This is a genomic window from Xanthomonas pisi DSM 18956, assembly GCF_001010415.1.
Taxonomy (GTDB): domain Bacteria; phylum Pseudomonadota; class Gammaproteobacteria; order Xanthomonadales; family Xanthomonadaceae; genus Xanthomonas; species Xanthomonas pisi.
Genome location: NZ_JPLE01000075.1, coordinates 1 through 56822 on the forward strand (window position 1 = coordinate 1; position 56822 = coordinate 56822).

The 56822-nt window shown below is 66.5% G+C and carries 55 protein-coding genes, 1 tRNA gene and 1 pseudogene; 24 read left to right on the forward strand and 33 right to left on the reverse strand.

The genetic code is table 11. The features are described 5' to 3' along the window. Nucleotides 1-250 precede the first annotated feature (250 nt). Nucleotides 251-1090 carry a histidine biosynthesis protein HisIE gene (locus Y887_RS15560; protein WP_046965213.1) on the reverse strand — a complete coding sequence of 280 codons (840 nt, stop codon included), beginning with the start codon at nt 1088-1090 and terminating at the stop codon, nt 251-253. A gap of 242 nt (nt 1091-1332) precedes the next feature. Here Y887_RS15560 and Y887_RS15570 point away from each other — a divergent pair, with 242 nt between their 5' ends. The 8 genes from Y887_RS15570 (at nt 1333) to Y887_RS20405 (ending at nt 8018) form a co-directional block, all read left to right on the forward strand. Then, nucleotides 1333-2769, forward strand: coding sequence for a Do family serine endopeptidase (locus Y887_RS15570; protein ID WP_046965215.1), 1437 nt, complete (start codon nt 1333-1335; stop codon nt 2767-2769). 116 nt (nt 2770-2885) lie between these two features. Beyond that, nucleotides 2886-3248, forward strand: a complete 363-nt coding sequence (locus Y887_RS15575; protein WP_046965216.1) for a hypothetical protein — start codon at nt 2886-2888, stop codon at nt 3246-3248. A 3-nt stretch (nt 3249-3251) separates the two neighbouring features. Further along, nucleotides 3252-3737, forward strand: a complete 486-nt coding sequence (locus Y887_RS15580; RefSeq protein ID WP_046965217.1) for a hypothetical protein — start codon at nt 3252-3254, stop codon at nt 3735-3737. Further along, a complete protein-coding gene (locus Y887_RS15585) occupies nt 3734-4117 on the forward strand; it encodes a hypothetical protein (protein ID WP_046965218.1) in 384 nt (127 codons plus the stop codon). The genes Y887_RS15580 and Y887_RS15585 overlap by 4 nt, the downstream gene beginning before the upstream one ends. A 169-nt stretch (nt 4118-4286) precedes the next feature. Further along, nucleotides 4287-5393, forward strand: coding sequence for an AI-2E family transporter (locus tag Y887_RS15590; RefSeq protein WP_046965219.1), 1107 nt, complete (start codon nt 4287-4289; stop codon nt 5391-5393). A gap of 100 nt (nt 5394-5493) precedes the next feature. Continuing rightward, nucleotides 5494-6231 (forward strand): HAD family hydrolase, encoded by a 738-nt coding sequence (locus tag Y887_RS15595; RefSeq protein ID WP_046965220.1) that lies wholly within the window; start codon nt 5494-5496, stop codon nt 6229-6231. 39 nt (nt 6232-6270) lie between these two features. After that, a complete protein-coding gene (locus Y887_RS15600) occupies nt 6271-7641 on the forward strand; it encodes a leucyl aminopeptidase family protein (RefSeq protein ID WP_046965266.1) in 1371 nt (456 codons plus the stop codon). A 17-nt stretch (nt 7642-7658) separates the two neighbouring features. After that, entirely contained in the window at nt 7659-8018 is a 360-nt protein-coding gene (locus Y887_RS20405; protein ID WP_157004335.1) for a hypothetical protein, read from the forward strand. A gap of 55 nt (nt 8019-8073) precedes the next feature. On the opposite strand, the pseudogene Y887_RS21020 reads toward Y887_RS20405, so the two are convergent. After that, nucleotides 8074-8205 (reverse strand): annotated as a pseudogene (locus Y887_RS21020) (RNA polymerase sigma factor); the annotation flags it as partial. 163 nt (nt 8206-8368) lie between these two features. On the opposite strand from Y887_RS21020, the gene Y887_RS15610 reads away from it, so the two are divergent. Next, complete coding sequence (locus tag Y887_RS15610; protein WP_046965222.1) at nt 8369-9460, forward strand: catalase family peroxidase; 1092 nt, start codon at nt 8369-8371, stop codon at nt 9458-9460. Then, nucleotides 9457-9999, forward strand: a complete 543-nt coding sequence (locus Y887_RS15615; protein WP_046965223.1) for a cytochrome b — start codon at nt 9457-9459, stop codon at nt 9997-9999. Before Y887_RS15610 ends, Y887_RS15615 begins: the two co-directional genes overlap by 4 nt. Nucleotides 10000-10350: 351 nt before the next feature. Here Y887_RS15615 and Y887_RS15620 read toward each other — a convergent pair whose 3' ends face one another. The 3 genes from Y887_RS15620 to Y887_RS15630 all read right to left on the reverse strand — a co-directional run bounded on the left by Y887_RS15620 (nt 10351) and on the right by Y887_RS15630 (nt 13366). After that, complete coding sequence (locus Y887_RS15620) at nt 10351-11139, reverse strand: ThuA domain-containing protein (protein WP_046965224.1); 789 nt, start codon at nt 11137-11139, stop codon at nt 10351-10353. A 349-nt stretch (nt 11140-11488) separates the two neighbouring features. Next, nucleotides 11489-12091, reverse strand: a complete 603-nt coding sequence (locus Y887_RS15625) for a response regulator transcription factor (protein WP_046965225.1) — start codon at nt 12089-12091, stop codon at nt 11489-11491. A gap of 87 nt (nt 12092-12178) precedes the next feature. Then, a complete protein-coding gene (locus Y887_RS15630; RefSeq protein ID WP_046965226.1) occupies nt 12179-13366 on the reverse strand; it encodes a sensor histidine kinase in 1188 nt (395 codons plus the stop codon). Between the two features lie 433 nt (nt 13367-13799). On the opposite strand from Y887_RS15630, the gene Y887_RS15635 reads away from it, so the two are divergent. Further along, a complete protein-coding gene (locus Y887_RS15635; protein WP_046965227.1) occupies nt 13800-15044 on the forward strand; it encodes an efflux RND transporter periplasmic adaptor subunit in 1245 nt (414 codons plus the stop codon). A gap of 33 nt (nt 15045-15077) precedes the next feature. On the opposite strand, the gene Y887_RS15640 is transcribed toward Y887_RS15635, so the two are convergent. Continuing rightward, the gene (locus tag Y887_RS15640) at nt 15078-15359 is read right to left on the reverse strand and encodes a hypothetical protein (RefSeq protein WP_146093449.1); all 282 of its coding nucleotides are present in this window, start codon (nt 15357-15359) and stop codon (nt 15078-15080) included. 59 nt (nt 15360-15418) lie between these two features. On the opposite strand from Y887_RS15640, the gene Y887_RS15645 reads away from it, so the two are divergent. From Y887_RS15645 to Y887_RS15660, 4 genes are all read left to right on the forward strand, one after another. Next, nucleotides 15419-16108, forward strand: a complete 690-nt coding sequence (locus tag Y887_RS15645; RefSeq protein WP_046965229.1) for an ABC transporter ATP-binding protein — start codon at nt 15419-15421, stop codon at nt 16106-16108. 12 nt (nt 16109-16120) lie between these two features. Continuing rightward, the gene (locus Y887_RS15650) at nt 16121-17281 is read left to right on the forward strand and encodes an ABC transporter permease (protein ID WP_046965230.1); all 1161 of its coding nucleotides are present in this window, start codon (nt 16121-16123) and stop codon (nt 17279-17281) included. A 7-nt stretch (nt 17282-17288) separates the two neighbouring features. Continuing rightward, nucleotides 17289-18614, forward strand: a complete 1326-nt coding sequence (locus Y887_RS15655; protein ID WP_084726066.1) for an ABC transporter permease — start codon at nt 17289-17291, stop codon at nt 18612-18614. A 183-nt stretch (nt 18615-18797) separates the two neighbouring features. After that, the gene (locus Y887_RS15660; RefSeq protein ID WP_046965232.1) at nt 18798-19913 is read left to right on the forward strand and encodes an alpha/beta hydrolase family protein; all 1116 of its coding nucleotides are present in this window, start codon (nt 18798-18800) and stop codon (nt 19911-19913) included. A gap of 49 nt (nt 19914-19962) precedes the next feature. On the opposite strand, the gene rarD is transcribed toward Y887_RS15660, so the two are convergent. Then, the gene (gene rarD / locus Y887_RS15665; protein WP_046965233.1) at nt 19963-20880 is read right to left on the reverse strand and encodes an EamA family transporter RarD; all 918 of its coding nucleotides are present in this window, start codon (nt 20878-20880) and stop codon (nt 19963-19965) included. Next, complete coding sequence (gene yedA, locus Y887_RS15670; protein WP_046965234.1) at nt 20877-21773, reverse strand: drug/metabolite exporter YedA; 897 nt, start codon at nt 21771-21773, stop codon at nt 20877-20879. Before yedA ends, rarD begins: the two co-directional genes overlap by 4 nt. A gap of 323 nt (nt 21774-22096) precedes the next feature. Between yedA and Y887_RS15675 the strand changes: the two genes are divergently transcribed. Continuing rightward, on the forward strand, nt 22097-22525 hold the full coding sequence (locus Y887_RS15675) for a Rap1a/Tai family immunity protein (protein ID WP_046965235.1): 429 nt from the start codon (nt 22097-22099) through the stop codon (nt 22523-22525). A gap of 111 nt (nt 22526-22636) precedes the next feature. Here the strand turns inward: Y887_RS15675 and Y887_RS15680 are convergent, their stop codons facing one another. The 7 genes from Y887_RS15680 to rocF all read right to left on the reverse strand — a co-directional run bounded on the left by Y887_RS15680 (nt 22637) and on the right by rocF (nt 29128). Beyond that, the gene (locus Y887_RS15680; RefSeq protein WP_046965267.1) at nt 22637-24289 is read right to left on the reverse strand and encodes a M28 family metallopeptidase; all 1653 of its coding nucleotides are present in this window, start codon (nt 24287-24289) and stop codon (nt 22637-22639) included. Between the two features lie 385 nt (nt 24290-24674). Further along, nucleotides 24675-25613 carry an MBL fold metallo-hydrolase gene (locus Y887_RS15685; RefSeq protein WP_046965236.1) on the reverse strand — a complete coding sequence of 313 codons (939 nt, stop codon included), beginning with the start codon at nt 25611-25613 and terminating at the stop codon, nt 24675-24677. Nucleotides 25614-25807: 194 nt separating this feature from the next. Then, nucleotides 25808-27097, reverse strand: a complete 1290-nt coding sequence (locus Y887_RS15690) for a tryptophan--tRNA ligase (RefSeq protein ID WP_046965237.1) — start codon at nt 27095-27097, stop codon at nt 25808-25810. Between the two features lie 173 nt (nt 27098-27270). Further along, entirely contained in the window at nt 27271-27480 is a 210-nt protein-coding gene (locus Y887_RS15695) for a CsbD family protein (protein WP_016904514.1), read from the reverse strand. Between the two features lie 248 nt (nt 27481-27728). Beyond that, a complete protein-coding gene (locus tag Y887_RS15700; protein WP_005989324.1) occupies nt 27729-27863 on the reverse strand; it encodes an entericidin A/B family lipoprotein in 135 nt (44 codons plus the stop codon). Between the two features lie 78 nt (nt 27864-27941). Continuing rightward, entirely contained in the window at nt 27942-28094 is a 153-nt protein-coding gene (locus Y887_RS15705; RefSeq protein WP_011348912.1) for an entericidin A/B family lipoprotein, read from the reverse strand. 110 nt (nt 28095-28204) lie between these two features. After that, complete coding sequence (rocF, locus tag Y887_RS15710; RefSeq protein ID WP_046965268.1) at nt 28205-29128, reverse strand: arginase; 924 nt, start codon at nt 29126-29128, stop codon at nt 28205-28207. Between the two features lie 319 nt (nt 29129-29447). Here rocF and Y887_RS15715 point away from each other — a divergent pair, with 319 nt between their 5' ends. The 5 genes from Y887_RS15715 (at nt 29448) to tmk (ending at nt 33029) form a co-directional block, all read left to right on the forward strand. Beyond that, nucleotides 29448-29900: a roadblock/LC7 domain-containing protein gene (locus Y887_RS15715; protein ID WP_046965238.1), complete on the forward strand. Its 453-nt coding sequence runs from the start codon at nt 29448-29450 to the stop codon at nt 29898-29900. A gap of 70 nt (nt 29901-29970) precedes the next feature. Continuing rightward, on the forward strand, nt 29971-30330 hold the full coding sequence (locus Y887_RS15720; protein WP_046965239.1) for a roadblock/LC7 domain-containing protein: 360 nt from the start codon (nt 29971-29973) through the stop codon (nt 30328-30330). Nucleotides 30331-30424: 94 nt separating this feature from the next. After that, on the forward strand, nt 30425-31342 hold the full coding sequence (locus Y887_RS15725) for a hypothetical protein (protein WP_046965240.1): 918 nt from the start codon (nt 30425-30427) through the stop codon (nt 31340-31342). Continuing rightward, complete coding sequence (locus tag Y887_RS15730) at nt 31339-31878, forward strand: GTP-binding protein (RefSeq protein WP_046965241.1); 540 nt, start codon at nt 31339-31341, stop codon at nt 31876-31878. Before Y887_RS15725 ends, Y887_RS15730 begins: the two co-directional genes overlap by 4 nt. Nucleotides 31879-32348: 470 nt before the next feature. Next, a complete protein-coding gene (tmk, locus tag Y887_RS15735; protein ID WP_046965242.1) occupies nt 32349-33029 on the forward strand; it encodes a dTMP kinase in 681 nt (226 codons plus the stop codon). A gap of 579 nt (nt 33030-33608) precedes the next feature. Here the strand turns inward: tmk and Y887_RS15740 are convergent. From Y887_RS15740 to birA, 4 genes are all read right to left on the reverse strand, one after another. Further along, nucleotides 33609-33684 (reverse strand) — tRNA-Thr (locus tag Y887_RS15740). Between the two features lie 32 nt (nt 33685-33716). Then, the gene (locus Y887_RS15745) at nt 33717-34568 is read right to left on the reverse strand and encodes an SPOR domain-containing protein (protein ID WP_046965243.1); all 852 of its coding nucleotides are present in this window, start codon (nt 34566-34568) and stop codon (nt 33717-33719) included. Between the two features lie 238 nt (nt 34569-34806). Then, nucleotides 34807-35535, reverse strand: coding sequence for a type III pantothenate kinase (locus Y887_RS15750; protein ID WP_046965244.1), 729 nt, complete (start codon nt 35533-35535; stop codon nt 34807-34809). Continuing rightward, a complete protein-coding gene (birA, locus tag Y887_RS15755) occupies nt 35532-36497 on the reverse strand; it encodes a bifunctional biotin--[acetyl-CoA-carboxylase] ligase/biotin operon repressor BirA (protein WP_046965245.1) in 966 nt (321 codons plus the stop codon). Before birA ends, Y887_RS15750 begins: the two co-directional genes overlap by 4 nt. A gap of 90 nt (nt 36498-36587) precedes the next feature. Here birA and Y887_RS15760 point away from each other — a divergent pair, with 90 nt between their 5' ends. Next, nucleotides 36588-36902, forward strand: a complete 315-nt coding sequence (locus tag Y887_RS15760; protein ID WP_046965246.1) for a hypothetical protein — start codon at nt 36588-36590, stop codon at nt 36900-36902. Nucleotides 36903-36910: 8 nt separating this feature from the next. After that, nucleotides 36911-37672, forward strand: a complete 762-nt coding sequence (locus tag Y887_RS15765; RefSeq protein WP_046965247.1) for a M90 family metallopeptidase — start codon at nt 36911-36913, stop codon at nt 37670-37672. A 263-nt stretch (nt 37673-37935) separates the two neighbouring features. Here the strand turns inward: Y887_RS15765 and Y887_RS15770 are convergent, their stop codons facing one another. The 13 genes from Y887_RS15770 to aroE all read right to left on the reverse strand — a co-directional run bounded on the left by Y887_RS15770 (nt 37936) and on the right by aroE (nt 52961). After that, nucleotides 37936-39123, reverse strand: a complete 1188-nt coding sequence (locus Y887_RS15770) for a DUF1501 domain-containing protein (protein WP_046965248.1) — start codon at nt 39121-39123, stop codon at nt 37936-37938. A 67-nt stretch (nt 39124-39190) separates the two neighbouring features. Then, complete coding sequence (locus tag Y887_RS15775) at nt 39191-40699, reverse strand: DUF1800 domain-containing protein (RefSeq protein WP_104612418.1); 1509 nt, start codon at nt 40697-40699, stop codon at nt 39191-39193. A gap of 204 nt (nt 40700-40903) precedes the next feature. Further along, complete coding sequence (locus tag Y887_RS15780; RefSeq protein ID WP_181113371.1) at nt 40904-42274, reverse strand: ATP-binding protein; 1371 nt, start codon at nt 42272-42274, stop codon at nt 40904-40906. Nucleotides 42275-42349: 75 nt separating this feature from the next. After that, the gene (locus tag Y887_RS15785; protein ID WP_002808458.1) at nt 42350-43033 is read right to left on the reverse strand and encodes a response regulator transcription factor; all 684 of its coding nucleotides are present in this window, start codon (nt 43031-43033) and stop codon (nt 42350-42352) included. Between the two features lie 71 nt (nt 43034-43104). Beyond that, entirely contained in the window at nt 43105-43371 is a 267-nt protein-coding gene (locus Y887_RS15790) for a hypothetical protein (protein ID WP_245879502.1), read from the reverse strand. 371 nt (nt 43372-43742) lie between these two features. Continuing rightward, nucleotides 43743-44747, reverse strand: a complete 1005-nt coding sequence (gene dusA, locus Y887_RS15795; RefSeq protein ID WP_046965269.1) for a tRNA dihydrouridine(20/20a) synthase DusA — start codon at nt 44745-44747, stop codon at nt 43743-43745. Nucleotides 44748-45198: 451 nt separating this feature from the next. After that, nucleotides 45199-45423: a hypothetical protein gene (locus Y887_RS15800; RefSeq protein ID WP_046965252.1), complete on the reverse strand. Its 225-nt coding sequence runs from the start codon at nt 45421-45423 to the stop codon at nt 45199-45201. Nucleotides 45424-46440: 1017 nt separating this feature from the next. Continuing rightward, nucleotides 46441-47016, reverse strand: coding sequence for an ankyrin repeat domain-containing protein (locus tag Y887_RS15805; RefSeq protein WP_046965253.1), 576 nt, complete (start codon nt 47014-47016; stop codon nt 46441-46443). Nucleotides 47017-47073: 57 nt separating this feature from the next. Continuing rightward, entirely contained in the window at nt 47074-48579 is a 1506-nt protein-coding gene (katB, locus tag Y887_RS15810) for a catalase KatB (RefSeq protein WP_181113365.1), read from the reverse strand. A gap of 531 nt (nt 48580-49110) precedes the next feature. Beyond that, complete coding sequence (dinG, locus tag Y887_RS15815; protein ID WP_046965255.1) at nt 49111-51246, reverse strand: ATP-dependent DNA helicase DinG; 2136 nt, start codon at nt 51244-51246, stop codon at nt 49111-49113. 275 nt (nt 51247-51521) lie between these two features. After that, nucleotides 51522-51749 (reverse strand): hypothetical protein, encoded by a 228-nt coding sequence (locus Y887_RS15820; protein WP_046965256.1) that lies wholly within the window; start codon nt 51747-51749, stop codon nt 51522-51524. Then, nucleotides 51746-52099, reverse strand: a complete 354-nt coding sequence (locus Y887_RS15825; protein ID WP_046965257.1) for a hypothetical protein — start codon at nt 52097-52099, stop codon at nt 51746-51748. The genes Y887_RS15820 and Y887_RS15825 overlap by 4 nt, the downstream gene beginning before the upstream one ends. Nucleotides 52100-52109: 10 nt before the next feature. Next, nucleotides 52110-52961 (reverse strand): shikimate dehydrogenase, encoded by an 852-nt coding sequence (aroE, locus tag Y887_RS15830; protein WP_046965258.1) that lies wholly within the window; start codon nt 52959-52961, stop codon nt 52110-52112. Between the two features lie 52 nt (nt 52962-53013). On the opposite strand from aroE, the gene Y887_RS15835 reads away from it, so the two are divergent. After that, nucleotides 53014-53895 carry a TolB family protein gene (locus Y887_RS15835; RefSeq protein ID WP_046965270.1) on the forward strand — a complete coding sequence of 294 codons (882 nt, stop codon included), beginning with the start codon at nt 53014-53016 and terminating at the stop codon, nt 53893-53895. 144 nt (nt 53896-54039) lie between these two features. On the opposite strand, the gene Y887_RS15840 is transcribed toward Y887_RS15835, so the two are convergent. Further along, nucleotides 54040-56574, reverse strand: a complete 2535-nt coding sequence (locus tag Y887_RS15840; protein ID WP_046965259.1) for a PepSY domain-containing protein — start codon at nt 56572-56574, stop codon at nt 54040-54042. Between the last annotated feature and the right edge of the window lie 248 nt (nt 56575-56822).

Genomic DNA, 56822 nt, shown 5'->3' on the forward strand with positions numbered 1-56822 from the left:
CCCGCAGGAGAGGGGCTTGAGCTCAGCGCTGGCTTACCCAGCGCCGCGAACGCGGCTGCTACGCGCATGAAAAAGGCCGGCGCCCTACGACAGCGCCGGCCTCTCTCGAGATGCATCACCCTTTACGTAAATCTCATCTTGCACGTACATCTGATCTTGCACGTACACCTGATCTTGCACGTCCGTCCGAGTTGCCGCACGCATCTGCGCTGACAGTACGAGCGAGGCGACGCAATGCCGCCCTCAACCCTCAGCGCGCGACGCGCTTGACGGCCTTTTTGCCCACGGCCTTGCGCGCCGCAGTCGTCTTGGCCACGGCGCGCGTTGCCGGCGTCTTGGTGACCTTGGCTGCCTTCTTCAACGCGGTCTTGGTCACGGCCTTCTTCAGCGGGGCCTTCTTCACTGCCGCCTGCTTGGTCGCTGTCTGCTTGGCGACTGGCGCCTTCTTGGCGATGTCTTTGGCGACCGACTTCTTGAGCGACGCCGATTTGGCTGCGGCCTTCTTCGCGGCCGTGCGCGCGCTCACCGTTGCCACGGCGGTCTTGCGTGCCGCGCTCTTGGCGGCGGTCTTGGCGCTCAGCGCAGCGGCTTCGGCCTTGGCGTTGGCCTTGGCGGTCTCCAGCTTCTGCCTGGTGTTGGCCTTGGTATCGGAGATCTTCTTCTTGGCCGCCGCGCTGGTGCTGCTCAACTTCTGCTTGGCGGCATCCTTGGTCGAGGTCAGCTTGTGCTTGGCCGCATCCTTGGTGGAGAGCAACTTCTGCTTGGCCGCATCCTTGGTGGCCGTCAGCTTGTCCTTGGCAGCGTCCTTGGTCGCGGTCAATGAGCGCTTGGTCTTGGCCACGCTACGCTTGACCGCGGTCGCGGCCTCGCCGGCCTTTGCAACCACGTTCTTCTCCGCCTTGGCCACCGCCTTGCGGGCCTTGGCAACACGCGTCTTGACCTCTGCCACAGCCACGCCTGCGGCTTCCTGCACGTTGGTCACCGCCTCGCTGGTGGTGCTGGCGATGGTGTCGGTCAGCTCGGTTGCAGTGCTCTTTACGCTATCGACGGCGTCGGACAGGGTTGCCGTCACACCATTGCCGTTGCTCATAGACCCTCCTTAGGGGCGTCAGTGCGGGAAACGCGGGCGATGCGCGACGGCATGCATATGCTGAACAGGCATCGGATCAAGCGGACGCTACGCCCGGCTCGGCGGGCTGTCAACGCAATGGCGGCAAGGCATGCGCGGCTCTTTCACCGGCAGTTAAATTGCTGGCTGGCACTCTCGTTCAGCTTGATTTACGCAGCCAGACCCCCTATTCCTCTTCCACCGCGTAACCCGGAATCCGTTCCATGCGACCGCTTCCCACCTTGCTGACGCTTTCCCTGGCCGCCGCCTTCGGCGGTTTTGCCGCCACCGGCATCAACGCGTGGCTGGACAACCGCGCCGACGCCACGCCCACCGGCACCACCAACTTCACCTTGCCGGCAGCTGCCGCGTTACCGGCCGCGGTTGCCGGGCAACCGGTGCCCTCGCTGGCGCCGATGCTGCAGCAGGCGATGCCGGCGGTGGTGAGCGTCAACACCAAGCAGGTGGTGCGCGTGCGCAACCCCTTCTTCAACGACCCCATCCTGCGTCGGCTGTTTCCGGAGATTCCGCAGGACCGCATCAACGAATCGCTGGGCTCGGGCGTGATCATCGATGCGCAAAAAGGCTACGTGCTGACCAACCACCACGTTATCGACAATGCCGACGACGTGCAGGTGACGCTCGGCGACGGACGCACGGTCAAGGCCGACTTCATCGGCTCCGATGCCGACACCGACATCGCACTGATCCGCATCAAGGCCGACAACCTCACCGACATCAAGCTGGCCGACAGCAACGCCTTGCGCGTAGGCGACTTTGTGGTGGCGATCGGCAACCCGTTCGGCTTCACCCAGACCGTGACTTCCGGCATCGTGTCGGCGGTGGGACGCAGCGGTATCCGCGGGCTGGGCTACCAGAACTTCATCCAGACCGATGCCTCGATCAACCCCGGCAATTCCGGCGGTGCGCTGGTCAACCTGCAGGGTCAGCTGGTCGGCATCAACACCGCCAGCTTCAATCCGCAGGGCAGCATGGCCGGCAATATCGGCCTGGGCTTGGCCATTCCCTCCAACCTTGCGCGCAACGTGGTCGAGCAACTGGTGACCAAGGGCGTGGTGGTGCGCGGCACGCTCGGCCTGGAAACCCAGAACCTCACCCAGCAGATGCTGCAGGGCCTGGGGGTGGATTCGCTGCGCGGCGCGCTGGTGACGCGCGTGTTGCCAGGCTCGGCGGCGGCGGTGGCCGGCGTGCAGCCCGGCGACGTCGTGGTGGCCGCCAACGATCAACGCGTGGACAGCGCAGAAGCGCTGCACAACTACGAAGGCCTGCAAGCGGTTGGCAGTGCGGTGACACTGGACATCCGTCGCGACGGCAAGCCGCTCAAGCTCAAGGCCACGTTGAAGGAACAGGACCGCGCAGTCACCGGCGACATGCTCGACCCGCGGCTGGGCGGGGCCACGTTCGTGGACCTGCCAGAGTCGCTGCGTCAGTCCGGCATCACCGGCGTCATGGTCAGCGAGGTCAAACGCGGCGGACGCGCAGCGGCCAACGGCCTGGTGTCCGGCGATGTGATCGTGGCCAGCAGCGTGGGCGAGTTCGCGGACCTGGCCAGCTGGCGCGCCAATTTCCAGCGCAAACCGCAGCAGCTGGTGGTGCGTATCCTGCGTGGCAACGCGCAATACGACGCGCTGATGCGTTGAGGCGCCGTGACCGCACGCCGTTTCCACTAACGCCTCCTACACCCCCCCCGATGCTATTGCTACTGCACGACCGCACGTAAGTGGCGGCTGCCATCAATGACCGAAGGAGATATCGCATGAGCCCCACCAATACCGATCAGCTGAAGGAAAACCTGAGCGAAGCCGGCACCCACCTGAAGTCGGCCGCCAGCGCCGCCGGTGAAGCCGTCAAGGGCGCCACCAGCGCTGCGGGCGACGAGCTCAAACTCGGCCGTGCCAACGTCAAGGCCGAACTGTCCGACACCGCATTGGCTGGCATGGCCGCGGCCGAGTTCGGCGGCGCCGCAGCCAAGGAGCAGATGGACGTGCTGGTCGCCAAGGGCAACGACTTGCTCGACAGCGCCACCGACCTGATCCGCGAGCGTCCGCTGGCCGCATTCGGCGTTGCGTTTGCCGCTGGCTGGGTCATCGCCAAGCTGGCACGTAGCAACGATAACTAAGTCGTGAGCGATCAGGCTTCTACAGCTGCCGGTTCCGGCGCGCCAGAGGCGCGTCCGGAAACGCCGGGCCTGGACGAAAGCGTACGTGCGGTCGGCGCTGCGGGCCGCGCAACGCTGGGCTCGGCCAAGGACACCGGTCGCGCACTGCGCCGTCTGGTGTCGGCCGACTTGCGGCTGGCACGCAGTGCATTCGGGCGTGGCCTGGCATGGGCGTGCGTGGCAGTGGTGTTCGGCGCGTCGTCGTGGCTGTTGCTGGCAGGCGCCATCATCGCCTTGCTGCAACGCGCCGGGTTGTCGTGGTTTCAGGCGATGTTTTTCACCGCATTGGCCAGTCTGCTGGTCACCGGCATCGCCGCATGGCGGGTGTTCTTCTATTTCGATCACACCGGCATGAATGCAACGCGGCGTCAGTTGATCAAGTTGGGCATCTTCGACGATTCCAGCGAGGACGACACCGCCGCCGCACCTGCCAGTGGAGGACATCCATGAAGTTCGGCACCTTGCGTCAACAGGTAGAACGCGCTGAAGTGTTGGTGGAAGGGCGCGCGCAGGAAACGCGTACGCACTGGGGCCAGCTGCGCCAGACCTGGCGTGCAGGCTGGTCGCCGGCACGCATCATGCTGGTCGGCTTCGGGCTGGGCTTTGTCACCGGTCGCAACGAACCGCAGGCCGCGCTGGGCAGTATCGCCAGCAAGCTGGGCGGCATTCCCAAGATTCTGCAGATGATCAGCACGATCTCTGCGTTGTTTACCGCGCACCGTGCGCAGGAAGCCTCCGAGCAGGCCGAGCGTGCAGCCGATAATGCCGAAGAGGTGGCGGCCGAACCGACGGTTACGGTAGTCCAGGTGCCCACCGAGCGCGCCGCCTGAGCGTCGCAGCAGGATGCGGCGCTCTTGCGCCGCTTCCTGGCATGGTCGAGGCCGCCAGCTTTCCATCCTCGCACTGACACCGCACGCACAGGCCCTGTGCGCGCCGTTGACGCATTGTGCCGATAATGGCCCACCGCTGGCAGCACGCCAGTCTGCTGCCAGGGCGCGCATGTCTCTCCCCGTTGACTCTTCGGATACTGCCATTGCCGCAGATTCGCTTCCGCCGCCTCCGGCGCCGCGCCCACGGGCACCTGCTTCGCTGGTGGTGCTGGCAACGCTCGCGGTGGGTTACACACTATGGGCAGCGCAGACGATCATCCTGCCGATCATGCTGGCGGCGTTCTTCGCACTGATCGGCAATCCCATCCTGCGCGGACTGCGCAAGCTCTATATCCCGCGCTTTCTCGGCGCCCTGCTGGTGCTGTGCCTGGGCCTGGCCGGCACGGTGACGTTGGCCGCGCAATTGGCAGGCCCTGCCGCCGAATGGGTGCAACAGGCACCAAGACAGATGCGCCAGATCGCACGCGATGTGCGCGATTTCACCAAGCCGGTGATGCAGGCCAATCAGGCGGCGGAAAACTTTGCACGCGCAGCCGGTGGCGAAGGCCAGCGCGGTGTGCAGATCGTGCGCACGCAAATGGACGACCCGTACAAGGCGCTGGTGCGTACACCAAAGCTGGCCGCCTCGGTGCTTGCCGTGGTGCTGCTGACGTTCTTCTTCATGGTCTATGGCGAAAGCCTGCAACGGCATGCGATTGCGTTGTTGCCCAACCGCCAGCAGCAACGCTTCACCACCGAGATCATGCTCGACATCGAGCGCGAGGTCTCGCGGTATGTGCTCACCATCAGCGTGATCAATACGCTGGTCGGGCTGATCTTTGCCGGCATTTTGTACGTCTTGCAGATTCCGCTGCCCGAAGCCCTGCTTTGGGGCACGGTGGTGGCGCTGCTGAATTTCGCGCCTTATGTCGGTCCGCTGATCGGCGTGATGCTGATGCTGCTGATGGGCTTTGTGGAATTTCGCACCCCGCTGTCGGCGATGCTGCCGGCGATCCTGTATCTGGCGCTGCACACCATCGAGGGCCAGGTGGTCACCCCGATCGTACTGGGCCGGCGCATGGCGATTTCGCCATTGATGCTGATCCTGGCGCTGATGCTGTTCGGCTGGCTGTGGGGCATGGTGGGCCTGCTGCTCGCGGTGCCGCTGCTGGTCTGCATCAAGATGGTGCTGAGCCGGGTGGAAGGCATGCAGCGTTGGGCGCGGTTGTTGGAGTAGCCGGGAATCGGGAGTTGGGAATCGGGAATCGCAAGAGCAGTGGCTGCGCTCTAGCCATTCTCGATTCCCGACTCCCCATTCCCGGCATTACAATCTCGCGATGAGCTTCCACATCAGCGCCATCACCCTCGACCTCGACGATACGTTGTGGCCCTTCGCACCGATCGGTGCGCGTATCGATCAGGTGCTGTACGACTGGATGCGCGAGCACAGCCCGGTCACTGCCGAACGGTTCCCGGTGGAGGCGATGCGCGAGTTGCGCGAGCGCAGTTTTGCCGACAACCCGCAGCTGCATCACGACCTCAGCGCGTTGCGCCGGTTGACGCTGGAAACGGCCCTGCGCGACAGCGGCGGCGATCTGGCACTGCTGGAGCCGGCCTACGAGGTGTTCTATGCCGCGCGCAACCAGGTGGAGTGCTATCCGGATGCGCTCGACGCACTGGCACGCATCGCCGCACATGTGCCGGTGGCCGCGCTCAGCAACGGTAATGCCGATCTGCAGCGCATCGGGCTGATGCACCACTTCGCGTTTCAGCTGGGCTCGCGCGAACACGGCAGCGCCAAGCCGGATGCGAGCATCTTTCTGGCGGCGTGTGCGCGGCTGGAGGTGCCGCCCGCGCAGGTGCTGCATGTGGGCGACCACATCCGCATGGATGTGCTGGGCGCGCTGGATGCCGGCTTGCGTGCCTGCTGGATCAATCGCGACGGCGCGGTGTGGTCGCATCCGACCCAGCAGCCGGACCTGGAGTTCGACAGCATGACCGGGCTGGCCGACTGGCTGGACGCGCAGCAACCGCACCCGGGTGCCGCGCGCGACGGCATCTGCATTCCCGCCTGAGTTCAACCCGACGGCGCCCACCGCCATTGAAGGATGTCCATGTCGCATCTCACCGGTTTCATCGATCCCGCCGCCGCCGCACTGCCGCTGTATGTGCTCGACCGCGAGGGCTTTGCGCGCTGGTGCGCCGAGCAGCCCACCCGGGTGCTGTCGTGGGCGCAGGCGCAGCGGTTCGATGCCGCACCCGGTAGTGTGCTGTTGCTGCCCGGCGACCAGGGCTTGGCCGGCGCGATCGTCGGTGTCGGCGACCGCGCCGATGCATATGCCTATGCGCACGCGCCGATGGCGCTGCCGCCGGCCAGCCGCTGGGCGCTGGCCAACAGCCTGAGCGATGCCGAACTGGCGTTGCTGCATCTGGGGTGGGGGCTGGGCGCCTATCGCTTCGCGCGGTACCGCAAGGTGCCGCGTGCACCGGCCGAATTGGCGGCCACGCCCTCGGCTGCCACGCGCACACTGATCACGGCGTGCCTGCAGGTGCGCGACTGGGTCAATACGCCGACCGAAGACATGGGCCCGCAGCACCTGGAAGACGCCACCCGCGCCGTGGCGCAGGCGCACGGCGCGCAGGTCGAGGCGATCGTGGGGGATGCGTTGCTGGCGCAAAACTTCCCCACCATCCATGCGGTCGGGCGCGCCTCGCACCGGGCGCCGCGGCTGATCCAGCTGCAATGGGGCGATGCGGCGCATCCGCATCTGGTACTGGTCGGCAAGGGTGTGTGCTTCGACACCGGCGGGCTGGACCTCAAGCCGGCCGATGGCATGCGCAACATGAAGAAGGATATGGGCGGCGCGGCGCACGCACTGGCGCTGGCCGGCCTGGTGATGGCACAGCAGTTGCCGGTGCGGCTGACCCTGTTGATTGCCGCGGTGGAAAACGCCGTCGGCCCGGATGCGTTCCGCCCGGGCGAAGTCATCACCACCCGCGCCGGCGTCACGGTGGAAGTGGACAACACCGATGCCGAAGGCCGCCTGGTGCTGTGCGATGCGCTGAGCTACGCCACCGAACAGCACCCGGACCTGATCCTGGATTTCGCCACGCTCACCGGTGCCGCACGCATCGCGCTGGGCCCGGATCTGCCGGCCCTGTTCGCCAACGACGATGCGCTGGCGCAGGCCTGGATCAGCGCCGGCGAACAGACCCGCGACCCGGTCTGGCGCATGCCCCTATGGCGCCCGTACCTGCGCTATCTCAACAGCCACGTGGCCGACATGGCCAACGCCGGCTCGCGCATGGCCGGTGCGGTCACCGCTGCGCTGTATCTGGAGCGCTTTGTGGCCCCGGGCCAGCCCTGGGCGCATCTGGACGTCTACGCCTGGAACGACAGCGACCGCCCCGGCCGCCCGGCCGGCGGCGAGGCGCTGGCGCTGCGCTCGGCCTTTGCGATGCTGCAGCAGCGCTATGGCGGCTGAGCGCCATAGGCCTAGCAATGAAACGTGCCTTTTTCGCACTGCTAATGGCGGCGTCTTCATTTGGCCTGCATGCCGATACGGCTCGTTCAGAGCAGTGGCAAAGAAACCTGCTCCTGCTGGGTGAAAATGGTGGAAGTCGGTCGCGTTTGGTTGAGCTGCTGGGCATTCCTGCTGTCAAGCAACACATCGTTGTCAACGATCCGACTGCTTATCTTAGAGGCGGCCCAGCGCATTGCTTTGCCCTCTCCAAAGGGCAGGAACTTCAAGCTTGGTATTACCCAAGTGACGAAGCAGGCTATTGGGTGATTCTGAAAAACGGCACGATTCAATGCATTGCATTCGAGCCGGCACACACTGCTTTATTGGTGCTTCCTTGATCCAGAGGTCTAGCGGCAAGCCCTGCCTCGGCTGCGATTGAATAAGCGATGTTCGCTGCCGCAGCGCGCGCCTTGGTGTGACTCGCACCAGGTCATCTGCGCTGGCGGATTCGCCGCTCAGCGAGCGTACGAAGCGGCGCAGCGCCAGCAGCACGGCGTGCAGTAGGTCATCGTCCAGAGCATCCATTGGCAGGCTTGGTGGTGGCATCACACAGTAAACGCACTGGAGCGTGGACTATTCCCACGACGCGTGCGCGTGCCACAACGTTCTTGGCGATCGAGGGAATAGCTCGGCGCGCTCTTCGTCTCACTGTATTGACCACTCACAGCATCGACCACCGGAGCCAGCCATGACGTTGCCACCTCCCCCGCCCAAGCGCGCGCGTAGCCCTGTGCTGCCGTTGCTGGGCATCGCCGCGATTGCCGGTGGCATCGCCATCGCGTTTGCCTGGACTGCCGGCTGGATTGGCGGCGACCGGCTCACCGCCGCGCGCATGACCGATACCATCGAATCCAGCGGGCCGCCGCATCCAGGTTTTCGGCGTGCGCATACCAAGGGCGTGTGCGTGAGCGGGCAATTCCAGTCCAGCGGCAAGGCGACCTGGGTGTCGTCGGCGCGCATCTTCAGCCAGGCCAGCACGCCGGTCGTGGGGCGCATGTCGATCGGCGGCGGCGACCCGCATGGCGCCGATGGCGCGGCGCGCGTGCGCAGCATGGCGCTGCTGTTGCGCAGCGACGATGGGCAGGAATGGCGTACGGCAATGAACAGTTTTCCGTTCTTCGTGGTCGCCACGCCAGCCGGCTTCCAGGCCCTGAACGTGGCTTCCAAGCCGGACCCGGCCACGGGTAAACCGGACCCGGAAAAACTGGCCGCCTTCGGCAAGCAGTATCCGGAAGCCGCCAAGTTCCAGCAGTGGGCCAAGACCGCACCATGGTCCGATAGCTGGGCCAATACGCAGTACAACGGCGTCAATGCGTTCCGTGCGATCGCCACCGATGGGCGCGAGCGCTACATCCGTTGGTCGATGCGCCCGCATACGCCGTTCAAGGAACTGAGCGCTGAACAGCGCAAGCAGGCCGATGGCGATTTTTTGGCCACCGACCTGGACGCACGCCTGGCGCAGGGGCCGCTACGTTGGGACATGGTGCTGACCGTGGCCGAGCCGGGCGACCCGGTGGATGACCCTTCACAACCCTGGCCGGCCAGTCGCAAGCAGATCGTGGCCGGCACGCTGTCGCTGGACCGCGCGCAACCGCAGGCCAATGGCCCGTGCCGCGATCTGAACTACGACCCGTTGATTCTGCCCAAGGGCCTTGCCGCCTCCAACGACCCGATTCTGGCGGCGCGCTCGTCGGTGTATTCGCAGTCGTTCAACCGCCGCGAGCGCGAGATCGCCAATGGCAAGGGCAGCGCCGCCACCGCCCAGGGAGCACATCAATGAGCCGCCAGACGCACTTCAACCTGCCCGCGCGCGTGCTGCATTGGCTGATGGCCGCGATGATCCTGACCATGCTGTTCGTCGGCGTGGGCATGGTGGCTTCGGTGACGCAACGGCCATGGTTGATCGATCTGCATCGCCCGTTGGGCATCGCGATCCTGATCCTGGCGGTGCTGCGCCTGATCAATCGCCTGCGCAATCGGCCGCCGGCATTGCCTGCGGATTTGCCTGCCTGGCAGAAGGCCGCCGCCATCGCCTCGCACTGGCTGCTGTATGCGTTGATGCTGGGCATGCCGTTGATTGGCTGGGCGATGCTGTCGGCCGGCGGCTACCCGATCGTGCTGTGGCCGGGCGCGAACCTGCCGGCGATCGCTCCGCACGACCCGGCGCTGTACGCGTGGCTACGCACGGCGCATGGCTGGTTGGCGTATCTGTTGTTCGCCACCGTGCTGGGGCATCTGAGCGCGGCGCTGTTCCATGCGTGGGTGCGCCGCGACGGCGTGTTTTCCAGCATGGCGCGGGGGGAGCGATCAGCGCGTTGATGGATGGGTGTGGGCTCCCTTGCCGGGAGAAGATGCCCCGCAGGGGCGGCGTGCGGGGACGGGCGAAGCATCGGGTTAACCGCCGCCTGGAGCGGCTTTGCCCTGTACCCTCACCCCAACCCCTCTCCCGACGGGAGAGGGGCTTTAAGCGGCAGCTCGACTGTTTGTCCTTTTGTCCTTCTCCCGCCAGGCGGGAGAAGGTGGCGCGCAGCGCCGGATGAGGGTGCGGGCCGAGCCCCGCGCAGGTTGAACCAAACGACACGAAAGCTTGGCCCGCACCTTCTTCCCAACCCAACTGGCAGTTGGCGTCATCAGTTGATCAAGACAGTTGCTCTCCCGACGGGAGAGGGGCTAGCGCTGGCGTTTTGTCTTGGCCGCTGGCGCAGATGCGTCGATGCCCTTGCCGGTGGCGGCCCAGTAGATGCCTCCGTACAGATGCTCCAGATAGCGCGGATCGTTGTAGGCCTCGGCCAAGTGGCCGAGCGCGGTGGCGAACACGCGGCCGCCTTCGAAATGGTGGTACCACGCCACCGGGTGGTGTTTGCCCATGCCCTTGGCGACCTGGCCCGGCCAGATCAGCGTGGGGTCGTAGCTGGTTTCATCCACGGTCAGTAGCGTGACCAGATCGTCGCTGTAGGGCGGGTCGTATTCGTACCACTCGTCGCTCCACACCCAGCGCTTGGGCAGGCCCGCGGTGGCGGGGAAATTGGCGTCCACCACATCCACCATTGCGGTTTGCATGTAGGGATGCGTGCGGAACGAGCGGCCGATCAGATGGTCGTACCATTCCCACTCGCCGCGCTTGATCGCAAACGCCTTGTGCACCGCGACCACGCCGCCTCCATTGCGCACGTATTGCTGGAAGTTTGCCCGCTGGGCCGGACCCAGATCGGTGGCCGGGGTATTGAGCAGCACGATCGCCGCGTATTGCGACAGATCGCCATCGAAGGCTTTGGCATTCCATGCCCACACCAGCTCGACGTAGTGCTTGCGCGCCATCGCTTCGAACTGCGGCTTGGCCACCGGGATGTAATCGTGGTGGTACTGGTTGGGAATGGCCGCCACCAGAATCTTGAATTGTTCGGCCGATGCATTGAATGCGCAGGCCAGCAGCAGGCCCAACAGGCACATGGATTTCATGCGGTGACTCGCGATGACGACGCTCGCTGCGCAGTGTACCTGCGCAGCGATGGCATGCCTTCGCACGCATTTGGAATAGCGGTTGATCGCTGCGCCGCAGATGGCCGAGGCAAGCCGCCGCGTGTGGCAGCGACTGCCAGGCCTGCGCAATGCGCAACGCCGCAGTGCGCTGGCCTGCAAGATGCCGCACGCGTGCGCACGATGGAATGGCTGCAGGACAGCGACCAGTCACGGGCATGCGCTGTGACGCTTGAACGCCCTGGCCGCGTCCGCCCTGCGTTCAACAATGCTCGACTGGCGCAAGCTGCAATGCGTCAGTAGCGATCGCCAGGCGCAACCCCTGCCGGCCCTACAACCAGCCTTTCTGTCGCGCCAGTCGGTACGCTTCGATGCGGTTGGCCACGCCCAACTTGCCGATGCACTCGGAAAGATAATTGCGTACGGTGCCATGCGAGAGCTGCAGCTGCTGTGCGATCTCGCTGGCCGAGCGGCCTTCGCCGGCCAGCCGCAGCACCGTGCGTTCGCGCTCGCTCAGCGGGTCGGCTTCCACCCAGGCATCCATCGCCAGTTGCGGGTCGATCACCCGGCCGCCGCGGTGCACCTGGCGCAGCGCACTGACCAATTGTTCGGCCGGCGCGTCCTTGAGCAGATAGCCGGCCACGCCGGCATCCAGCGCGCGGCGCAAGAATCCTGGCCGGGCAAAGGTAGTGACGATCATCACCCGCACCGGCAGTGCCTGGCGCTGGATGCGCTGCGCCAGTTCCAGGCCGCTCAACCCGGGCATCTCGATATCGGTGACCAGCACATCCGGCCGCAGCCGCTGCAGCTCGCGCCATGCGGCTTCGCCATCGCCGGCGCTGCCGACCACGTCGATGTCCTCTTCCAGTCCCAGCAGGGCCACCAGGGCGCCGCGCAGCAGCGCCTGGTCTTCGGCCAACAACACCCGGATCATCGCGCGTGCTCGTCTGTAGGCAACGGCTGAGCACGATAACAGCGCCGACCCATGACATGCATGGCTGCGCTGCCCAGCCCGAAGCGCTCAGCGCGGCAGCGGCAGCGGCGACGCGGGCAACGGTGGGCTTGCCGGCTCCGACGCGCACTGCGGCAATGGCACGCTGGCGCGCAGGCGCATCCCGCGCGGCAGCGCTTCCACCTCCAACGCACCGCCCAGGCTCTGCACGCGGGCGCGCATGCCGTCCAGGCCATTGCCGGGCACGATCACCCCACCGCGTCCGTCGTCGGTGATTTCCAGCAGTGCCTGTTGGCCGTGGGCGCGCAGGCTCACCCGCACGCGCCGTGCCTGTGCGTGACGCTGCACGTTGGTGGCCGCCTCGCGCACCACCAGCGCCAACGCAGTTTCGTGTTCGGGCGGCAGCGGCAACGGCTCCAACGTGTGCTCCAGCGCGATGCCGTCCATGTCCAGCAGCACCCTGGCCGATGCCAGCTCAGCCACCAGCCCGGCGGCCCGGATGCCGGTGACCGCGCGTCGCACCTGCGCCAGTGCATCGCGCGAGATCTGCGCCACCGCATCGATCTCGCTCCGGGCAGCCTGCGGATCGCGCTCGATCAGGCGCGCGGCCAGGTCGGATTTGAGCGCCACCAGCGACAAGGTGTGGCCCAGCAGGTCGTGCAGGTCGCGACCGATGCGTTCGCGCTCCGCAGTGGCGGCCAGCCGGCGGACTTCGTCCTGCGATAGCCGCAGCAGCGCATCCTTGCGTTCGTTGATGCTGTACACCGCGCCCACCGCAGCCATGCCCAGCACCGACACCGGCAACCACACCAGCGATTGCAGGCGCATCCCCAGCCAATGCGCCCAGCCCAGGTAGAGCGCGTTCATCACCACCAGCATCGCGAAGTGCCGCCACAACGCGTGCCGCGTGGACGGGCGCAGGCTCAGGCAAGCGAAGACGAAATAGCTGATGCCCGAGGGATACACCGGCAGCAACCCGGCACTGAGCAAGCCCATCGCCCAGGCATAGCGGTACAAGGTGCCGCGCGGCGCCAGCAACATGCGCGCGTACAGCAACAGGAAGACCGGATACGACAGCAACGTGCACAGCCACCAGGTGCCATCGTATCCGCGCGCTGAAAACACCGGCACCACAAACACCCATGCCGACCACAGCAGATGCACCGCATCCATCCAGGGCGATTGGCCCTGCGCCAGGCGCGCGGCCACTTGCGAATTTGCGGCCGGACGGAGCCAGGCCGGGAGACTCAGGTGCATCGGAAGGGATCCGTAGGAGTGAGCCGATTCTGCCACTGCCGGGTTCGCCTCGGCGTGCGACGCGACAGGTCGCGTCCGATGAGCGGCCTCATGCATGTCGGTCACCGTCTGTTGCGCAGGCGATGCCCGTGGATACCGCTGCAGCAAACGCATCGAAAAGAAATCGGCACAAGCAGCGCATGCAGGTCCTGACAGTCGGGCAGTGCTGCAAGCGTGCGCGCTCGCGTCGACCACACACAGTCGCGCCTGTCATGGCATGCAGGTGACAGCTGTCACTGGTCGCGGCGGCCGGCCGGTCGCATGCTGCGCAGCACCTTGCAGTGCCCCGCACCCGCTGACCGTTGGTCGCCTCGCTGCAGTTGGTGACTTCCGGCAGCTTGCGGCGCGCCCTGCAGGCGGTCACATTCTGCGCAGCCTCCTGTCCTGGTTATCGATGAACACCTCCGCCGATCTGCTCAAGCAACTCCGCATCGACCGCCAGCGTCCTGCCACGCCACCGCCAGCGCGCCGCACCGGCTGGATCATTGCCGCCATCGTCGTGGTCATCGTGCTGGCGGCGGCCGTCTGGTGGTTCACGCGCACACCCGTGCTGAAGGTGAAGACCGCGCCGGTAGTGGCGATCAGTGCCGGCGGCAGCAGCGCCTCGGTGCTGGATGCCTCGGGCTACGTGGTGGCGCGGCGCATGGCCACGGTGTCGGCGCAGGTGACCGGCAAGGTGCGCGAGGTGATGATCGAAGAAGGCATGCGCGTCGAACAGGGCCAGGTGATGGCCACGCTCGACCCATTGGATGCCGACGCACAGCGCACGCTGTCTGCATCGCAGTTGTCGGCCGCGCGCAGCCAGGTCGACAACATGCAGGCGCAACTGGCCGTGGCCAACGCCGATGCCACACGCCTGCAATCGCTGGTGGGGGCACAACTGGTGTCGCGCTCGCAGTACGAACAGGCCATCGCGCAACGCGACGCATTGCGCGCGCAGTTGCAGAACGCGCAGCGCAACGTGCAGGTGGCATCGGACCAGCTGGCCATTGCCGGCATCCGCTCGGACTTCAACGTGGTGCGCGCGCCGTTTGCCGGGGTGGTCACCGCCAAGGCGGCGCAACCGGGCGAAATCGTCTCGCCGCTATCTGCCGGTGGCGGCTTCACCCGCACCGGCATCGGCACCATCGTGGACATGGAATCGCTGGAAATCGAAGTGGAAGTGGGCGAGTCGTATATCGGCCGGGTGCAGCCGAAGATGCCGGTGGAGACGGTGCTCAACGCGTACCCGGAATGGAAGATTCCTGGCGAGGTGATCGCCATCATCCCCACCGCAGACCGCGGCAAGGCGACGGTGAAGGTGCGCGTGGCGCTCAAGGTCAAGGATCCGCGCATCGTGCCGGAAATGGGCGTGCGGGTGAGCTTTCTGGAGCAGGCCAGGCCGCAGGAAGCCGCCAAGCCGCAAGGCGTGCGCGTACCGGCAGCGGCGCTGGTCGAACGCGATACGCGCACGGTGGCCTTCGTGGTCGGCGAGCGCAACGCGGTCAGCGAGCGCGCCGTCACCACCGGCATGACGATGGGCGAAGACCGCCAGGTGGTGTCCGGATTGCGTGCCGGCGACAGTGTGGTGCTCGACCCGCCAGCGGCATTGAAGGATGGCGACACCGTGGCCGAAGCAGATACCGACGCCGCGCAGTAGCCACTGGCCCGGCAAGCACAGCGCCGGTCCGCGTCATCGCTTGCAGCGCGCGGTATCGGTGTTGCTCCCATCACGCTGCATCGGGATGCGCCTATTGCAATGAAACATCGTCGTCAGAGCGCGCAGTGCGATCCATCCCATCCGCTCCAGGCCGTTCGTTACATGCTGCTTGAAAGCGCCGCAGACAGCATGAAACGCAGGGATCTGCCGGAGCACTGCGCGCAGCGATCCGGTTGACTCGCCTCGCACGCATCGCCCAGTCACACGCTGCCGCTTGATCGCTTCACCGTCGTCGTGCATCGCATCGCCGCTCATGCAGTCGCAGTCGCTCTGCCGCACCGCTTCCCCATCCCATTGCATCGCCAGGAGTCGTCATGACCGCTCTCGTCAGCTTGCGCAACATCACCAAGACCTACCAACGCGGCCCGGAGCAGGTGCAGGTGCTGCACGGCATCGATCTGGACATCGCCGCGGGCGATTTCGTTGCGCTGATGGGCCCGTCCGGTTCGGGCAAGACCACCTTGCTCAACCTGATCGGCGGGCTGGACAACCCCAGCGGAGGCGAGATCGAAATCGAGGGCGAGCGTATCGACCGCATGAGTGGTGGGCAGCTCGCCACCTGGCGCAGTCACCACGTCGGCTTCGTGTTCCAGTTCTACAACCTGATGCCGATGCTCACCGCGCAAAAGAATGTGGAATTGCCGCTGCTGTTGACCTCGCTCAATGCCGGCCAGCGCAAGCGCAATGCGGAGATCGCCCTGACCCTGGTCGGCCTGCAGGAACGCCGCAACCACAAGCCCAGCGAGTTGTCCGGCGGCCAACAGCAGCGCGTGGCGATTGCCCGCGCCATCGTGTCCGACCCGACCTTTCTGATCTGCGACGAGCCCACCGGCGATCTGGACCGCCACAACGCCGAAGAAATCCTGCGCCTGCTGCAGGAACTCAACCGCGAACACGGCAAGACCATCGTCATGGTCACCCACGACCCCAAGGCTGCCGAATACGCCACCCACACCATCCATCTGGACAAGGGCGAGCTGGCCGACGCGCCACTCGCGCTCTAAGGGAGCGCTGCCATGAAGTATTTCTCGCTGGTGTGGGCGCAGTTGTTCCGCAGCAAGACCCGGACCTTGCTGACCTTGTTGTCGGTGGTGGCTGCGTTTTTATTGTTCGGCATGCTGGATTCGGTACGCGTGGCCTTCAACTCCGGCGGCAGCGTCAGCGGCGTCGACCGCCTGGTGGTGGCCTCGCGCCTGTCGATCACCCAGTCGCTACCGATCCGACTGGAAGCGCAGGTGCGCAGCGTGCCGGGCGTACGCGATGTGACCTCGGCGATGTGGTTCGGCGGCATCTATCGCGACCCGAAGAACTTCTTCGCCAACTTTTCGGTGGCGCCGAACTTTTTCGACATCTACAGCGAATACGCATTGCCCAAGGATCAGCTCAAGGCATTCCAGACCACGCGTACGGGCGCTGTGGTCGGCGAAACCCTGGCCAAGGAATTCGGCTGGAAGATCGGCGACACCATCCCGTTGCAGGCCACCATCTTCCCGCGCGGCGGCAGCAACGACTGGCCGTTGCAACTGGTCGGCATCTTTCGTGTGAAAGACCGCACCGTGGCGGCCAATCAGGAACGCCAATTGATGATGAACTGGAAATACTTCGACGAATCCAACGACTACATCAAGAACCAGGTGAGCTGGTTGACGGTGACCCTGAGCAACCCCGACCAGGCCTCGCGCGTGGCGCAGGCGATCGACGCGTTGTCGGCCAACTCGGATCACGAAACCAAATCGCAAACCGAATCGGCGTTTCAGCAGGCCTTCGTCAAGCAGTTCGCCGATATCGGCCTGATCGTCACCTCGATCATGGCCGCGGTGTTCTTCACCTTGCTGCTGCTGACCGGCAACACCATGGCCCAAGCGGTACGCGAACGGATTCCGGAACTGGCCACGCTCAAGACGCTGGGCTTTCAGGATCGCACGGTGCTGAGCCTGGTGATGATCGAATCGGTGTTGTTGATCGGCCTGGGCGGCCTGATCGGCATGGGCCTGGCAGCCTTGGTCATCCCTGCGGTGTCCGCGCGCAGCGGCGGGCTGATGCCCACCCAGACCGTGCCGCTGCAGACCTGGCTGGTGGCGTTCGGGTTGATGGCCGGCATCGGCATCGTGGTGGGTGTGCTGCCGGCGTTACGCGCGCAGCGCTTGAAGATCGTCGATGCCCTCGCCGGCCGCTGACAGGAGCATGCACATGCAACGCAAATGGAAAGATCGTGGCGTCATCGTGTTGTCCATCGTGCTGCTGGCGCTCGGCCTGGGGCTGTGGATCGCGCTGCCGTGGATGTGGTTGCTGCCGATCGCGGTGCTGCTGGCGGTGTGGCTGGCGGTCACGCGCACGGGCCGCCTGTCGCTGGCGGCCGCACGCATCGGTATCGCCAGCCTGCCGCAACGCTGGGGCTCGACGTCGGTGATCGTGGTCGGCATTGCCGGCGTGGTCGGTGTGCTGGTGGCGATGCTGGCGATGGGCCAGGGCTTCCAGGCCACGCTCAACAGCACCGGCGACGACACCACCGCGATTGTGCTGCGTGGCGGCTCGCAGGCGGAGACCAACTCGGTGATCACCCGCGACCTGGTGCCGCTGATCGGCAGCCTGCCCGGCATTGCCGCCGATGCCAATGGGCGCCCGATGGTATCGCCGGAGTTGTCGCAGGTGGTCAATATCGCCTCGCGCTCCGATGGCACCGACGTCAACGCGCAATTGCGTGGCGTGGGCGAGCAGGCGTGGGGCGTGCACGACAAGGTCAAGATCGTGCAGGGCCGCCGCTTCACCACCGGCCTGCGCGAGATGGTGGTCGGCAAGGGCGCGTTGAACCAGTTCCGCGGCCTGGAGCTGGGCAAGACGCTGACCCTGGGCAGCCAGCAATGGACGGTGGTGGGCGTGTTCGCCTCCGGCGATGCGCACGACTCGGAGATGTGGACCGATGCGCAGACGCTGGCCACCACCTACAACCGCCGCGCGTATCAGTCGATCACCGTGCGTACCGCCGGCAAGGCCGGCTTCGATCAGTTCAAGACAGCCATGGCGGCCGACCCGCGGCTCAAGCTGGATGTGGAAACCACCCGCGCGTACTACGGCAAGCAGGGCGGCGGCTTGAACAAGTTGATCAGCATCCTGGGCACGGTGATCGGCGCGATCATGGCGGTGGGCGCGGTGTTCGGCGCGCTCAACACCATGTATGCGGCAGTGGCCACGCGTGCGCGCGAAATCGCCACGATGCGCGCGATCGGGTTCCGCGGCACGCCGGTGATCATGGCACTGATGCTGGAAACCATGTTGCTGGCACTGCTGGGCGGGTTGCTGGGCGGATTGATCGCCTGGGCGGTGTTCAACGGCTATACCGTGTCCACGCTGGGCAACAACTTCAGCCAGGTGGTGTTCCAGTTCAAGGTGTCGCCGGAGCTGCTGTGGAGCGGCTTGAAGTGGGCGCTGGGCATTGGCCTGGTGGGCGGACTGTTCCCGGCACTGCGGGCGGCGCGCTTGCCGATCACCACGGCATTGCGGGAGGTGTAGCGCGGGCCGTGGCCCGCCGGGAATGGGGAATGGGGAGTGGGGAATCGTGACAGCCAAAGCAGGGCACATGCGCTGCTGCTGAATAGATTGCAGGCTGTCATGATTTTGTCACCGCAGTGAGGTAGATGCGCGGGCCGGGCAGGCCGTAGCCTGCCCGGCCGTTTGATCCAACGATGTACTGCCATGACGCGCCTGTTTCTGCTGGCCTGCGCCTGCCTGTGGCTGGCCGGCTGTTCTTCGTCCTCCACCTCGCTCAGCGAGCGCCTGGTCGCGCCCGGTGGCGTGTCGCCGTTGCTGGACGAAGAACGCATCGCCGCCACCATCGCCACGGTACCCAGCCGCAGCGGCCACGTGACCACGCGCGACCAGGTGCCGATCTTCTGGCGTGCGATCGATCCGGGCCAGTACGCCATGCGCTACCGCTACCTGGGCCAGCGCAGCGACCCGGCGCATGCGCTGGATGTGGACTTCAGCTTCAGCGTGCCCCACGTGCCGCCGCCAGCGCCGCGTGGCACCGTGGTGTTGCTGCACGGCTGGATGATGGACGGCGATTCGCTGTTGCCGTGGTCGCTGCAACTGGCACAGGCCGGCTACCGGGTGATCACCATCGATCTGCGCAACCACGGCCATTCCGGCGGCGGGCCGTCGGGCTACGGCACGCGCGAGTCCGACGACGTGATCGATGTCATCAACGCACTGCAACCGCGCGGCGAAATCCGCGGGCCGCTGTATCTGTTCGGCATTTCCTACGGCGCGGCCACCGCGCTGTTCACTGCCGACAAGCTTGGGCCGCGCGTGGCCGGCGTGGTGGCGATGGAATCCTTCGCCAATGCCGGGCGCGGCATCCGCGACATGGTGCCGCATCTGCTGACCAGCCAGCCCAGCGGCTGGCGCGGGCACGCGGTGGCGGCGTATGCGCGCTGGCGGTATGCCGACCAGAATCTCGATGCGGTGATCGCCGCCGCCGACACCCAGCTCAAGCTGGATCTGGACCACGTCGATGTGGCGCAGGCGCTGGCCGACACGCGCAGCTGCGTACTGCTGCTGCATGGCGATGCCGATCAGCACATTCCGGTGGCGCATGGTCGCACCCTGGCGCTGGCCAATGCGCGTGCGCATTACGTGGAGTTGCCCGGCGAAAATCATCTGAGCCTGCCGTTGCGGCTGGACCTGCTCGGCGCACCGATCGACCACTGGCTGGCGCAGGTTCAACAAGGCCCGGGCGCCTGCCCTGCCCCGCAGGCACTGCCGACCTCCACGCTGGCGGTTGCAATGCCGGTACCGGTGCCAAGTAGCTGATCGCCGCACCGGCTTACGTCCTGCACACAGCACGCCGCCTGGCAGGCGCTCAGCGCCCCGCCACCGGCTGCCGCGCGCGCAGCACGCTATCGCCGACGAATAACAGCAGCCCGATCCAGATCGCAGCGAATCCGATCGCACGCCCCTGGTCGAACGGCTCATGGAAGAACCACACGCCCAGCAACAACTGCAGGCTCGGCCCGATGTACTGCAGGATGCCCACCAGCGACAGCGGGATGCGCCGCACGCCGTAGGCAAACCCGATCAGCGGCACAGCGGTCACCACGCCGCCGAAGATCAGCAACAGATCGGTCCGCAACTCCCAGCCGCTGAAGAACGCGCCGCCGTGGCCCTGCTCGCCCCATGCCGCCAGCACCAGTGCCGGCACGAACAGATACACGCTTTCCACGCCCAGGCCGGCCACCGGGTCCACCGCCACCAGCTTGCGCAGCAACCCGTAAAGGCCGAACGAGACCGCCAGCCCCAGCGCGATCCACGGCGGCGCACCGGCATCGATGGTCAGCCACAGCACGCCGATGGCGGCGCACGCCACGGCCAGCCACTGGATGCCGCGCAGGCGCTCTTTCAGCACCAGCACGCCCAGCAAGACGCTCAGCAATGGATTGATGAAGTAGCCCAGGCTGGCTTCGATCACATGCCCGGCGTTGATGGCCCAGATATACAGGCCCCAATTGAAGGCGATCGCCACGCTGCTGGCGGCCAGCATCCACAACGCGCGCGGCTGCGCGGCGATCGTGCGCCACCAACGCAAGCCCGAGGTCGCCACCAGCCATGCCACCACCAGCACCGCGCTCCACACGATGCGGTGCGCAATGATCTGCAGCGACGGCACCACCTTGAGCAGGTGCCAATACAACGGCACCAGGCCCCAGATCACAAAGCTCGCGGCGGTCATCAACAGACCGCGCCGCGCTTCCACCGCCGACACCGGCACAGACACGCTCATCGTCGCGCCCTGGCCAGGGTGACCACCAGCACGCCACCCAGAATCACTGCCATCGCGCCGATGTCGTGCGCGGTGAAACGCTCATGTCCCAGCCACGCCCCCAGCGCCACCGCAATCACCGGATTGACGTAGGCATAGCTGCCCGCCAGCGCCGGGCGCACGTGATGCAGCAGCCACACGTAGGCAGTGAACGCCACGATCGAGCCGAACACGCACAGATACGCCACGGCCATCAGTCCATGCGGCGTTGGCCAGGCATGCGGGCGCTCGCCGATCAGCAGGCCGGTGCTCACCAGCAACACGCCGCCGCACAGCATCTGCCCGGCGGCGGTCATGAAGGGCGACGGCAGATCGCGTCCGCGCGACCACACCGAGCCGAATGCCCAGCCGATCGGCGCGATCAGCAGCAACACCAATCCTCCCGGCGTTGCGGTCAGGCTGCTGCCGGCGTTGAGCCACACCACGCCCACAAATCCGATCACGATGCCCAGCCATTCGCCGCCGCTGGCGTGCTGTCCGCGCAACGCGCCGAATAGCGCCATCCACAGCGGCACCGACGCCACCGCCGTGGCGGCCAGGCCCGAGGACACGCTGCGCTCTGCCAGCACCACCATGCCATTGCCCAGCAGCAGCAACGCGGCGCCCATCAAGGCCACGTTCTTCCATTGCGCACGCGTCGGCGCCGCCACGCCCCGCCAGCGCAGCACGCTGTAGAGCACGCTGCCGGCGATGATGAAGCGCGCGCCGGACACCATCGTCAGCGGCTGCGCGCCGCCTTCCAGGGCAAACCGGATCGCCAGATAGGTCGAGCCCCAGACCACATAGACCAGCAGCAACGCAACAGCGACCAAGCCACTGCGCGCAGGCGCGGCAGCGTCGTGAGAGGAAGACATCGGAACAAAGCCAAGTGCAGCGGAAGCCTGCATTCTAGAGCACCTGCCCAGGCACAACGGCGGCTGACGACACCCGCCAGGCACGCCTCAGGCGCATGCACGATGCGCGGCAGCATCATGGCTGCGGGGGTGTGCCGATGATGCGCAACGGCGGCGTCTGTCTGGACGCGATGCAAGAGCCGGTGCAAGGCGCGGCGTCGAGCATGCACGACAAGCGCAGCCGCCCCTTGGAAGATGCCGATGCAGGGCAGCGACCGCGTCCGTCTGCTGGTCGCACAGTCGTGTGCTGATCGCTCCACATGCCCTTGCCCGCTGCGCGCGCTATGGTGCAGCACACCCCTCGTGCCGGAGCGCAGATGCAGCGTCGCCTTCCCTGGCTGGCCATGGCCGCCCTGACCGTCTTGTCCACCACTGCAGCGGCACGTACGCTCGAGCCGTGGGAGCTCAGTGGACGCAAATTGATCGAGGCCGGGCTGGACGGCTCGCTGGCGCCGGAGATCGACGCGCCGAACCAGCCCGAACTCAAGGTCATGGTGTCGGCCAGTCGCGCCGGCGCCTATGTGCTCGGCGTGGCCAGCACCAGCTATCGCACGCAATGGTGCCTGCCTGCGGGCCAGGCTGAGCTGCCGGACCTGCAGGTGATCTTCGCCGACCTTGTCGCGCTCCCCGATGCGCGCCTGGACGAGGCGGCTCCCGGCCTGATCATCGAGGCACTGCGCAAGCGCTATCCATGTGGCAAACGCAAAACGTAAAACCGCAGCCGATGCACCCCGCCCGGGCCATTGCAGGCGGCGCGCACGGCCAGCGATGACCATGCAATGCCCGGCCGGTAAAACCGCGCCGGGCATTGCACCCGTCAGGCCTTACTTGCGCGCGGCATCGCTCCTGGCGCGGATGGCCTTGAACTCCGAACCATCCTGCCAGCTCGGCCACTGCCGGCCGTTGGCCAGCGCCACGCCCACGTCGTAGACCAGCGTGGTATCGGCCGCATGCCCGGTGGCATCCCACTGCGGAGTCCAGCGGTCGCAGGGCTGGTGGTAGCAGTCGGCAAAGTAGTTATCGCGCAATGCCTTGCCCGCCTTGACGCCGCCCTTGAGCATGTCCAGGCCCGGGCCTGCAGTGATCGCCGGCACGCCCATGCGCGCGAAGGCGAAATGGTCGGCGCGGTAGAAGAAGCCCGCTTCCAGATTCGGGTCCGGCGAATAGCTGCGATCGCGCGCCTTGGCCGCCTGTTCCAGATCGCCTTCCAGCGACACGCGGCCGCGGCCCCACGACGCGATATCGTGCGTCGGGCCATCCGGGCTGAACATCTCCATGTTGAGTACCGCCACGGTCTTGTCCAACGGCGCCAGCGGATGGGCGGCGTAATAGTTGGCCCCGAGCAAACCCTTTTCTTCGGCGGTCAATGCAATGAAGTACAGCGTGCGCTGCGGCTTGGGGCCGGCGGCGAACACCCGCGCCAGTTCCAGCACGCTGGCCACGCCGGTGGCGTTGTCCACCGCACCGCGTCGCACCGTGTCGCCGCTCGCATCGGCCTTGCCGATCCCGAATGCATCCCAGTGTGCGGAGAAGATCACCGTCTCGTCCGGATGCTGGCTGCCGGTGAGCTTGGCCACCACGTTATGCGTCACCACGCGTTCGCGCTTGAGCTTGAAGTCCACCGACAACGTGGCATCGCCCAGCGGCATCGGTACGAAGTCGCGCTGCTGCGCGCGCTGCCTGGCCTGTTCGAAATCCAGCCCGGCCTGCTTGAACAGCGACGTTGCCAGCGTCCGCTGCATCCAGCCGCGCACCGGCACGTGCTGCGCGCGGGCATCGGCATCGCTGCGTTCGATATCGAACAGCGGCGACAGGCCCGAGCTCTGCACCGTGGCCCAGCCATACGCGGCCGGCGCGGTCTCGTGCACGATCAGCACACCGGCGGCGCCGCGGCGCGCGGCTTCTTCGTACTTGTAGGTCCAACGGCCGTAGTAGGTGACCGCCTTGCCGTCGAACGCACCCGGCTGTGCGGTGTCGAAGTCGGCATCGTTGATCAGCACCACGGCGATCTTGCCGCGCAGGTCCACGCCCTTGTAATCGTCCCACTGCCGCTCCGGCGCGCTGATGCCGTAGCCGACGAACACCAGCGGCGCATGCTTCAGCGCCACCTTGTCGATCGGCCGCAGGCTCTGCAAGGTCACATCGGTGCCGTTGACCAACGTCTGCGTCTTGCCGGCGACACGCAACGTGGCATTGACCGGGCCATCCACCTGCGCACGGACCAGCGGCACGGCCTGGGTCCAACCGCCCTGCTCGCCACCCGGCTGCACGCCCGCGGCCTTGAACTGCTCGACCAGATAATCGACGGTGCGCTGCTCGCCGGCGCTGGCCGGCGCACGGCCTTCGAATTCATCCGATGCCAGCAGACGCACGTGCCGCGACAACGCCTCGGCATCGATGCCGCCACCCGGCAGATCGTTGGCGGCCTGCGCCACACCTCCCACGAACAGGCAGGCGGACAACAACAGGATGCGCATCGGGTTCACGGCAAGGCCTTGCAACGGATAGATGACACGTAGTTTACAAGCGCGCGGCCATGACGGAACGCAATGCGGTGGCAAGACGCTCATTCGCTGCGGTTGCCCGATGTCTCGCAGCCCGGGGCCCCGCCTGGCCGTATCGAGCAGGTCGCGCATGCGAGTGCATGGCCGCCTCTTGCGACGCAGATCGCTCAGGCCCGCCTGCATTCTCGTGCCGGAGCAGACCACATCACCATCCAGCCATGCACCCGGCAGGCAGGCACCGTATCGCCAGGCGACGCATGCAACGTGGCCTGCATTGCGCCCGGTGCGTGCGCTGGCCGATCAATCGCGCGCGCATGCCTCGCTCGTCACCCCATCCTCCACGATCGACCCAAAGCACTCAGCGCGACGCACGGTCCAGCCAGCATTCCAACCCTTGCGCATTGAGTTCGATATCGATGGCCAGCAACTGCTCCACCGCCGCATCGTCCAAGCGGCAACCATGTTGACGCGCGCGCTCCAGATACAACTCGGTCAACGCCGCCACCATGCAGCGGTGACGGTCCGCACGTGCTGCGCAGCCCAGCGCAATCTCGGTCATCGCATGGATCTGCTGCGTCAATGCGCGCGCCAGCGGCTCGGGCGCGGTGACCCGGCCGTAATGGGTGAGATACATCGCCTGCGGCGCAGCCTCCATCAAGCGGGCGATCGACTGCAGCATCGCATCCGGCTCGAACTGCACCGGCGAGGACGTCGGCAGGATGAAGGCGCCTTGCGCGCTATCGAGCTGGCGATACGACAGCCCGAACGTGTCGCCGGTGAACCAGCTGCGACTGCGCGCGTCCCACACGCATAGATGATGGCGCGCATGCCCGGGCGTATCGATCGTGCGCAGCGCGCGCTCGCCCAGCAGCACCGATTGACCATCCACCGCCTCCACCACGCGCCCGGCCGGCACCGGCACGATCTCGCCGTAACTGCGCGCCATTTCCGCCTCGCCATACACCGCGGTAGCACCGGCAATCAGGCGTGCGGGGTCGATCAGATGCGGCGCACCGCGTGGATGCACCAGCACGCGCGCGTTGGGCAGATGCTGCAGCAAGGCACCGGCACCGCCGGCGTGATCCAGGTGCACATGGGTCAGAATCAACCACTCCACCTGCGCAGGCGTCAGTCCGGCGCCCTGCACTGCCGCCAACATGTGCGGCACCGACAGCGAGGTCCCGCAATCGACAAACGCTCCGCGTTGCGCCTCGACAATCAGATACGCCGCGTCGAACTGCACGCCGCCAAAGCCGGTGTCGATGGTGTGGATGCTGGAATCGGCCGATGCTGTCATTCCTGCTCCGTGACGATGAAGACAGCCGCAGTGTAGGCGCAAGCAATGCGTGCGCGGTGTGCCGACGGTTCCAGGCAACGATGCGTTAACGCAAGGGATTCAACCACCTGACAGGCGACGTGATCGACCTCGGCGCCGCACGCGGATGCAATCAGCGTGCAAGGCTGCCGCCGTCCCATGCGCGCGCGCCTGGATCACGCGTCGCGCAACACCCGGATCGCCGCAAGAATCGCATCGACAGGCACCTGCGCATGCACGCCCGGCAGCTGCAGATCGCTGGCCTGCGCGGCCTGTTTCAACCGTGCGATCAACTGCCCTGCATCGCGCGGCGAGGCAAAACCGTCGCTCTGCAACAGCAGTGCACCGGCCCCATCGTTCAACTTGAAATAGAACTGGCCATCGTTGTCGCGGTATTGCTTGAACACCGGCAAGGCGATCTTCTCGCCCGCCTGCGCGGCCGCAGGACCGGCCTGATCGGATAGATCGCGCAGACCCACCGCATTGCGCAGCTCGGCCAGCAGTGGCGTGGCATAGCGCGCACGCAGGCGTGCACCGCCGGCGCGCAGAATCGCTTCGATCTTGGCCGGCTCGGCCATCAATGCTTCGTAACGCGTGCGCAGCGGCGCGATCTCCTGGTCGATCCGCTCGAACAGCTGTTGCTTGGCGTCGCCCCAGCCGATGCCGTCGGCGAAGGCCTGCGCAAAGGCCGCCGTTTCCTGCGGCGTGGCAAAGGCCTGGTACAGCTGGAACAATGCCGACCCCTGGGTGTCCTTGGCTTCGCCGGGCGCGCGCGAATCGGTCAGGATGGAGAACACCAGCTTGCGCAGCTCCTCGCGCGGGGCGAACAGCGGAATCGTGTTGCCGTAGCTCTTGCTCATCTTGCGGCCATCCAGGCCCGGCAAGGTGGACACCTGCTCGTCGATCACCGCATCGGGCAAGGTGAAAAAGTCGCGGCCATACACATGATTGAAGCGCTGGGCAAAATCGCGTGCCATCTCGATGTGCTGGATCTGATCGCGCCCCACCGGCACCTTGTGCGCGTTGAAGATCAGGATATCTGCCGCCATCAGCACCGGGTACATGAACAAGCCGGCGCTCACGCCTGCATCGTCGTCCTCGCCGTCGGTGCGATTCTTGTCCACCGCCGCCTTGTAGGCATGGGCGCGATTGAGGATGCCCTTGCCGGCCACGCAGGTGAGCAGCCACATCAACTCGGTGGTCTCGGGCACATCGGACTGGCGATAGAACCAGACCTTGTCCGGGTCCAGGCCGCAGGCCAGCCAGCTGGCGGCGATTTCCAGCGTGGAGCGCTGCGTGCGCGCCGGGTCCTGCGCCTTGATCAGGCTGTGCAGGTCGGCCAGGAAGTAGAAGCTCTCCGCGTCGTCGCCGGCGCTGGCCTGGATGGCCGGGCGGATCGCGCCGACGTAGTTGCCAAGGTGCGGGGTGCCGGAGGTGGTAATACCGGTGAGAACGCGAGTGGTCATCTGCGTAATGCCAGGGAGTCAGCGCGCAAGTTTAACGGTTCCGCGTGCTGCCCATCCCATCATCACCGACGGCCTCCCTGCCAGACGCGCAACGGGCCGCACATGGCGGCCCGCCGCGTGTATCGGGACTGGGCACGCTCGCTCAGCCTTGTGGGAGCGAGAATGCCCGTCGATCAGGTGTCGTCGCGCAGCGACTTTTCGAACGCGCGGACCTCGGTCTGGGCGCGGTCGCGGTCCCAGCCATAGCGCTCCTGCAGCTTGCCCTGCAGGTATTCTGCATTGCCTTCGGCAACCTTGAAATCGTCGTCGGTGAGGTCGCCCCACTTGGCCTGTGCCTTGCCTTTGAGCTGGGTCCACTTGCCGGAAATGATGTCAGTGTTCATTGCGTTGACTCCGCTGATGCGGCCGCGATTGACCGTGCCGACAGGTTGCCCACGCCGGCGTTTGTTGTGCATCAAGAGGTGTCAAGCGGGCGATCACCGCACTGAACAGGCGCGTGAAGTGGCTTTGCTGCATCGGCCGGTACGCGGGGCGTACTGCGGCCCTGCGCTGCACATCGGCCGAAGCGCGCCGATGCCGGACAAAAAAAAACGGGCCTTGCGGCCCGTTTTTTGCTGCATGCGGCGTCAGATCACTTACGCGCTGCGTCTTCCACCTTCTCGCCGGCGCCCTGCACGTCTTTGCCAGCACCTGCGACGGTGTTGCAACCCGACAGCATCGCGACCGAGAACATCGACAGCACCAGCAGCACAATTGCACGCTTCATAGCAAACTCCTTCGTGGGTAAAGCGGCGTGTTGCCGCAGATCAATCACATCAAACACGTGCCACGCGACGGTGACGAATCAGCACTTACCGTCGCTGCATTTTTCGGCCGTCTTTTCGACCTTGTCGCCTGCGCCCTGCATGTCCTTGCCGGCGCCGGCCACGGTGTTGCAGCCAGTCATCACGCCGGCCGAAAACAGGCCCAGCACCATCAGTGTCAGCAGTCGCTTCATCAGCTCTTCCTCGGTCTGCGCCCGGTGCCAACGCACCTCGCTTGGCGCCAAATCTGACTGCGCGGACGTGGATTTGATGTGAACGAGGGCCTGCCGCGTTCAGCGCTGGATCAATCTCGCATCAGGGTCGACTTGCCGAACAGGCTTTCGACCAGATCCACTGCCAGCTCGGCGGTGGCATTGCGGTTGTCCAGTACCGGATTGAGCTCGACGATATCCAGCGAGCCCATTCGCCCGGTGTCGGCAATCATCTCCATCACCAGCTGCGCCTCCCGGTAGTTGGGGCCACCCGGCACCGTGGTGCCCACGCCCGGCGCGATGCTGGGGTCCAGGAAATCCACGTCGAAGCTCACGTGCAGGTGGGTGTCGGCGCTCATGCCCTGCAGCGCGGCTTCCATGGTGCGCTTCATCCCGGCTTCGTCGATGTAACGCATGTCATAGACGTCGATGCGGTGCTGCTTGATCAGGCGTTTTTCTTCCGGGTCCACCGAGCGGATGCCGATCTGCCGGACCTGTTCGGGCAGCAGCGCCGGCGCACTGCCGCCCAGATGCGTCAGCGCCTGCGGGCCCAGCCCGCACAGGCAGGCCACCGGCATGCCGTGCACATTGCCGGACGGGGTCACGTCGCTGGTGTTGAAATCCGAGTGCGCGTCCAGCCATAGCACGCGCAGCGGGCGCCCCTGCTCGCGGCAGTACCTGGCCACCGCGGTGATCGAACCGATGCCCAGGCAGTGGTCGCCGCCCAGCATGATCGGCATGCGTCCGGCCTGCAGCTCGGCGTAGCTGGCGTCCATCAGTGCCTGGTTCCAGGCGACCACCTCGTCCAGATGCCGGTAACCGGCCTGCGGCGCCTGCCAGGGATTGCGCGGACCGTCCAGGTTGCCCAGGTCGCGCACCTCTACGCCACGGCCGATCAAGGCCTCCTGCAAGCCGGCGATGCGCAGCGCCTCCGGCCCCATCCGTGCGCCGCGGTGGCCAGCACCGATGTCGGTGGGAACGCCAATCAGGGAAACCGGCACGTACTGCGTTGCCATGTATTGCTCCAGCATCGATAAAGCCGTGCAGTCTAGTGGCGCGCCCGCGCAGTGACGCGCGGCAGCGCAGCACGGCATGCGGATTGCATCTGTCTGCAGACACAACGAACGGGTTTAGATCTGCCTCGACGCGCCGCTACAGTGACGTGCCACGGCAGTTTGTGGCGCGCTGGACTTTGCACATTCTGCTTGTCTGACCGCCCAGTTAAGCGCCTGAGGCTGGTGTGACTGCGCTCCAATACCTCGATGGTATGGTGCGCCGGCCAGCGCAGGACACACATGACGTACGCGCTCGGGCCATCAGCAACAGGGGAGTTTCATGCCGCATAACGCCGTCAACCAGGTCGTCAAGGCTGCCGTGGGCGAGGTCGCGCGGGCGTCGCATCAGTACGACCTGCACCGGATCGGGCGCGAATTCGCGCAGACCATCGAGCGCGAGCCGGGCATCCGGCTGTTGATGCTGTCTACCGCCGATGGCCGCGCCATCACCGAGCAATCCAGCCTGGGTGTGGACGGGCGCCGCCTGGCCGCGATGGCCAATTCGTTCCTGACCTTGGGCGAGACGCTGGCGCGCGAGTCGAGCCTGAGCGAGGCCGATTACGCCACCATCAGCACGCGTGGCGGGCAGCTGGTGCTGATCCGCATCCGTGCCGACAAACCGCTGACGCTGACCGCCGTGGGCGGCGCCGACCTCAATGCCGCCGCACTGCTGTTCAACGCGCGCGATTGCGCAGGCCGCCTGGCCACTGCACTGGCGCAACCAGCCGGCTGATGCCGTTGGCATTGTTCGTGCTTGCACGAGCGCACCGATTTCTTTCTCACCGTTTGGAAGGGGACCACCGATGTCGAAACTCAATCTGGAACAACTGCATTCACTCGCCGGTTTTGTCGGCGCCGCGCTGGTCGACAGCGACAGCGGCATGGCCCTGGGCATGACCGGCGGTACCGAACTCAACCTGGAGCTGGCTGCGGCCGGCAACACCGAAGTGGTGCGTGCCAAGCGCCGCATCGCCGAGCAGCTCGGTCTGCACGACACGATCGAAGACATCCTGATCACGCTGTCGCGCCAGTATCACCTGCTGCGTCCGCTCGAAAGCAACGGCACGCTGTTTCTGTATGTCGTGCTGGACCGCGCCAAGGCCAATCTGGCCATGGCACGCCACGAGCTCAAGGCATTCGAAAAGACCCTGGATTTCGGTTGATGCCTGACCGGCGGCGCATCCGCGTCGCCGAGCCTGCCTGCCGGTGCGGACCGGCAGGCGTTGCCGTTCTGTTGCGCCCCGACGGCGCCCTCCCATGACCACACTCATTCACGCCATGCGGGTCGCCACGGCCGGCCTGGATCTGCTGCACACCACGCGCCTGAAACTGGCGTGCTCGCTGCTGCTTGCCGAGCGCATCGACGTGCAGCTGGGCGAGTGGCCGCAGCATGCGGCCGACGTGGTGGTGCTGGGCCTGGAAACGGCCGACGGCCTGGCCGCATGGCAGGCATTGCAAGGCCAGCCGGTGCGCGTGTTGGTGGTTTCGCGCACGCCTGTCGCCGGCGCGTGGCTCAAGCACGGTGCCACCGTGCGCGAACTCAACGAGCAGATGCGTCTGCTGCTGTCCTCGCCACATACCGCGCAGGTCGCCGAACCGGCGCTGCTGCTGCGCCATTGCCGCGGCGAGTTCGGCGCAAGCCCGGTGCTGCTGCGGCATGCGCGCCTGCAGGTGCGCGTGGATCCATCCAGTCGCTGCATGCACCTGCCAGCCGGCGTGTCGCTGCCCGAGCTCGTGGCCGCGCTGGACCGGCCCGGTTGGCAGCGCGTGGCCGACGACGCCGATGCCGCACTGACGCAACACCTCTCCTTCGAAGCGCTGTATTTCGCCTTGCCCGAGCACCTGCGCCCCGCGCTGCCGGCAGTGGAACCCAGCCATGCGTTGCAGCTACGGCAGTGGCCGGAGCTCAGCGCAGAGACCAGTTCGCCTGCGCACCTGCTGGCCATTGCCCATCTGCATGCGCGCCCGTGGCGCCCGCAGGCGCTGGCCAATGCTTGCAAGCTGCCGCTGCAGACGGTGGAATGCCTGTTCGCCGCCGCACTTGCCAGCGGCCTTGCCCAGACTGCGGAGATTCCCGTGCCATCAACGCCGCGTCGTCCGGACAGCAGCAATTCCCGGTTCTTTTCCTGGGTCGCACGTCGGTTTGGCCTCTCTCTTTCTCAGGCGCAGTCATGAGTCTTCCAGCCAACAAACTGGTGTTCGTTGGTGGCATGGGCGCCGGCAAGACCACCGCGGTGCGCGCCATTTCCGACGTGGAGCCGGTCAGCACCGAAATGCCGCTCAGCCAGGATGCCTACGGCGACAAGACGTACACCACGGTCGCGCTGGACTACAGCTCCATCGAGCTGGAAGACGGCGAATTGCTGCACGTCTACGGCGTGCCTGGGCAGAAATATCTGGATTTCATGTGGCCGCTGGTCTGCGACGGCGCACTGGGCGTGATCGTGCTGACCAATGCGCGCGACCCGCAGATGCTGCAGGCCACCCTGGCGCTGCTGGGTGAGTTCTCGCAGATCGCACCGGACGCCAGCCTGGCCGTGGGCATCACCATGACCGACGAGGTCGAGGACTTTCTGCTACCACCATTTCGCGATGCGCTGGCAGCCGAAGGCTTTCGTATTCCGGTGATGCGCGTGGATGCGCGCTCTGCCACCCAGATCACCTTCCTGGTGAAATCGCTGCTGTCCTATCGCTATACCTCGGCAAGCTGATCGCCGGGGCGCGGCTGCGGGCTGGCGGTGAAGCGCGCAAGAATAAACAAGGAATCCGGTCACGACGGGCCTGAGCGGGCGTCACGCGGGGGATGCCGCCTCTAGGGTGGCGGCGACGCGTCCTTCTTCCTTGAAGCCAGAAACGCGACTCGGTCGTACTACGAATGAGCGCTGCGTCTGACTTATTCAGTATGCCGAGCGGACAGAGGCCGGGACATCGGGACATTCCCGACATCGCGCAAGACATACCCGTGATACAGCATCGGCAATAGCGACGGCGACGACTGCTGCATGCCAACGGTGTGCCGTCATCGCCGCCGGCCTGCCCAACGTGCGCATGCCTGGTCGAGGTCATCGCGCACCCGCTTGCGGTGCCGTGCTCGCTCCAACGCCCGCCGCAACTGCCTGGTGACCGCCCCTGCCAGATCGCCGGCTACTGCTGCATTGCCACGATCAGATAAAGTAGCGCGATGACAATCGAACTGAAGCCCGGCGGGCTATTGATCGCGATCGAAGGCATCGACGGCGCCGGCAAGACCACGCTTGCGCGCAGCCTGGCGGCCGCCTTGCAGACAGCTGGCGCACGCGTGGTCTCCAGCAAGGAGCCGACCAACGGCCCCTGGGGCACGCAGTTGCGGCAATCCGCCGCCACCGGCCGCCTCAGCGCCGACGAAGAAGCCGAGTTGCTGATCCGCGACCGCCACGAACACGTCGACACCTTGATCGCGCCGGCGCTGGCACGTGGCGAGATCGTGATCCTGGACCGCTACTTCCCGTCGATGGTGGCCTACCAGGGCGCTGCCGGCTTGCCGCTGGACGCGTTGCTGGAGCGCAACGCCTTCGCCCCGCGCCCGGACGTCCTGCTGCTGCTCGACCTGCCGCCGCCCACCGGCCTGGCCCGCATCCGCGCCCGCGGCGACGCGCCCAACCACTTCGAAACCCAGGACAACCTGGAACGCTGCCGCGCGATCTTCAACGGGCTGCAATTGCCCGGCAAACAGGTGGTGGACGCCAGCGCCGACGCCGATAGCGTGCTGCGCCAGGCGCTGACCATCGTCATTGCCGCCCTGGCCGAGCGCCTGAGCAACGACGCGCATGCAGACGCCGGCAAGGCCGCGCTGGACCTGCTGTCGACCGGCCGCCCGGCCTGATCGCCACGCCGGGGAGATGTCGCGTGCTCTGGCGATCCGACCAGACACGCCGACGCAACATCCACGCCTCACATCGATAACGCCCTCCCATGACCGAGCCCCTCTCCCGCCAGGAGCGGGGTTGGGATGAGGGTACGGGCACGCAAGCCACGTCGATGTCACCAGAACGCAACACCGATAACGCCCTCCCATGACCAAGCCCCTCTCCCGCCGGGAGCGGGGTTGGGGTGAGGGCATGGGCACGCAAGCCACGTCGATGTCACCGGAACGCAAGCCGATGTCATGGCGACGTCGCCGCACGCAGATGTCTTGCGAATGGGCCTGGCCGCCGGCGCGCCACGACCTCGTCCGCTCGATACTGCCCTTACGAAAAGTAGCGAAACGCGCGCCGCGTCTGTTCTGGCCGGACTAGATATTGGGTGCGGGAACCGCATGCGACGACATCGACGCCACCGCCAGGCATTCAACGCGAAGGTCGAGCTGCTCACGGGCACGCGCACGCTCCCGCATGAAACAGACACGACGCAGCGAGCGTGCCAGCAGCACCCGCGACCGAAAGCTTGATGGGAGTGTCCAAGATGGTGCCGGCACCCGGATTCGAACTGGGGACCTACCGCTTACAAGGCGGTTGCTCTACCAACTGAGCTATGCCGGCACTGGTGGGCGCATTGCGCGCCGGTGCGCATTCTAGCGCAGCGCGGCGCAATCTAGCGATCGTTGACGCGTTGCACCTGCAGCGCTCTGCAAGGCCGCGGCTGCCGCTGTGCTGCGCACATCGATCCACCAACGCGATTGACCGCTGCCGCTGGGCACCAACTGCGCCGGAAAGCCTGCACTGACCAGACTGGCCTGGCGTCGCTCGGCGCGCTCGCGGCTTTGATACTGCCCCAGCGCAACCGTGTTGTCCTCGCCCTGCGCAATCACGTAGTAGTCGCCGATGCCGGCGGCCGCAATGCGCTTGACCAGGGCCTGCGCCGCGGCGCGGTCGCCCACGTTGGGCAACATCACCCGGAACGTGCTGACCCCGGCGTCGGTATCCTCGCGCACGCCGGCGCGGCTGGCCTGGCCGCGAATACGCGCCAGTGCGGCATCGGCTTCGCTGCGCGCCGCATACGGCCCCACGCTGACGCAGCGCTCCGGGGCGGCCGGCGGTGTCGGCGCTGGAGCCGGCTTGGCGAGGGCGGTGCTTTCGTCAACAGATCTGGTAGCGCCGGTCGCTGCCGCTGCCGCGTCGGCAGCACGCGGGGCGGTCTGTGCCACCGCCGGCGTTGGCACAGGCGCCGGCGCTGCCGTCGCCGCAGCGGCCGGCACAGTGGAATCAGCCGCTGCAGCGGCATCCGGCGTTGCGGCGGTCGCCGCTTCGGGACGCGGCGCCGCTGCTGTCGCCCTGGTCGGCAACATCGGCAGCAGGTCCAATCGGGCAACCCCGGACGGCTGCGGCGGCGCGGCCGGCGGCGCTGGCGGTGGCTGCAACGCCCACCACAGTGCCACCCCGGCATTGAGGATGATCAGGACAACGATGAGCGCGCGTACGTACATGCGCCGAGTTTAGAGCGTGTCATGTGGCTTGGGGCGAGTGCGAAGCGTCCGGTGCCGCGACTGCAGCATGCGCGCAACGCACGCTCGGTGCGCCACTGCCCCCCTTGCGGCGGCCGGCAGCAACGCGCAGCTGTGCGTAGGGCTGCGACGCCGGCGCGCCAAGCAGCCGGCCAGGCCGCCACCGCAGGATATCCATGCGGACCACGGGTGGCCTGTCCAACCTGCACAAGGCAGCGCTTTACGGCGAGGACGAATGCATCGCCCAGGTCGCCAGTCCGTCCAGTACCAAGGCCGCGCGGAAGCTGGCATCGGGCAACAACGGCAGCAGCGGGGGCGCGCCGCCGCCATGCACCAGCAGCCGCACCGGCATGCCCAGGCGACGCTGTGCGTGCTGCAGGCTGCGCTCGATCAGCGCCACCGCCGCGCCATCGCAGCCGGAGGCCAGCGCGTCGTCGGTGTCGTTGGCCAGCTCGACATAGGCTCCGCCGCTGGCCGGCAATTGCACCGCACGCGCATGCAGCGCCTCGCGCATGGTGGTCGGCGAGGCAGCGATCCGCCCGCCATGGTGCTGCCCATCGGCACCGAGCACATCGATGGTCAGGGCGGTGCCCACCCCGGCCACCAGCACCGGCGCATCGCCCCGTGCGCCCAGCAAGGCCAGAAACCGATCCACCCCGAAGCGGCCCGGGTCGGCATAGGCAATGCGGATGCCGGCGCATTCGGCCATGGTCCGCACGATGCGTACCTGCTCGAAGCGCTCCTGCAGGCAGGCGATCATCCGCTGCGTCAATGCGGGCGCCGCCACGCTGGCCACGTGCGCAATGCGCCCGGACGGCAGCGCCGACAGCGCGGCCGCATCCATCGCTTCGGCGCCGTGCGCCCACGCCTGCACATCGCCGGCGCGGCTGCCGCGCAGCGGTGCGTATTTGAAACGCGAATTCCCCAGGTCGAACAACCACTCGCTCATGCAGGTCTCACACTGACTTCTCCGGAGTGGAACAGGCGCACCGTTTCGCCCAGTTGCACCCGCAATGCACCGTCGGCGGCCAGGCCGAGCGCGATACCGTGATGCAGGGTGCCGGCTTCCTCGACCTGCACGGAGCACCCGCTCAGCACATCCAGCGCCGCATACCGGTCCAGAAACGGCGCCAGCCCCTGCGCCTCGAACAGGTCCAGTGCCGGCAACAACGCCGACAACACCGCGGCAACCACCGTATCGCGCGCCACCGCACGGCCCGCCAGGGTATCCAGATCCACCCAGGGCTGGTCGATGCCGGCGGCAGCCGCTGGCGGCATGTGCACGTTCAAGCCCAGCCCGATCACCGCACGCGCGTTGCCGGCCATCTCGCCACCGCCTTCGATCAGCAGCCCGCCCAGCTTGCGTCCGCGCGCCAGCAGGTCGTTGGGCCACTTCAGACCGACATCGGCAAACCCGCACCCGCGCAGGGCTTCGGCCACGGCCACGCCTACCGCCAGGCTCAGCCCGGCGAGCTGGCCCAACCCGCCACCGAAACGGCGCGATGCCGATAGATAAATGTGCGCGGCCAGCGGCGAGGTCCACTGACGACCGCGTCGACCGCGCCCGCCGGTCTGGCGCTCGGCCAGCAACACAGACACCCCGCGCTCGGGTGGCGGGCGTGCCAGCAACGTGGTGTTGGTGGATTCCAGGGTCCAGGCCAGCTCCAGCGCGGCCAGGCCCGCTGCCGCATCGGCCGCCATGGCGGCACGGATACGTACCGCGTCCAGCAGGTCCAACGGCGTGGCCAGGCGGTAGCCATCGCCTGCCCGTCCGTCGATGTCGACACCGGCCGCGCGCAGGTTCTGGATGCGCTTCCACACCGCGGCACGGGTCAACCCGGCATCGCGCGCCAGCGCATCGCCGGACAGCCGGCCGCTTGCAAGTTTGGCCAGCAACGCGCGGTCGTCCACGGCAACGGTTCCCAAATCGATCCGTGAAAGTATGCGCCAAGCCTTCGCAGCCGCCCAGCGCGGCTTGCGTGAGGGAGTGAAAAGCGCGTTATGATCGGCGACTCACGCCGCTTGCCCTGGATGTGGACGATGCGCCGACTCACGGTTTGCCTGCTGTTCTTGTTGGCTCCGCTTGCCGCCCTGGCATCGGACCAGTTGATCGACGGCGATCATGAGAGCTGCGTCAGCACCAACTCGGCCGCACGCGGCAGAACGCCCAATGGCGAACCGGCACCACCGGCACGCGCGCCGCAGCACAAGCCGGCACCGGCAACCGGCGGTGGTGGCAGCGATGGAGATGCCCTGTTCCCGCGCATGCGCATGATGCCGCGCTGGCACAGCTTTCTGCCGGGCATGTTCCGCTGATCCAGTGGTTGACGCGCTGGCTACGCCGGCCGCCGCTCGACGTTCCTGACGCGCTCTGGCAACCGGTGTGTGAGCGCTGCGCCTGGATCGCCGCGCTCGATGCACAGCGCCAGCAACGTCTGCGTGCGCTCACCGCGCAGTTCCTGGATCAAAAGACCATTTCGCCGGTCGCTGGATTGCAGCTGCAGCCGCACGATCATGTCCTGCTGGCTGCCACCTGCTGCCTGCCGTTGCTGGAAATCGGCGCAGCGGGATGGCGCGGCTGGTCGCAGCTGATCGTCTATCCGGACGCCTTCCGAGTGCAGCGCACCCACATGGATGCGGCCGGCGTCGTGCATACCTGGGACGACACCCTGATCGGCGAAGCATGGGAGCAGGGGCCATTGATCGTCAGCTGGGCCGATGTGCAGGAAGACCTGCACGACCCACGCGCCGGCTTCAACGTGATCGTGCACGAGATGGCGCACAAGCTCGATGCGCTGGATGGCGCGCTCGACGGCACGCCGCCGTTGCCACGCCAGGCGCAGCGCCGCTGGGCGCGCGATTTCCAGCAGGCCTACGTTGCGTTCTGTCAGCGCGTGGAGGCAGGCGAAGACACCGAGATCGATCCGTACGCAGCCGAGGCACCGGAAGAGTTCTTCGCGGTGGTCAGCGAATATCACTTCTCGGCGCCGCAGGTGCTGCAGCGATGGATGCCGGAGGTCGCCGTGCATCTGACCAATGTGTACGGGCCGTCGCCGTTCGCGTTGCAGACGCAGACGCAAGGTTGATGGCGCCGCATGATGGTTGCGACCTGCTTTGCACGCAGCCATGTCGATATCTCACGGCGCGAGCGCTGGTTGCTTGACGACGGTCGCGCCAGCCGCGTGCGTGCGCACTGAGCTGGGGCCTTCGGGCCCGCTGCAATGCAAGTGCTTGGCCACAGCTCGCATTTGGTCGTCACGTCCACAGGGGCAATGCAACAAGACTCAGCGCGAGGATGCGCATTGCAGACACCGCGCACCGTTCGATGACGCGATGTGATTGAGCCTGATTACACCAATCCAAGATCACGCGGCGTCGCGCCTGGAAACACGCGCTCCAGCTGTGCAGGCGACAAGCCCCACAGCCGCTGTAATACGCCACCGAACACGCTGCGGTAATTGCTGAGCACCGGGTAGTCGCGGTTCTGCAGCAGATGCGCCTGATCCACCGCAACCTGCTCGCCGGCGATGCGGCCGCCGCGCACGCCACCGCCCAACACCCAGTACGTGGTGCCATGCCCGTGATCGGTGCCCTTGCTGCCATTCTCGCGGAAGGTGCGGCCGAACTCGGAAATCACCACCACCACCGTCTCGTTCCAGGCCGGGCCCAGCGCATCGGCATACGCGGCCAGCCCTTCGCCGAGATTGCGCAAGTTGTTGGCCAGTCCGCCCGCAACACTGCCCTGATTGGCATGCGTGTCCCAACCGCCGACATCCACAAATCCCAGCCGATACCGCTCGCGCATCAAACTCGCCATGCGCCGGGTTTCGTCGGCAAAGGTGCGCGCGCTGGCAGCGCCACGGCCGGCCTGCTCCATCTCTTCGCGTAACTGCGCGGTGACCTGCTGGCGCAACGCAAGTCCTTCGCGCGCTGCCGTCGCCAGCGGCGTGGCGTCGTACATCTGCGACAGGATCTGCGACTGACGCGCATCCAGCCCACCCTTGCCGATGCCGCGCAGCGAGACGTTGGGCAGATCGCCGCCGCCCTGAAAGGTCAACGGCAACGAATCGGTGAAGGCGATGGCCGGCACGCCGCTCAGGACGCCCGACAGCCGCGCCATGAACCCGGAGCGGTAATCGCGATGCTTGCCGGCTTGCCCGGATTCGATGTCGTCCTGGGTTTCGAAGTGGCTGCGCGACACATCGTCGGTGCCGGCAAACGGCACAAACGCCAGTTGATTGCGCTGCCACAACGGCAGCAAGGCATCGCGCATTACCGGGTTGAGCCCCCATTGCGCGTCCAGCGCGATGGCGCTGTCGGGATTGGCCGCATCCGGCCGTGCAATCGCCAACGTGGGCCGCGACTGATAATAGAAATCGCTGCCGTGCGGCACCAACAGATTGTTGCTGTCGTAGCCGCCGCGCAGGAACACCACCAGCATGCGCGCGCTATCGCGTGGCGCGGCAAACAAGCGGCCGGCCCAAGGCAGACTTGTGGCTGCAGCGGCAGAAGCAAGCAGGAATTGACGTCGTTGCATGGTGTACTCCCATGGCGATGACTGCATCGCACTCGGTGAATCAGCGTCGGTGAACCAGCGATAGGAATCAGCGATAGTTGAAGTCCGGCGACGCCAGTAAAAACCCGTTCCATTCCGCCGGCGAGCGCGCCTGCTCCAGCGCCTGCTGCGTGCCTGTCGCCAGCGATGGCGCGATCCAGCGATACGCCGCGCGCGTGTCGATGCGCGTCAGCGGCGGAAGCGGCGTGTCGTTGTCGCCATCGCGCCGGAACAACTGCTTGGGGCCGCTGCCGAGTGCGCGCGCCACCTCGAATCGGCGCGCCAGTTGCCCGGAGCTGGTCCACGCCTGCGATTGCAACGACCACCCATCCGGGGTGATGCGCCCGAACAGGGGCTCGCCGAGTTGCTGCACCCAACTGGCCATCGGCCCGGCATTGATCACGGGCGGGTCTTCATAGGCCAGCCGCATCGCCGACACCACGAAGCGATTGGGGTCCTTGAACTTGCGCGGTTGCGCCTGTGCAAATTCCGCAGAACTCACCATGGCCTGCATGACCTTGCCGATATCGCCATCGCTGCGCTGGAAGACATTGGCCATCCGCGCAACCAGCGCCGGCGGCGGCGTGTCGCTGACGAAGTACTCGGCCATGCGTTGCGAGACGAAGTGCGCACATGCCGGCTGGCGCACCAACACCTGCACGGCACGCTCGATCTCATCCAGGCCACCGCTGGCAATCCGCTGACCGAGCAGCAGCTTGTCGCCGGGCTGATGGCGCGCCGGGTTGAATTCGAACACTCCCTTGCGCACCGCCTGTGGCTGGCCAGGCACGGTCGCCGGCACCGGCGGGGCGCCATCGGCCTTGATCGGCACCAGGCCCGCGCCGGTCAGGATCAACGCGAGTTGCTGCACGTCCTGCTGGGTGTAGCCACCCTGCACGCCCAAGGTGTGCAGCTCCATCAGCTCGCGCGCGTAGTTCTCGTTGACCTTGCCCTTGGCATTCTTGGCGTTGTCCAGATACTCGAGCATCGCCGGGCTTTGCAGCGTGGCCATCACCAGGTCGGCGAACTTGCCGGTGGCATTGGGACGGATCGCGTTTTCCATGTAATCGGCGGCCATCCACTTCACGCGGCCTTTGTCGGCGTACACGCTGAAGTGATTGAGCCAGAACCACACCAGTTGCTCGCGCAGCTGGTCCGGTGCATATACCGCACGCAGCAGTTGCGCCTGACGCGCCTGGGTGAGCATTTGCCCGCCGCGCGCCTGCCAGTCCTTGCGCAAGGCCACTTTCTCATCGCCATCGGGCATGGCCTGCAGCCGGATCTTGTCGGCCTCGTAGCGCCTCAGCAAGGTTTCCAGCGGGGTGTGCAACGCATCGAAGCCCTGCAGCTGTGCGCGCACCGGCGCCGGTAACGCAGCATCGTCGCTGGGCTGGAGCAGCAGCGCGCCATAGCGTTTCGGGCCGAGCCGCTGCAACTGCGCTGCGCCATCGGCATCCACACCGTAGGTGGCACGTTGCAGCCAGCGCGTCTGGGTCGGTGTCAGCGGCGTTTCGGCAGCGTGGCCGGCCGCAGCCAACGCGCAGCCGGCGAGCAGCAACGCACGGCCCCAGGTGCGCGGCCATCGCCGTGGCAAAGGGCGCGTTTGCGCGCAAGAGACGTGTGCAACGCGCTCGATCATGCAGCTCTCCATCGCAGGTGCCTGCAGCCGGACCAGTATGGTCAAGCAAACGTTCGAGGCGTTAAACGGTTGTCGGAGCCGTGCAGGCCATTGCCCACGGGTTCATCCGCACACGCAGGCGCGTCACAACCCCGGGGGCAGGGTCACATCGAAGCGGGCGCCACCCAGTTCCTGGGAGCGCACCACCTGCAGTTCACCGCGGTAGGCCTTGATCAGATCCTGCACGATGGACATGCCGATACCGTGCCCCTGCACGCGCTCATCGCCACGCACGCCTCGTTGCAGGATCTTGGCAACATCCTCCGGCGCAATGCCGGGGCCGTCGTCTTCCACCGACAGGATCAGGCCGGCACGCCGGCTGCCGGTTGTCGGGCCGGGCTGTGCGGTCAGCAGTACCCGGCTGCGCGCCCACTTGAAGCCGTTTTCCAGCAGATTGCCCAGCAGTTCCTGCAGATCGCCCGGCTCGCCATGAAAGCGCGCATCCGGTGCGATATCGAACTCGCACAGCACGCCCTTGATCGAATACACCTTTTCCAGCCCACGCACGATTTCTTCGGCGGACGGCTCGATCTGCAACGGGGCTGCAAACAGTTTGTGGCCGCTGGAAGCCGCACGCGCCAGCTGGTACGACACCAGGTCGTTCATGCGCCGCAGCTGCACGTCCATTTCCTTGTGCAGGTCGCGCTCGGAAGCGCCGCTGTCGAGCTGCGTGCGCAGCACCGCGATCGGGGTCTTCAGGCTGTGCGCCAGATCGGCCAGCGTATTGCGTTGACGCTCGAGGTTGTCGCGCTCGCTCTCGATGAAGGCGTTGATGCTGTCGGTCAGCGGCTCCAGCTCGCGTGGGTGCTGCTCGCTCATGCGCTGGATCTCGCCGCGCTGCACCTTGGTCAACTCGTTGATCACGCGCCGCAGCGGGCGCAGGCTCCATTGCAGGATGAAGGCCTGCAGCACCAGCAGCACCACGCCGGCACTGCCGAGGTAAAACCACACCGCGCCACGGAAGACACGCAGCTGCGCGCCCATCGAGCGCGCGTCTTCCATCACATAGATGGTGTAAGGAATCTCGCCGCCGTGCTCGCGCTCGACGTAGCTGACACCCAGGCCATAGCGATACAACTGGCCCAGGCTGCCATCGATCTGGGTCATCTCCAGCGGGCCGATGAATTCTTCCTGGCGCGGCTCCAGCATGCGGCCATGCGGAATGTTCGGGCCTTCGGCCGACATCGAGGTCCAGCTCTCGTCCGGACGCACGACTTCCACGTACAGACCGCCGCCTGGCACATCGAAGCGCGGGTCGGGCGGTTGCCCGCCGATGTAGATCGAGCCGTCACGCACAAAGTCGATGTTGGCAGCGTAAGCCGAGGCGTAATTCTTCAGCCGCTCACGCAGGTTCTTCTCGGCAGTGTCGGCAAAAGCCACATCCAGGGCGTAACCGGCCAGCGCCAGGAAGGCCACCAGGCTGAGGCTGGCGGCCAGCAGCTGGCGCGCCTGCAAAGAGCGCGGGCGCCAGCGTTTGTACCACTTGGAGCGCATCGGCACCTAAGTCTTCCTGCTTGCCGACGCGCGGACTCAGCCTTCGGTGCGCGGAATGGCGAAGCGATAGCCCCGACCACGCACGGTCTCGATCGGCTTCAACTCACCATCGGGGTCGAGCTTTTTGCGCAGGCGACCGATGAACACTTCCAGCACGTTAGAGTCGCGATCGAAGTCCTGCTGATAGATATGTTCGGTGAGGTCGGCCTTGGAGACCAATTCGCCGGCATGCATCATCAGGTACTCGAGCACCTTGTACTCGTAACTGGTCAGGTCGACGTTGGCGCCGTTGACGCTCACCGTCTGCGCCGCCAGATCCAGTGCCACCGGGCCGCACTCCAGCGTGGGCTTGCTCCAGCCGGCGGCACGGCGCAACAGCGCGTTGACGCGAGCCAACAGCTCTTCGACGTGGAACGGCTTGACCAGGTAATCGTCGGCACCTTGCTTGAGGCCTTCGACCTTGTCCTGCCAGCTCGAACGCGCGGTCAGGATCAGCACCGGGAATTTCTTGCCTTCGTCGCGCAGCGCCTTGATCAGCTCCATACCCGACATCTTGGGCAGGCCCAGATCGATGATGCCGACATCGAACGGCACTTCGCGGCCCATGTACAGGCCTTCTTCGCCGTCCTGTGCAGCGTCGACAGCAAAGCCTTCACGCTTCAGACGCGCGGCAAGGGTCTCGCGCAGCGGAGCTTCGTCTTCGACCAAAAGAATACGCATGCACTCTCCCTAGTAACGTTGTCGGCCCACGGCCGGGGAATTTATGAGACTGAACGCCGAACTATCTACGTTCAGTGGTTATCGTCGCGTGGTGGCGCGTCGGGAGGCGGGAGGCTGCGCGGTGGTGCGGCCTGCGTCTGCTCTGGCTCGTACACCGTGTGGACGCGCCCGTCTTTCATGTACTTGACCCGATTGAGGTTGCCGCCATCGAACGGCACACGCTCTGCCCCCAGGATCTGTCCACCGGTGGACCGCTGCACGTGGCGGATGGTGTCCGACAAGGTGCGGCTATTGCCGCGTGCCGATGCCGGCATGCCCTCGCGACCACCCTGCGCCATCGGGTACCCCTGGCTCCACGCCGACGGCGCTGCCGTGGCTACCCCGAGGGCAACCAGGACGACATAGCAAGCGCGGCTGAGCGAATGGGTCACAACGGGATCCTAGCGGGTTGTTCAGGAACATTCAAAATTCGTGAAACCGGCGATGCATCACAAACGGCCGGGCGACGGAAATTGAGCCAAATTCTTGATTTTTGGGGGTGAATCCGATCTGAACTTTTTAGCTTCGTGTTAACGCCATTCAGTGAAATGAATGTCACTGGGGGGCAGACGCCCTGCCAGCAAGGCTTTCGCTCCGGAGGCCAGGCCGCCAAACCGCAGCCAGCAACAGCCCCGATCTGCCAATTCAGCGAATGCAAGCGCCGGGCCAGTCACGCAACAATGCGCCAGGGCTGGCTGTCGGTCCGCTGCAGCGCCTGCTCCACCAGCTCCCAGCCTGCGCCCGGACGGTGTGCGCCCTCGCTCAGGACCTGGCGAAACGCCCGCCCGCCCGGCTGCCCATGGAACAGGCCAAGCACGTGCCGGGTGATGTGCTTCAGCGCCAGCCCGTGTTCCAGTTGCGCCTCCACGTAGGGGCGCAACGCACGCAGCAACGCCTCGCGCGGCTGTTGCGGGCGCTGGGTCAATGCCGCATCGAGCTGATGCAGGACATACGGGTCGTGGTACGCGGCGCGACCGAGCATCACGCCGTCGGCCTGCTGCAGGTGCGCCAGCGCCGTATCGACGGCGGCGATGCCGCCATTGAGCACCACCGGCAAGCCGGGACGCTCCTGCTTGAGGCGATACGCCCAGTCGTAGCGCAGCGGCGGCACTTCGCGGTTTTCCTTCGGCGACAGGCCCTTGAGCCAGGCGTTGCGGGCATGCACCACCACCATCGCCGCGCCGGCCGCGACCACCTGGTCGACGAAGCTGGCGAACACCGCGTAATCGTCATCGTCATCCACGCCCAGACGGCATTTGACCGTGATCGGCAGGTCGGTGGCCGCACACATGGCAGCGACACACTCGGCCACCAGCGCAGGCTCGCGCATCAGGCAGGCTCCGAAGCGCCCGGCCTGTACGCGGTCGGACGGGCAGCCGCAGTTGAGGTTGATTTCGTCGTAGCCCCATTCCTGCGCAATGCCGGCCGCCTGCGCGAGCAGTGCCGGATCGCTGCCGCCAAGTTGCAGCGCCAGCGGGTGTTCGACCGGATCGAACCCGATCAGCCGCGTGCGATCGCCATGGATCACCGCGTTGGCATGCACCATCTCGGTATACAGGCGTGCGGACGGCGCCAGCAGGCGATGGAACACCCGGCAATGGCGGTCGGTCCAATCCATCATCGGGGCGACGGACAGGCGCAGGGAGGCGGCGTAGCGATCGGCGGAAACGGTCATCGACGGTTGGCCGCAGCGAGCGGCCATTGGAATGCGAAGCAGGATCAACAGCTTACACGGGCATCGATGAATCTGCGGCAGTGCGGCATGGCAGGCGGGGGCTGCGTCGATCGCCAGGCCCGGTTGCACGATCATCTGGTCGCTGCGTGACGTGATCGGCCCCGATCACCTGGCCGAATTCGAACATTCCGTGCGGTTGTGGATCCCGCTAGGGCACTTGGGCGGCCAGCAGCACGGCGACGTGATGCCGTGGGACGGGGCGAACGACATTGCGTTGGCGCGTGTCCCCCGCTCGCCGAGTACGAGCGCTATCGGGTGGCATCGCTACAGGATGCGGAGTGTCTGTCGGCGTTCGCCGCTGCAGAGAACGCGGTGCATCGTCAGTGACGAGCGCAGCGTCCTTCGTCCGGTGCTGGCGTCACGCTGCGCGCGCTGCCGGACGAGGGTGCCATTACGGGTTGCGGAAGCCCACACGCTCTTCGGCGCTCAGCGGCTTGCCGAGGGCGTGATAGGAAGCAGCCAGGGTGATCAGCGACGTGCCCATCACGGCGTAGAAGGTCCACGAGGTGGCCAGCACATGCACCTGGCCGAATACCAGCGCGACGACCGCAGTGGCGGTGCACAGCACCATGGCGAGCAGGGACATCAGAAAAGGGATGGAGGGATCGATCTTCATGGCCGGGGGGTTCCAAGGTGCGATAGCTCCAGCATCGGCGTTCCCGGCCCGTTCTTGAACTGTTTTGCGCGCTTTTTTTGAGCGAATTTCAAGCAAGTCAGCGCGCGCTCAGTTTTATGTCAAAGCCTTGGCGCACAAGGGTTTCGACGTCAGAAATCTCCTGACGGGATGGCGGAAAAATCATCACCGGCGCCAGACTTCCAGCGCAGGCGCGGCGGAAAACCGACGAGATCGACGTCACGGTTTGGCGTGGTCGAAACGAGGCCACAGGGCGCGCGATCGCGGCTGTCGTTGCAGGGAAGGCTCGCGCCGGGCAGACGCCCAAGGTGCGACTACCAACCCGGTCAGCCGCGTGTCCGCCAGGGCGCTTGCCGGAACCGTAAGACACCGTGGCCAGTGGCTTGCGGAGCCATCCGGACGAGGCGGCGCACCGGATTGGATGATCTACCGTCGCCTGTCCACAACTGGCGCGGGGGACGAGGAACGGCCGGCAACAACGTGGCGGGCAGTCACCAGATCGGTGTGGACGGCACACACGCACGGCAAGGTTGTACGAGCGATACATGCGCAGCGACGCCGCGGACGCGCGCCTGGCGGGCGCACAGCTCTTGTGAGAGCTGCCCTGCACCTGCCTGCGTACCCGCCTGCGTTGACCGCGCACCGGCCGCGATCATTGCGCGCTATCGATGCACTGGGACCTGCCGGCACCCGTAGCCGGCAAGGATGGGGTAGATGCGTACGCCCTGGAACCGCCGCCGCGTCTGCGCGGTCAATGCCGAGCCGCACCTGCCTGAGCGCTGCGCGGCAGTGCGACGCGACGGAATCATGTTGGCCGCTGACGCGCGCCAAGCGCGATATCAGCCGGAGCATCAGCACGCGTGACGGCACCAGCCGGCTGGCACGTAGTGCGACGGACCATGGTCCACGCCGCGAGGTGTCACGCACTATCAAGCGCGGCTTGCGCAGACGCGCAACTGACACAGCGCGCAAGGCATGCGGGGCGCTCGACCAGCCCGATCAGCGGGCCGGGGCGGTGGCGAATTCGCCGCGCTGCAGCTTGGTCACGTCGTTGCCCTGCCCGTCCTTGAGGCTGAGGTCTGCGCCCTTGGCGGCGAGGTCCTTGAGCACGTCGGTGCGTTGGAACAGCGCTGCGTACATCGCCGCGGTCTGGCCGGCGTTGTTGCGTTGGTCGGGGGCGCAGTCGGCCTGCATCAGGCGCTTGGCGATACCGAGCTCGCCCTTGAAGATCGCGCCCATCAGCGCAGTGTTGCCGCGCTTGTCCTGCGCGCAAGGGTCAGCGCCGGCACTGAGCAACTGGTCCACCGCCGGGCGTTGGCCGTGGTAGGCGGCCAGGATCAGCGCGGTATAGCCCTTCTCGTCGCGAGTATTGAGGTCGTAATGCGAGCGGATGAACTCGGCCAGCATGTCCTGGCGACCTTCGCGCGCGGCATCGAAGAAGTACTCACGCAGCTGCCGCTTGATCTGCTCTGGGCTTGACGTGGATGAAGTGGGCGCTGCGGGCGTGGCAGACGGCGAGGCAGCGATGGCTGGCGCGCACAGGGCGCTCAGCATGACCAACAGCAGGGTGCGCATATCGCTCTCCCAAAACGGGGACGGCACCGCGGCATGGCCGCGATGCCGTCGGATGGATCAATCCTGCAGGCTGGAGGCCAGCTGCTTGACGCGCGCCAGGTCGCCCTTGGCAACGCGGGTCACGCCAGTGCCGTACTCGGGGTCGGCCTTGTACAGGAACGACAGCACCAGGTGCTTGCTCTCGGTATCGGTGGTGGCCAGCGACTCGCCGAAGCTCTGCACCAGATCGGCACGATCCTTCTTGCTGTAGGAGCGGTACAACTCACCGGCCTGCTTGAAGTTCTGCTCGCGGGTGATCTTGGCCTGCTGCGTGGTGCCCGACAGCGGCAGTTCGCTGTAGCGTGCGGCGGTGTCCTGCGGACGCGGCTCCAGGCGGCTGGGCTCGTAGTTCACGCCACTGGTGGTGTGGCCGTTATTGCCTTCGCCATCCTGGTTGCCGTTGTTGACGGCCACGCGCGGGCGGTTGACCGGCAGGCTCAGCCCGTTGGCCCCGATGCGATACAGCTGCGTGTCGGCGTAGGAGAAGATACGGCCCTGCAACAGACGGTCTTCAGACGGTTCGATGCCCGGCACCAGGTTGGCCGGCGCCATCGCCACCTGTTCGGTTTCCTGGAAGAAGTTGTCGACGTTCTTGTTCAACACCATCTGGCCGACCTTCTGCTCCGGCACGTCCGGCCAGATCTTGGTGGCATCGAGCGGGTCGAAATCGAACTTGGCCAGGTCTTCGGGCTTGAGCACCTGCACGTACAGGTCCCACTTCGGGAAATCGCCCTTCTTGATCGCACCAACCAGATCGTTGGTCAGGTGGCTGTAGTCCTTGGACTGGACCGCGGCAACCTGCTTGGGATCGAGGTTCTTGATGCCCTGCAGCGTCTTCCAATGGAACTTGACGTAATGCACCTCGCCCTGCGCGTTGACCAGCTTGTAGGCATGCACGCCGTTGCCATCCATGAAGCGATAGCCGGCGGGGGTGCCTTCGTTGGAGTACAGCAGCGTCAGCGTGCGCGTGCCTTCGGGCACGTGCGAGAAGAAATCGAAACGACGCGAATCGTCGTCCAGGTTGGTGCGCGGGTCCGGCTTGAACGCGTGGACCATGTCGGGGAACTTGATCGCATCGCGGATGAAGAAGGTGGGGAAGTTGTTGCCGACCAGATCCCAGTTGCCTTCGCTGGTGTAGAACTTGGTGGCGAAGCCATGCGGGTCGCGCAGCGTTTCCGGCGAGTGATTGCCATGCACCACCGAGGAGAAACGCACGAACACCGGAGTCTTCTCGCCGGCGCTGAACACCTTGGCCTTGGTCAGGCTGGACAGATCGGCAGTGGCGGTGAATTCGCCTTTGACGCCGGTACCGCGCGCATGCACCACACGCTCGGGAATGCGCTCGCGATCGAAGCGCTGCAGCTTCTGGATCAGCTGCACGTCCTGCAGCAGGGTCGGGCCGGTGGCACCGGCAGTCTGCGAATTCTGGTTGTCGCCCACCTTGGCGCCGTTGTCGCGGGTCAGCACAGATTGGGCGAAGACCGGTGGAGCGATCAGTGTGGGGGCTAGCAGGGCTAGCACCATGAGGGATCCAGGGCGCATGGCGTCAGCTCGTGTTGAGGGAGCTGAATCATGGCGAGCGGGCCGAAGCGAGAGAAGTCGTTAGTTATGATCGCAGCGATAGGCGAACATGATGATGACTGCGTTGCGTGATATGTATCGCTAAATGCCCAGGCAGTGGGTTGCAGATCGTGGGAGTGGGTCCGCGCGGAGGCCACACGCGCACTTCGTCATGCATGACGAAAGTGCGGATGGGTCTGGCGCAATGCTGCGCTGCAAGGTTGGAACGCCGGGAGCGATTGCCAGAGTACCGTCGTTCCGAGCGCACTCGTGGCGGGCGTAATGAGGTCGCGGACACGCATGCGCTGCGCTGTCCATCTGCCACCGCTGCTGTCGCTGCAGCAATCACCGCCTGCATGACGATGCGCCGATCGGTGTACGAACGCAGGGTGCGATCTCGCTCATGCAACGATGCTGACGCAGCGGCGCCGCTTGCATATCGGCCGATGCCTGCATCGATGCAGGACCTGCATCGATGCGGCACCGACTGATCGATCAACGCCCGATCACCCGCTTGAACGGTGGCAGCGCGTCGATGATGCGTTTTCCGTAGCGACGCGTCAGCAGGCGCGAGTCGAGAATGATGACGCGGCCGTGGTCGCTGGAACTGCGGATCAAACGGCCGGCGAACTGCGTCAGCGTGCGCAGCGCATGCGGAATGGCGATCAGGTTGAACGCATTGTGGCCGCGGCTTTCCAGCCATTCGCTCAAGGTAGAGGTCTGCGGATCGGTCGGCACGGCGAAGGGCACCTGGGTAATGACCACCGTGGTGCAGGCCTCGCCGGGCAGATCCAGGCCTTCGCCGAAGGAATTGAGCCCGAACAACACAGAGCCCTCGCCAGCGGCGATGCGGCGCAGGTGTTCGGTGATCAGCTGCGACTTGTTGCCTTCGCCCTGCACCAGCACGCGGTTGCGTTGCGCCAGCGGCATCAGGTCGGCGACCTTTTCCATCTTCCAGCGCGAGGTGAACAGCACGATGCTGCCCTTGGCGTTCCAGTCCAGTTCGCGCACCAGATACCTGGCCACTTCCTTGGGATGCCCTTCGCGATCGTCCGGGGTGACCGGGAAATTGGGCACGATCAGCTCGGCCTGATTGGGCAGGTCGAACGGCGAGGCCAGCGAGGCCATCTCGGCGTGATCGGGCAGGCCGTTGTCGATGGCGAAGGACTGGAAATCGCCGCCGCCGGTGAGCGTGGCCGAGGTCATCACCACCGAATCCACCTCGTTCCAGATCATCGTTCGCAGCACTTGCGCAGCCGACACCGGCGAGCAGTGGCAGATCAGGTCGCCATCGCGTGACAGGGTGATCCAGCGCGCCATCGGCGGCTGGCCTTCCTTGTCTTCGCGCCGCCAGCCGCTCCACAGATTGTGCTGCTGCTCGGCCATTTCCAGGGCCAGGCCCAGGTTGCGTTGCAGGCGCTCGCGTGCGGCATCGTCCTGTTTTCCCTTGGCAATCGCACTGTGTGCGGCATGCACCCAGTTGAACAGCGCGCGGGTGTCTTCGCCGAGTTCTTCGATGGCCGGGCCCCACTGCGGCGGCAACTTGCCGTTGGCCGCACGCCACAACGGATCGCGCTCGCCGGGCTCGGGCTTCCAGACGCGCTCGACCTCGGCATGGAAGGCCTTGAGCAGTTTGGACACCCGCGCCGCCACGTCGATGGCTTCGTTGGGCAGCAGGTTGCCGATCTTGTCCTTGTCCACTGCGCGGTACGCAGCGGCGACGAGAATCTGCATGCGGCCAGTGCGCTTGGCCATCTCGTCCAGCGGCAGATTGGCCGCACCCTGGTCGATCGCCACGCCGGCGACGTGATGGCCCTCGTCGAGCACCAGCAGCATGTCCGACGGCGGGGCGATCAGCGGCTGGCCGTTTTCGGCATCGCCCAGCGACAGCGAAGACAGCAGCAAGGCGTGGTTGGTGACCACGATCTGCGCTTCGCGCACATCGGTGCGCGCCTTGAGCACCGGGCACTGCGCGGCATAACTGCAGCGTCGCCCCGCACAGCCGGAGGCCGGCGTGGTGATGCGCATGCGCAGCGGCACCGACACCTGCTCGGGCGCATCGTCCAGGTCGCCGTTCCAGGTGCGCGCGGCATAGGCCTTGGTCAGCCGTTTGGCCAGATCCGCATCGACGGGGCTGAGCGGGCGGTCGTACAGCGCCTGCTCGTCTTCGAACATGGCGTTCTGGCTGGTGTCGCCTTCCAGTTCGGCGGCATTGCGCGTGCACAGATAGCGGGTGCGGCCCTTGGCCAGCGCCACGGTCGCTTCCAGGCCGGTGGCCTTGAGGAAGGCCGGGATGTCGCGCTCCACCAACTGCGACTGCAGCGCCACGGTACCGGTGCTGATCACCAGCTTCTTCTTGGTGGCCAGGGCGATCGGCACGCCGGCGGTGAGATAGCCCAGGCTCTTGCCCACGCCGGTGGGCGCCTCGGCAATGCCGATGCCGCCGGAGGTGGCCAGCGCACGCGAGACCAGGCCGATCATCTGGCTCTGCGCACGGCGGGTGGCGAAGCCGGGCGTATTGGCCTGCAGCTTGGCGTAGGCGTCGCGGATGCCGGCCTTGATCGGGTCGGTCAGCACACGCTGGGTGGGAACGGGCGCGGACGGCGCAGCCGGTGGGGCAAGATCACTCATCGCGCTATTTTCGCACGGACCGGCGCAGCGCCTGCGACCGATACGTGCGGCAGCTGAACCTGTTTGTGCGCTGCCGATGCATCGCCTGGGACCCAAGCGCTGAAGAACGGCGGGGTGTCGACGGGTAGAGGCGCAGGCTGCGCTCGACACGTGCCTGCCTGCCGCGCGTGCCGCTGTCGAGCACTCCTGGTCGTTGCGACTGCCGGGCAGCGATACGTGGCCGCGCTGGAAGACCGGCGCCCGGCGCGCACCGCCAGACTGTCAGACCACTGCGATCAAGCGCGTCGCGGCCAGGCGTAACGCGTCCAGACCAGGCCGATCACGGCCATCATCACGCCCACCGCCAGCATGCCGATACCCACCCCGGCCGGACCGAAGCGCTCGTACAGCAGGCCTGCCCGGTTGACGGTCGCCAGGGACTGCGGATGCAGCAATGTCCAACCGCCCTGCCCTGCACAGATCAGCCCGACCAGGGTGAGCGCCAGCGCCTTGAGCGGGATCATGCGCGCGGACCGGCAGCAGGCGGCGGCCGTTGCAGGCTGCGCGCCAGGGTCCACACCAGCACGCCGATGCCCACGCCCTGCACGGCGGTCAGCACGAAGCGACCGACGCCCATCACCAGACCGATCTGGCGCACGTTGCCCTGCTGCATCAACAGCATCGGAATCGCCTGCAGGGCCACCTCGGCCAGCACACAGCCCAGCAGCAGCCACAGCCCGGCCAGCGCGGCACGCCGCAACGGCCCGAACGGGGCGCGCCACAGCAGGACCAGCCCCAGCAACAAGGCGATCAGCATCGGCACCCGCGACAACAGGCTGGTGATCAGGCTGAGCAGGATGTCGGTGGTGGTCATGGTCAACGGCTCAGTCCGCGCTGACCAGCACGGCATCGCGTGCGCGCAGCGCGGTGTAGACCGGGTCGGTATCCGGGCGCACGCCGTGCCACAGCGCGAAACTTTCGGCAGCCTGTTCCACCAGCATGCCCAGGCCGTCGATGGTGTAGCGGCATTGCGCCGCGCGCGCCCAGGCCAGGAACGCGATGGCGGTTTGCCCGTAGTTGAGATCCACCGCGGCAGTGAGGCTGTTGACCAGCCCCAGCGGCAGCGCGAACGCACCGGCGTCGCGGTCGCGCCCGGCGGCGGTGGCGTTGACGATCAACTCGAAGTCGCCGAGGTCGCGCAGGTCTTCGATGTAACGCGACACCACCCGACCGGGTTCGCCGAGCGCATCGCACAACGCATCGGCGCGCTCGGGCGAGCGGTTCACCACCACCATTTCGGTGATGCCCGCTTCCAGCAAGGCCGGCGCGACGCCGCGGGCGGCACCACCGGCGCCGAGCAGCAACACGCGACGACCGCGCAGATCCAGGCCGTGGCGATCGGTGAGATCGCGCACCAAGCCGATGCCGTCGGTGTTATCGCCCTGCCATTGACCGTCGTTGCGCACCAGCGTGTTCACCGCCCCGGCCAGCTGCGCGCGATCGCTCAGGCTGGCGGCCAGCGCGAAGGCGGCCTCTTTCAACGGCAAGGTGACGTTTGCGCCCTTGCCGCCTTCGTCGGCGAAGCGCTGCAGCGTGCTGGCGAACGCTTCCGGCGGCGCATCGATGGCGGTGTAGTCCAGCGCGATGCCGGTCTGCTTGCCGAAGTCGGCATGGATGGTCGGCGACAGCGAATGGGCGACAGGGTGACCGAACACGGCATAACGGGATACGGGCATGAAACGTTCTCTGGTTGACTAGACTGTGCGCGACTTGGAGCAGGAACACCGCATGCAACTTCGATGGACGCCGCTCGCGCTGGCGGCGAGTTTACTCTTCGTCCCGTCCGCGTCGGGACTTGCCGAGTTCGGCATCGAAGGCATGGGCGTGGTGTCCACACCGGCCAACGAGGCGCACGCCACGCTCAGCCCGGATGGGCAACGCATCGTCTGGGCCAGCGACCGCGCCGGAGGCCCCGGGGGCTGGGACCTGTGGCAGGCGCATCTACGCGGCGGGCGCTGGCAGGACGCGCAGCCGCTGCCGCTCAATACCGCCCAGGACGAGATCACGCCGCTGTTCAGTGCCGATGGACGCTGGCTGCTGTTCGCCTCGTCGCGGCCCGGCGGCGCCGGTGGCAGCGACCTGTACCGCGTGCCGGTGGATGCGCAGGGCGGCCTGGGCGCGGTGCAATCGCTGGGCGCGGCGGTCAACAGCCGCGGCAACGAGCGCGCGCCCAGCCTGTCGCTGGACGGCACACGCCTCCTGTTCGCCAGCGATGGCCACGGCGGCGCCGGCGGCCTGGATGTGTGGGTGGCGCGCTGGGACGGGCACGCGTTTACCGCACCCGTGCCCCTGCGCGACATCAATACCGGCGCCGACGAACTGGATGCGGCCTGGCTTGGCGACGGGCGTGGCCTGGTATGGGCGCGCGGTGCAGTCGATGGCCCCAGCCAGTTGCTGCTGGCCGTGTGCACTGACGGGCATTACGCCCAGGGCCAAGCCTTGCCGCTGTCGTTCAACGGGCCGCAGGAGCGCACGTTCGGCGCGGTGGTGGATGCGGCCAAACCGGGCGAACTGCTGGTCACCGGCAGCGCGCGTGCGCCACGCGCGGGGCAGCTGGATATCTACCGGATGAAAGCGCCGGCGCCAGAGGGAGATGCCAGCTGCCGTTGAGGGCGGATGGATGCCGCCACCGCGCCTCCACGAACGGATTCACGGCGTGTGCCGCGAGCAGTGAGGGCGCCGCGCACTCGACCAACCAGGCTTCGACGTGTGGTTAGCCCCTCCAGGGCTACGACGCAGTGGTCATGACTGCGCTCAATACACATCGCGCCGATAACGGCCCGCTGCGGTCAACGACTCCAAGCGCGCCTGGCCCAACATCTCGCGCAGCGCGAGGTCGACTTCGCGCGCCATGCTGTCCAGGCTGCCGCAGACGTAGATCACCGCACCGCGGTCGATCCAGTGCCGTAGCGCGTCGCCTGCATCGCGCAATCGATGCTGCACGTAGCGCTTGTGCGGCTGATCGCGCGAGAACACCCAGTCCAGCTGTTGCAGATGACCGCTTGCCTGCCAGGCCTGCAGTTCATCGGCCAACAGCCGGTCGTGTGCGGCATGCCGTTCGCCGAACAACAGCCAGTGCCCGTGCACGCCAGCCAGCTCGGCCTCGCGCAACAAGGCGCGTAAACCGGCGATACCGGTGCCGTTGCCGATCAATACCATCGGCGCCGCCTCGACGCGATGGAAGCCCGGATTGGTGCGCAGTCGCGCGCGCACCGCCGCACCCGTCGGCGCATGGCAGATCAGCCAGCCCGAGCCCAGTCCGGGACGGCCATCGCTGCGGGTGGTCAGGCGCACCACCGCCGTGGCCACGCCATCGGCCGGCACGCTGGCCAGCGAATAGTCGCGCGTGGGCAGCCAGTCGCAGGCATCCAGCCAGGCCTGTGGGTCCGGAGGCGGCACGGGCGGCGTGGCCGGCGTCGGCGGCAGCACACGCTCGGCGGCGGCCTGATGCAGCGGCAGCAACTGCGCATCGACATGCACCAAGGCATCGGGCAGCATGCCCCACGCCGCCAGACATGCACGCACCTGCGCATCGGCGTGCGCAGGCTGCACCTCGAGGATATCGCCCGCCTGCCAGTGCGCCTGCAGCGATGGCTGCAGGTCGATGCGCCAGATCGGCGCCCCCGCGCTGCCGGGGTTGAGATGCGTGCGCGAGGACAGCGTCCACTGCGTCAGGCGTGGACGCGTCAGCGCGACATCGGCCAACGGCGCACCGGCGATCTGCGCCAGCTGCGCATGCCATTGCGCCAGCGCCTGCGGATCGGCGTTGTCCATTTCCACTGCGGGGAACAACGCGCGTGCGCCCTGCGCGTCCAGCCACTGCTCGATGCGCCGCGAAAACCCGCAAAACTGCGCGTATTGGCGGTCTCCCAGCGCCAGCACCGCGTAAGCCAGCTGCGGCAAGGCCATGCGTTGACGCAGCAGCTCGCGCTCGAATCCGCGCGCCGCATCCGGCGGCTCGCCATCGCCGAAGGTACTGATCACCAGCAAGGCGCGCCGGGCGGCCTGCAGCTGCTGCGCGTCCACCTGCGCCAACGCGCGCACCTGCACCGGCAGGCCGGCCGTCTGCAGGTGCCCGGCCGCCTGCCAGGCCAGCCGTTCGGCAAAGCCGCTCTGGCTGGCGAAGGCAATCAGCCATGGCTCGGCCTGCGACGCCGGCGGCGCGCCCTGCAGCAGCACGCGTGCGGCGCGCAGCTCGCGCTTCTTGCGGCGGCGATCCAGGTACAGCATCCAGCCGCTGATGAAGAACACCGACATGCCGAGGCTCGCCAGCATCACCACGATGCGTCCCGGCAAACCGAAAAAACTGCCCGAATGCAGCGGGAACATGCTCACCAGCCACTGCTGGCCGCGCGGCAACTGCGCGTACTCCTGGCGACGCAGCAACGCGCCGCTGGCGGCGTCGATTTCCAGATTGTCGTAGGCGCGGTCGTGGTCTGGCCGGTCCGGCAAGAACCGCACGCTCATCGGTTGCCCCGCACGGGTGGGGACGCGCAGATCCAACGCGGCGTGATGGGTGCCCGGGATGCCGTCCAGGGTGCGCTGCACACGCGCGAAATCCACCGTCGCCGGCCGATGCCCGCCCCCGTCGCCGCGCATGGCCGGCTCCTTGCCGAGCAAGGCCACCATGCCGTCGCGATACCAGTCGTACGACCAGGTCAGCCCGGTCAGCGCGACCAGCAGGTAGACCAGCAGACACCAGGTGCCGAACACCGCATGCAGGCTCCATAGAAAACTGCGCCCCTGCCGCCGCCATTCCACCACCCACCAGGTCCGCAGGCTCCACCAGCGCCGCGGCCAACGCAGATACAGTCCGGACGCACAGAAAAACAGCAGGACAAATGTGCACGCGCCGGTCACTGCCTGGCCGCGCTTGCCTGCGGTCAGATGGCGGTGCAGGTCTTCGATAAACGCAAATGCCGTGCTCAAGCGCGGTGCGGCAACGCGCGCGCCGGTGTAAGGGTCGAAGTACACGCGCCCGCCGCCCTTGCCCGCCAGACGTGCGGTGGATGGCCGCGCGCCGGTGGGGTCGATCAGCATGCGTGTCACCGCCTGCTGTTTTCCTGCATCGGGCTGCGCCAGGTCGAGCCGCTGCAGCAACACATCCACCGGCAACGCACGCTCGCCGGCGGCATGCCGCACGGCCAGCTGCGCGATGGCCGGGTTGGCCAGCCGCACGATTTCGTTTTCGAAGGACATCAGCGCGCCGGTCACCCCCATCACCGACAGCACCAGACCGGCCGTGATGCCGAGCAGCCAGTGCAGTTGGAACAGAACCGTCTTGAACACGCGCGAACAACCTGAAGCAGCAGGGCTCGCCATTGTAGATGAGAATCGTTATCGCAGTCGGCGCACCTGGATCGATGGCGATTGCGCCGTCCTGCAGCGGCCCTGGCCGGCCACGCTGCTTTCGCATCGCGATCAGGCGCCTCCCTGGTTGCCGGCCTGCGGCTCTAAGACTGCGATGTATCAGGGGGGCAGAAGCAGATCGCGTGGAGTCAGATCAAACCGCTACAGCGCTAACCAGGCCGGCGCTG

Bases quoted from the DNA above. Each gene is read 5' to 3' on its own strand.
- Y887_RS15560 (WP_046965213.1), bottom strand. From the start codon at position 1,090: ATGAGCAACGGCAATGGTGTGACGGCAACCCTGTCCGACGCCGTCGAT.
- Y887_RS15570 (WP_046965215.1), top strand. From the start codon at position 1,333: ATGCGACCGCTTCCCACCTTGCTGACGCTTTCCCTGGCCGCCGCCTTC.
- Y887_RS15575 (WP_046965216.1), top strand. From the start codon at position 2,886: ATGAGCCCCACCAATACCGATCAGCTGAAGGAAAACCTGAGCGAAGCC.
- Y887_RS15585 (WP_046965218.1), top strand. From the start codon at position 3,734: ATGAAGTTCGGCACCTTGCGTCAACAGGTAGAACGCGCTGAAGTGTTG.
- Y887_RS15590 (WP_046965219.1), top strand. From the start codon at position 4,287: ATGTCTCTCCCCGTTGACTCTTCGGATACTGCCATTGCCGCAGATTCG.
- Y887_RS15595 (WP_046965220.1), top strand. From the start codon at position 5,494: ATGAGCTTCCACATCAGCGCCATCACCCTCGACCTCGACGATACGTTG.
- Y887_RS15600 (WP_046965266.1), top strand. From the start codon at position 6,271: ATGTCGCATCTCACCGGTTTCATCGATCCCGCCGCCGCCGCACTGCCG.
- Y887_RS20405 (WP_157004335.1), top strand. From the start codon at position 7,659: ATGAAACGTGCCTTTTTCGCACTGCTAATGGCGGCGTCTTCATTTGGC.
- Y887_RS15610 (WP_046965222.1), top strand. From the start codon at position 8,369: ATGACGTTGCCACCTCCCCCGCCCAAGCGCGCGCGTAGCCCTGTGCTG.
- Y887_RS15615 (WP_046965223.1), top strand. From the start codon at position 9,457: ATGAGCCGCCAGACGCACTTCAACCTGCCCGCGCGCGTGCTGCATTGG.
- Y887_RS15620 (WP_046965224.1), bottom strand. From the start codon at position 11,139: ATGAAATCCATGTGCCTGTTGGGCCTGCTGCTGGCCTGCGCATTCAAT.
- Y887_RS15625 (WP_046965225.1), bottom strand. From the start codon at position 12,091: ATGATCCGGGTGTTGTTGGCCGAAGACCAGGCGCTGCTGCGCGGCGCC.
- Y887_RS15630 (WP_046965226.1), bottom strand. From the start codon at position 13,366: ATGCACCTGAGTCTCCCGGCCTGGCTCCGTCCGGCCGCAAATTCGCAA.
- Y887_RS15635 (WP_046965227.1), top strand. From the start codon at position 13,800: ATGAACACCTCCGCCGATCTGCTCAAGCAACTCCGCATCGACCGCCAG.
- Y887_RS15640 (WP_146093449.1), bottom strand. From the start codon at position 15,359: ATGAGCGGCGATGCGATGCACGACGACGGTGAAGCGATCAAGCGGCAG.
- Y887_RS15645 (WP_046965229.1), top strand. From the start codon at position 15,419: ATGACCGCTCTCGTCAGCTTGCGCAACATCACCAAGACCTACCAACGC.
- Y887_RS15650 (WP_046965230.1), top strand. From the start codon at position 16,121: ATGAAGTATTTCTCGCTGGTGTGGGCGCAGTTGTTCCGCAGCAAGACC.
- Y887_RS15655 (WP_084726066.1), top strand. From the start codon at position 17,289: ATGCACATGCAACGCAAATGGAAAGATCGTGGCGTCATCGTGTTGTCC.
- Y887_RS15660 (WP_046965232.1), top strand. From the start codon at position 18,798: ATGACGCGCCTGTTTCTGCTGGCCTGCGCCTGCCTGTGGCTGGCCGGC.
- rarD (WP_046965233.1), bottom strand. From the start codon at position 20,880: ATGAGCGTGTCTGTGCCGGTGTCGGCGGTGGAAGCGCGGCGCGGTCTG.
- yedA (WP_046965234.1), bottom strand. From the start codon at position 21,773: ATGTCTTCCTCTCACGACGCTGCCGCGCCTGCGCGCAGTGGCTTGGTC.
- Y887_RS15675 (WP_046965235.1), top strand. From the start codon at position 22,097: ATGGTGCAGCACACCCCTCGTGCCGGAGCGCAGATGCAGCGTCGCCTT.
- Y887_RS15680 (WP_046965267.1), bottom strand. From the start codon at position 24,289: ATGCGCATCCTGTTGTTGTCCGCCTGCCTGTTCGTGGGAGGTGTGGCG.
- Y887_RS15685 (WP_046965236.1), bottom strand. From the start codon at position 25,613: ATGACAGCATCGGCCGATTCCAGCATCCACACCATCGACACCGGCTTT.
- Y887_RS15690 (WP_046965237.1), bottom strand. From the start codon at position 27,097: ATGACCACTCGCGTTCTCACCGGTATTACCACCTCCGGCACCCCGCAC.
- Y887_RS15695 (WP_016904514.1), bottom strand. From the start codon at position 27,480: ATGAACACTGACATCATTTCCGGCAAGTGGACCCAGCTCAAAGGCAAG.
- Y887_RS15700 (WP_005989324.1), bottom strand. From the start codon at position 27,863: ATGAAGCGTGCAATTGTGCTGCTGGTGCTGTCGATGTTCTCGGTCGCG.
- Y887_RS15705 (WP_011348912.1), bottom strand. From the start codon at position 28,094: ATGAAGCGACTGCTGACACTGATGGTGCTGGGCCTGTTTTCGGCCGGC.
- rocF (WP_046965268.1), bottom strand. From the start codon at position 29,128: ATGGCAACGCAGTACGTGCCGGTTTCCCTGATTGGCGTTCCCACCGAC.
- Y887_RS15715 (WP_046965238.1), top strand. From the start codon at position 29,448: ATGCCGCATAACGCCGTCAACCAGGTCGTCAAGGCTGCCGTGGGCGAG.
- Y887_RS15720 (WP_046965239.1), top strand. From the start codon at position 29,971: ATGTCGAAACTCAATCTGGAACAACTGCATTCACTCGCCGGTTTTGTC.
- Y887_RS15725 (WP_046965240.1), top strand. From the start codon at position 30,425: ATGACCACACTCATTCACGCCATGCGGGTCGCCACGGCCGGCCTGGAT.
- Y887_RS15730 (WP_046965241.1), top strand. From the start codon at position 31,339: ATGAGTCTTCCAGCCAACAAACTGGTGTTCGTTGGTGGCATGGGCGCC.
- tmk (WP_046965242.1), top strand. From the start codon at position 32,349: ATGACAATCGAACTGAAGCCCGGCGGGCTATTGATCGCGATCGAAGGC.
- Y887_RS15745 (WP_046965243.1), bottom strand. From the start codon at position 34,568: ATGTACGTACGCGCGCTCATCGTTGTCCTGATCATCCTCAATGCCGGG.
- Y887_RS15750 (WP_046965244.1), bottom strand. From the start codon at position 35,535: ATGAGCGAGTGGTTGTTCGACCTGGGGAATTCGCGTTTCAAATACGCA.
- Y887_RS15760 (WP_046965246.1), top strand. From the start codon at position 36,588: ATGATCGGCGACTCACGCCGCTTGCCCTGGATGTGGACGATGCGCCGA.
- Y887_RS15770 (WP_046965248.1), bottom strand. From the start codon at position 39,123: ATGCAACGACGTCAATTCCTGCTTGCTTCTGCCGCTGCAGCCACAAGT.
- Y887_RS15785 (WP_002808458.1), bottom strand. From the start codon at position 43,033: ATGCGTATTCTTTTGGTCGAAGACGAAGCTCCGCTGCGCGAGACCCTT.
- Y887_RS15790 (WP_245879502.1), bottom strand. From the start codon at position 43,371: ATGGCGCAGGGTGGTCGCGAGGGCATGCCGGCATCGGCACGCGGCAAT.
- dusA (WP_046965269.1), bottom strand. From the start codon at position 44,747: ATGACCGTTTCCGCCGATCGCTACGCCGCCTCCCTGCGCCTGTCCGTC.
- Y887_RS15800 (WP_046965252.1), bottom strand. From the start codon at position 45,423: ATGAAGATCGATCCCTCCATCCCTTTTCTGATGTCCCTGCTCGCCATG.
- Y887_RS15805 (WP_046965253.1), bottom strand. From the start codon at position 47,016: ATGCGCACCCTGCTGTTGGTCATGCTGAGCGCCCTGTGCGCGCCAGCC.
- katB (WP_181113365.1), bottom strand. From the start codon at position 48,579: ATGGTGCTAGCCCTGCTAGCCCCCACACTGATCGCTCCACCGGTCTTC.
- dinG (WP_046965255.1), bottom strand. From the start codon at position 51,246: ATGAGTGATCTTGCCCCACCGGCTGCGCCGTCCGCGCCCGTTCCCACC.
- Y887_RS15820 (WP_046965256.1), bottom strand. From the start codon at position 51,749: ATGATCCCGCTCAAGGCGCTGGCGCTCACCCTGGTCGGGCTGATCTGT.
- Y887_RS15825 (WP_046965257.1), bottom strand. From the start codon at position 52,099: ATGACCACCACCGACATCCTGCTCAGCCTGATCACCAGCCTGTTGTCG.
- aroE (WP_046965258.1), bottom strand. From the start codon at position 52,961: ATGCCCGTATCCCGTTATGCCGTGTTCGGTCACCCTGTCGCCCATTCG.
- Y887_RS15835 (WP_046965270.1), top strand. From the start codon at position 53,014: ATGCAACTTCGATGGACGCCGCTCGCGCTGGCGGCGAGTTTACTCTTC.